Annotated in this window: 46 protein-coding genes and 2 pseudogenes (2 of these 48 running past the window's edge); 40 read left to right on the forward strand and 8 right to left on the reverse strand. The window is 45.5% G+C overall.

Annotated features, from left to right (window positions below):
* On the forward strand, positions 1-101 hold the end of the coding sequence (locus MKY95_RS04935) for an SDR family oxidoreductase (RefSeq protein ID WP_339197246.1). The gene continues 658 nt to the left of window position 1, outside the view; 101 of the gene's 759 nt are visible here — the last part of the coding sequence; its start codon lies off the left edge, out of view; its stop codon occupies positions 99-101.
* A gap of 172 nt (positions 102-273) precedes the next feature.
* Here MKY95_RS04935 and MKY95_RS04940 read toward each other — a convergent pair whose 3' ends face one another.
* Positions 274-1,308, reverse strand: coding sequence for a LacI family DNA-binding transcriptional regulator (locus tag MKY95_RS04940; protein WP_339197248.1), 1,035 nt, complete (start codon positions 1,306-1,308; stop codon positions 274-276).
* A 445-nt stretch (positions 1,309-1,753) separates the two neighbouring features.
* Here MKY95_RS04940 and MKY95_RS04945 point away from each other — a divergent pair, with 445 nt between their 5' ends.
* The 5 genes from MKY95_RS04945 (at position 1,754) to MKY95_RS04965 (ending at position 6,971) form a co-directional block, all read left to right on the forward strand.
* Positions 1,754-3,040, forward strand: coding sequence for a maltose ABC transporter substrate-binding protein (locus tag MKY95_RS04945; RefSeq protein WP_339197250.1), 1,287 nt, complete (start codon positions 1,754-1,756; stop codon positions 3,038-3,040).
* A gap of 248 nt (positions 3,041-3,288) precedes the next feature.
* The gene (locus tag MKY95_RS04950; protein WP_339197252.1) at positions 3,289-4,644 is read left to right on the forward strand and encodes an ABC transporter permease subunit; all 1,356 of its coding nucleotides are present in this window, start codon (positions 3,289-3,291) and stop codon (positions 4,642-4,644) included.
* Positions 4,641-5,477: a sugar ABC transporter permease gene (locus MKY95_RS04955; RefSeq protein ID WP_017690474.1), complete on the forward strand. Its 837-nt coding sequence runs from the start codon at positions 4,641-4,643 to the stop codon at positions 5,475-5,477. Before MKY95_RS04950 ends, MKY95_RS04955 begins: the two co-directional genes overlap by 4 nt.
* A 207-nt stretch (positions 5,478-5,684) precedes the next feature.
* Positions 5,685-6,419: an MFS transporter gene (locus tag MKY95_RS04960; protein ID WP_339197256.1), complete on the forward strand. Its 735-nt coding sequence runs from the start codon at positions 5,685-5,687 to the stop codon at positions 6,417-6,419.
* Positions 6,420-6,455: 36 nt separating this feature from the next.
* Positions 6,456-6,971, forward strand: coding sequence for an MFS transporter (locus tag MKY95_RS04965; RefSeq protein ID WP_339199909.1), 516 nt, complete (start codon positions 6,456-6,458; stop codon positions 6,969-6,971).
* Positions 6,972-7,297: 326 nt separating this feature from the next.
* Here the strand turns inward: MKY95_RS04965 and MKY95_RS04970 are convergent, their stop codons facing one another.
* Entirely contained in the window at positions 7,298-9,454 is a 2,157-nt protein-coding gene (locus tag MKY95_RS04970) for an alpha-amylase family glycosyl hydrolase (RefSeq protein WP_339197258.1), read from the reverse strand.
* 447 nt (positions 9,455-9,901) lie between these two features.
* Between MKY95_RS04970 and MKY95_RS04975 the strand changes: the two genes are divergently transcribed.
* From MKY95_RS04975 to MKY95_RS04985, 3 genes are read left to right on the forward strand one after another with little or no spacing between them, the layout of a single operon-like run.
* Positions 9,902-11,281 carry an alpha/beta hydrolase-fold protein gene (locus MKY95_RS04975; RefSeq protein WP_339197261.1) on the forward strand — a complete coding sequence of 460 codons (1,380 nt, stop codon included), beginning with the start codon at positions 9,902-9,904 and terminating at the stop codon, positions 11,279-11,281.
* Complete coding sequence (locus tag MKY95_RS04980) at positions 11,278-12,696, forward strand: hypothetical protein (RefSeq protein ID WP_339197263.1); 1,419 nt, start codon at positions 11,278-11,280, stop codon at positions 12,694-12,696. The genes MKY95_RS04975 and MKY95_RS04980 overlap by 4 nt, the downstream gene beginning before the upstream one ends.
* Positions 12,690-14,069: a fatty acid--CoA ligase family protein gene (locus tag MKY95_RS04985; protein WP_339197266.1), complete on the forward strand. Its 1,380-nt coding sequence runs from the start codon at positions 12,690-12,692 to the stop codon at positions 14,067-14,069. The genes MKY95_RS04980 and MKY95_RS04985 overlap by 7 nt, the downstream gene beginning before the upstream one ends.
* 471 nt (positions 14,070-14,540) lie before the next feature.
* Here the strand turns inward: MKY95_RS04985 and MKY95_RS04990 are convergent, their stop codons facing one another.
* Positions 14,541-16,313, reverse strand: coding sequence for an alpha-glycosidase (locus MKY95_RS04990; RefSeq protein ID WP_339197268.1), 1,773 nt, complete (start codon positions 16,311-16,313; stop codon positions 14,541-14,543).
* A 222-nt stretch (positions 16,314-16,535) separates the two neighbouring features.
* Positions 16,536-17,117 carry a hypothetical protein gene (locus MKY95_RS04995; protein ID WP_339197270.1) on the reverse strand — a complete coding sequence of 194 codons (582 nt, stop codon included), beginning with the start codon at positions 17,115-17,117 and terminating at the stop codon, positions 16,536-16,538.
* A 425-nt stretch (positions 17,118-17,542) separates the two neighbouring features.
* Here MKY95_RS04995 and MKY95_RS05000 point away from each other — a divergent pair, with 425 nt between their 5' ends.
* The 12 genes from MKY95_RS05000 (at position 17,543) to MKY95_RS05055 (ending at position 33,889) form a co-directional block, all read left to right on the forward strand.
* Positions 17,543-18,556, forward strand: a complete 1,014-nt coding sequence (locus tag MKY95_RS05000) for an iron-siderophore ABC transporter substrate-binding protein (protein ID WP_339197273.1) — start codon at positions 17,543-17,545, stop codon at positions 18,554-18,556.
* A gap of 98 nt (positions 18,557-18,654) precedes the next feature.
* Positions 18,655-19,668 (forward strand): iron ABC transporter permease, encoded by a 1,014-nt coding sequence (locus tag MKY95_RS05005; protein ID WP_339197276.1) that lies wholly within the window; start codon positions 18,655-18,657, stop codon positions 19,666-19,668.
* Positions 19,665-20,708, forward strand: coding sequence for an iron ABC transporter permease (locus MKY95_RS05010; RefSeq protein ID WP_339197279.1), 1,044 nt, complete (start codon positions 19,665-19,667; stop codon positions 20,706-20,708). The genes MKY95_RS05005 and MKY95_RS05010 overlap by 4 nt, the downstream gene beginning before the upstream one ends.
* 13 nt (positions 20,709-20,721) lie before the next feature.
* Positions 20,722-21,543, forward strand: a complete 822-nt coding sequence (locus MKY95_RS05015) for an ABC transporter ATP-binding protein (RefSeq protein ID WP_339197282.1) — start codon at positions 20,722-20,724, stop codon at positions 21,541-21,543.
* 618 nt (positions 21,544-22,161) lie between these two features.
* Positions 22,162-23,184, forward strand: a complete 1,023-nt coding sequence (locus MKY95_RS05020) for a hypothetical protein (RefSeq protein ID WP_076319374.1) — start codon at positions 22,162-22,164, stop codon at positions 23,182-23,184.
* A gap of 166 nt (positions 23,185-23,350) precedes the next feature.
* Positions 23,351-24,706, forward strand: a complete 1,356-nt coding sequence (locus tag MKY95_RS05025) for a diaminobutyrate--2-oxoglutarate transaminase (RefSeq protein WP_076319375.1) — start codon at positions 23,351-23,353, stop codon at positions 24,704-24,706.
* Complete coding sequence (locus tag MKY95_RS05030) at positions 24,700-26,133, forward strand: MFS transporter (protein ID WP_076319376.1); 1,434 nt, start codon at positions 24,700-24,702, stop codon at positions 26,131-26,133. Before MKY95_RS05025 ends, MKY95_RS05030 begins: the two co-directional genes overlap by 7 nt.
* Positions 26,111-27,898 carry an IucA/IucC family protein gene (locus tag MKY95_RS05035; protein WP_235193880.1) on the forward strand — a complete coding sequence of 596 codons (1,788 nt, stop codon included), beginning with the start codon at positions 26,111-26,113 and terminating at the stop codon, positions 27,896-27,898. Before MKY95_RS05030 ends, MKY95_RS05035 begins: the two co-directional genes overlap by 23 nt.
* Positions 27,873-29,885 (forward strand): IucA/IucC family protein, encoded by a 2,013-nt coding sequence (locus tag MKY95_RS05040; RefSeq protein ID WP_036606214.1) that lies wholly within the window; start codon positions 27,873-27,875, stop codon positions 29,883-29,885. Before MKY95_RS05035 ends, MKY95_RS05040 begins: the two co-directional genes overlap by 26 nt.
* A complete protein-coding gene (locus tag MKY95_RS05045; RefSeq protein WP_339197292.1) occupies positions 29,882-30,652 on the forward strand; it encodes an aldolase/citrate lyase family protein in 771 nt (256 codons plus the stop codon). Before MKY95_RS05040 ends, MKY95_RS05045 begins: the two co-directional genes overlap by 4 nt.
* A gap of 2 nt (positions 30,653-30,654) precedes the next feature.
* Complete coding sequence (locus MKY95_RS05050) at positions 30,655-32,082, forward strand: type III PLP-dependent enzyme (RefSeq protein WP_339197294.1); 1,428 nt, start codon at positions 30,655-30,657, stop codon at positions 32,080-32,082.
* Positions 32,042-33,889 carry an IucA/IucC family protein gene (locus MKY95_RS05055; RefSeq protein WP_339197297.1) on the forward strand — a complete coding sequence of 616 codons (1,848 nt, stop codon included), beginning with the start codon at positions 32,042-32,044 and terminating at the stop codon, positions 33,887-33,889. The genes MKY95_RS05050 and MKY95_RS05055 overlap by 41 nt, the downstream gene beginning before the upstream one ends.
* 206 nt (positions 33,890-34,095) lie before the next feature.
* Here the strand turns inward: MKY95_RS05055 and MKY95_RS05060 are convergent, their stop codons facing one another.
* Positions 34,096-34,500: a hypothetical protein gene (locus tag MKY95_RS05060; RefSeq protein WP_339197299.1), complete on the reverse strand. Its 405-nt coding sequence runs from the start codon at positions 34,498-34,500 to the stop codon at positions 34,096-34,098.
* Between the two features lie 451 nt (positions 34,501-34,951).
* On the opposite strand from MKY95_RS05060, the gene MKY95_RS05065 reads away from it, so the two are divergent.
* Entirely contained in the window at positions 34,952-38,434 is a 3,483-nt protein-coding gene (locus tag MKY95_RS05065) for a glycoside hydrolase family 2 TIM barrel-domain containing protein (protein ID WP_339197302.1), read from the forward strand.
* Positions 38,435-38,542: 108 nt separating this feature from the next.
* Here the strand turns inward: MKY95_RS05065 and MKY95_RS05070 are convergent, their stop codons facing one another.
* The gene (locus tag MKY95_RS05070; protein WP_339197305.1) at positions 38,543-38,992 is read right to left on the reverse strand and encodes a hypothetical protein; all 450 of its coding nucleotides are present in this window, start codon (positions 38,990-38,992) and stop codon (positions 38,543-38,545) included.
* A 172-nt stretch (positions 38,993-39,164) separates the two neighbouring features.
* Here MKY95_RS05070 and MKY95_RS05075 point away from each other — a divergent pair, with 172 nt between their 5' ends.
* Positions 39,165-39,638: a DUF4362 domain-containing protein gene (locus MKY95_RS05075; RefSeq protein WP_339197308.1), complete on the forward strand. Its 474-nt coding sequence runs from the start codon at positions 39,165-39,167 to the stop codon at positions 39,636-39,638.
* 175 nt (positions 39,639-39,813) lie between these two features.
* Here the strand turns inward: MKY95_RS05075 and MKY95_RS05080 are convergent, their stop codons facing one another.
* Entirely contained in the window at positions 39,814-39,990 is a 177-nt protein-coding gene (locus MKY95_RS05080) for a hypothetical protein (RefSeq protein ID WP_339197311.1), read from the reverse strand.
* Positions 39,991-40,106: 116 nt separating this feature from the next.
* Here MKY95_RS05080 and MKY95_RS05085 point away from each other — a divergent pair, with 116 nt between their 5' ends.
* The 13 genes and pseudogenes from MKY95_RS05085 to MKY95_RS05145 form a co-directional block, all read left to right on the forward strand.
* Positions 40,107-40,460, forward strand: a complete 354-nt coding sequence (locus tag MKY95_RS05085; RefSeq protein WP_143781494.1) for a hypothetical protein — start codon at positions 40,107-40,109, stop codon at positions 40,458-40,460.
* Positions 40,461-40,858: 398 nt separating this feature from the next.
* Complete coding sequence (locus MKY95_RS05090; RefSeq protein ID WP_339197314.1) at positions 40,859-41,740, forward strand: DUF4183 domain-containing protein; 882 nt, start codon at positions 40,859-40,861, stop codon at positions 41,738-41,740.
* Between the two features lie 82 nt (positions 41,741-41,822).
* On the forward strand, positions 41,823-42,107 hold the full coding sequence (locus MKY95_RS05095; protein WP_036606220.1) for a DUF4183 domain-containing protein: 285 nt from the start codon (positions 41,823-41,825) through the stop codon (positions 42,105-42,107).
* Positions 42,108-42,363: 256 nt separating this feature from the next.
* Complete coding sequence (locus MKY95_RS05100) at positions 42,364-43,515, forward strand: WXG100 family type VII secretion target (protein ID WP_339197317.1); 1,152 nt, start codon at positions 42,364-42,366, stop codon at positions 43,513-43,515.
* An 18-nt stretch (positions 43,516-43,533) separates the two neighbouring features.
* Positions 43,534-44,022 carry a hypothetical protein gene (locus MKY95_RS05105; RefSeq protein ID WP_339197320.1) on the forward strand — a complete coding sequence of 163 codons (489 nt, stop codon included), beginning with the start codon at positions 43,534-43,536 and terminating at the stop codon, positions 44,020-44,022.
* 132 nt (positions 44,023-44,154) lie between these two features.
* Complete coding sequence (locus MKY95_RS05110) at positions 44,155-44,637, forward strand: hypothetical protein (RefSeq protein ID WP_339197323.1); 483 nt, start codon at positions 44,155-44,157, stop codon at positions 44,635-44,637.
* Between the two features lie 87 nt (positions 44,638-44,724).
* The gene (locus MKY95_RS05115; protein WP_282319287.1) at positions 44,725-45,192 is read left to right on the forward strand and encodes a SitI3 family protein; all 468 of its coding nucleotides are present in this window, start codon (positions 44,725-44,727) and stop codon (positions 45,190-45,192) included.
* A gap of 61 nt (positions 45,193-45,253) precedes the next feature.
* Entirely contained in the window at positions 45,254-45,727 is a 474-nt protein-coding gene (locus MKY95_RS05120; RefSeq protein ID WP_127547385.1) for a hypothetical protein, read from the forward strand.
* Positions 45,728-45,830: 103 nt separating this feature from the next.
* Positions 45,831-46,493, forward strand: a complete 663-nt coding sequence (locus MKY95_RS05125; protein WP_339197329.1) for a hypothetical protein — start codon at positions 45,831-45,833, stop codon at positions 46,491-46,493.
* Between the two features lie 202 nt (positions 46,494-46,695).
* Positions 46,696-47,940: a WXG100 family type VII secretion target gene (locus MKY95_RS05130; protein WP_339197332.1), complete on the forward strand. Its 1,245-nt coding sequence runs from the start codon at positions 46,696-46,698 to the stop codon at positions 47,938-47,940.
* Complete coding sequence (locus MKY95_RS05135) at positions 47,937-48,422, forward strand: hypothetical protein (protein WP_339197335.1); 486 nt, start codon at positions 47,937-47,939, stop codon at positions 48,420-48,422. Before MKY95_RS05130 ends, MKY95_RS05135 begins: the two co-directional genes overlap by 4 nt.
* Before the next feature lie 65 nt (positions 48,423-48,487).
* Positions 48,488-48,949, forward strand: coding sequence for a hypothetical protein (locus MKY95_RS05140; protein WP_339197338.1), 462 nt, complete (start codon positions 48,488-48,490; stop codon positions 48,947-48,949).
* Positions 48,950-49,133: 184 nt separating this feature from the next.
* Positions 49,134-49,892, forward strand: a pseudogene (locus MKY95_RS05145) (restriction endonuclease PLD domain-containing protein); the annotation flags it as partial.
* On the opposite strand, the gene MKY95_RS05150 reads toward MKY95_RS05145, so the two are convergent.
* Positions 49,869-50,351, reverse strand: a complete 483-nt coding sequence (locus MKY95_RS05150) for a hypothetical protein (RefSeq protein WP_339197341.1) — start codon at positions 50,349-50,351, stop codon at positions 49,869-49,871. The pseudogene MKY95_RS05145 and the gene MKY95_RS05150 sit on opposite strands and share 24 nt — an antisense overlap.
* A gap of 367 nt (positions 50,352-50,718) precedes the next feature.
* Between MKY95_RS05150 and MKY95_RS05155 the strand changes: the two genes are divergently transcribed.
* The 4 genes and pseudogenes from MKY95_RS05155 to dptF all read left to right on the forward strand — a co-directional run.
* On the forward strand, positions 50,719-51,291 hold the full coding sequence (locus MKY95_RS05155) for a sigma-70 family RNA polymerase sigma factor (protein ID WP_339197345.1): 573 nt from the start codon (positions 50,719-50,721) through the stop codon (positions 51,289-51,291).
* Entirely contained in the window at positions 51,288-52,628 is a 1,341-nt protein-coding gene (locus tag MKY95_RS05160) for a hypothetical protein (protein WP_339197348.1), read from the forward strand. Before MKY95_RS05155 ends, MKY95_RS05160 begins: the two co-directional genes overlap by 4 nt.
* Before the next feature lie 224 nt (positions 52,629-52,852).
* Positions 52,853-55,578 (forward strand): annotated as a pseudogene (locus MKY95_RS05165) (DUF3427 domain-containing protein).
* A 335-nt stretch (positions 55,579-55,913) separates the two neighbouring features.
* On the forward strand, positions 55,914-57,671 hold the 5' portion of the coding sequence (gene dptF, locus MKY95_RS05170) for a DNA phosphorothioation-dependent restriction protein DptF (protein ID WP_339197350.1). The gene runs 24 nt beyond the window's last position; 1,758 of the gene's 1,782 nt are visible here — the first part of the coding sequence; its start codon is at positions 55,914-55,916; its stop codon lies beyond the right edge, outside the window.

The raw sequence follows: 57,671 nt of genomic DNA on the forward strand, positions 1-57,671 counted from the left end.
GCGAAGAGATCGCCAAAGTGGCCCTGTTCCTCGGATCTGACGAGTCCAGCTTCGTGAACGGAACTGTCGTTACAGCAGATGCTGGCTGGAGCTCTTACTAATCCACTCATGTGCAGTCGAGCATGACGTACGGAAATATTGTGTGAATTAAGGAAGCCGCATAAGTATATGCGGCTTCTTTTTTTGCACCTATGCACCTACGTACGGTGGATATCAGCATCATATTCCGTATAGGACAAACGTTTGCATTACTACACGGATACCCGAAATGAATCAATCTGAGGGTGGCTTTGGTTTGGAAAAAAGTGAGGATTCACGCACGATCAGACGATGGGGGATAATGACCGGATTATGAAGCTGTGGTTCCCCACTAAGAATTTTTAACAATACCTGAACGGCTGTATAACCAAGCTGATAAGTCCCGATGTCGATAGAGCTTAGGGGTGGAGAAGCCAGTTCCGATAATGCAATATTGTTAAAACTGACCACACTGATATCTTCAGGCACCAGATAATGAAGCTCGGCAAGAGCTCTCAATACCCCAAAGGCCACATTGTCATCAATGACAACGATTGCGGTGGGTCTGTCCGGCAAGGACATGAACAGCGACATCGCTCTGAATCCACTTTCCTGTAGAAATTCACCTTCCACTATCCAGTCACTATCCGCATCCAGCCCGGATTGGGCAAGCGCTTTTTGGTATCCTAACATGCGATCATGCGATAACGTAATGTCCGGAGGACCGCTGACAAATCCGATTCGGGTATGTCCCTGAGCGATTAGATGATGAGTCGCATCATAAGCAGTCTGCACATTATCGTTATCCACCATGGGGGCATTTGGATGGGCCTCACTGCGACCGATTAACACAAAAGGAAACTTTTCTGCTTCTAAAAAAGAAATGATGGGATCATCTCGTTTGGACCCAAGCAGCAAAATACCATCCACCCTTCGGCCATGCACAAGGCGGGATATCGCATGCAATTCATTGTCTGATGATGTTTCGGTTGTTAGCAGCAATTCATAATTCATACGGGTGGCATGTGTAATAATACCTCGCAGCAATTCTCCGAAAAAGTAATTTTGAAACAACTCTTCTGCAGGACGTGGAAGCATAATCCCAAGGGTATGTGTTGTTTTGGAAACCAGGCTTTTCGCGATGATGTTGGGATGGTAGTTCAATTCTTTCATGATTTGCTTCACTTTGAGAGATGTTTTGGTGCTGATTCTAGGATGGTTGGAAATCACCCGTGACACTGTAGAAGGGGAAACACCCGCCAATTTGGCAATATCCTTGATCGTAATCATGTAAAAAATCCCTTCTGAACAATCGTATAAATATTCTCCTATGGTAATCCAAAGGATACGAGAAATCAATTGCTAACTGCCGAGTAAGGGATGCACACGAAGTGAAATTAAGGAAGAAAGAGTCAGAACAAGGAAACAGGAAATTACTGTAGGTAGAAGAAGGAAATTGGTTAAAAATGAGCAAATATGGCTTGTGCAAACGTTTGTGCAAATAAAGATCGTTATTGTATGATGTGATTGTTATTATAGCGCTTACATCGGTGGATTTACATACTTCTTGACTTGTTTACCCCTACATATTGAACGGATAGGTCATCTTGTCTCCCATTTGAGCAAACGTTTGTACAAAAGAGGATATGGGATGAAAAACCTGACAACATACGCAGACAAAAGGGTGAAAAGCGCGAACTTTGTTGGACCAAGCAGAGGGAAGGGGACATTTTACATGAGAAAATGGCAAGGGGCAACATTGTCCGTCATGATGGCTTTTACACTGGCTGCGTGCGGGGCTGGAGGCGGAAGTCCATCTCCAACTACGGCAGGTGAGAATCCGGAGGAAGTGGTAGAGCTGACAGCCGAGAACCTTCAACCGGAAGAAGGGGCAACCCTGGTGATCTGGGAAGATAAAAATCAAAGTAGCTTTATTGAGCAAAGGGTCAAAAAATTCGAAGAAAAATATGGGGTAACGGTCAAAATGGAGGAATTACCTCCAACAGATCAGGTAACCAAACTAACGACGGATGGCCCGGCGGGTCTCGCGGCAGATGTCGTCGTTTTCCCACATGATAAGATTGGTAGCGCTTCAGAGGCGGGACTTATTCTGCCCAATGACATATTCGAAGCAGAGACCGTAGAGAACACCAGCGACAACGCGCTTAAGGCAGTGACGTTCAAGGATATCCTGTATGGCTATCCGTATAGCGTGGAGACCTACGCCCTTTTCTATAACAAGGCACTCTATCCAGAAGCTCCGAAAAACTTTGATGAGATTATCAGTTTCGCCAAGACGTTCAATAATGTGAAGTCCAATCAGTATGCGCTGATGTGGGAATTGCAGCAATTTTACTATAACTATGCGTTCCTGGCTTCACAGGGCGGTTATATTTTTGGGGACAACGGGATGGATAGCGCGGATCTCGGTCTGAATAACGAAGGAGCCCAGAAGGGTGGACAGTTCTTGCAGACGCTGAAGTCGGAAGTGCTGCCGCTCAAGATGGGTGACGTGAACTATGATATCAAAAAAGGATTATTCTCCAGCGGCAAGCTGGCTATGGACATTAACGGTCCGTGGACCATTGCCGATTATCGCAATGCAGGTATTGATTTTGGCGTTGCTCCGCTTCCGGCAATCGATGGCAAACCGATGACCTCCTTCTCAGGTGTTAAAGCCTATTATGTGAATGCATTTACACAATACCCGAATGCGTCGAAGCTCTTGGCAGCGTTCCTTTCCAATGAAGAAGCTCAGATGGAGAACTTTGACCTGAACGGTACACTTCCTGCGAACAAAAACGTAGCTGCTGATCCGAAGCTACAAGAGGACCCAATCAACAAGGCGTTCCTGGAACAGTTCAATAACTCAACACCAATGCCTTCGCTTCCTGCCATGGACAGCGTATGGGGACCAATCACGTCGGCCATTACGGATATATGGGATACCGATAAGGACGTGAAGACATCACTGGACAATGCCGTGAAACAGATCCAGGAAAGCCTTGCTACCGTCCAATAAGAACGAACGACGAGTGCAAAGATATGCATAAGAACTGTATAAATTGAACTTCATATTTACACAAAAACGGAGAGGGCAGAAGGAAGCTGAAGAAGTGAAACTAAAAGCTTTCTGAAAGAAAGCTACTTCGGAAGCATAGGCTCGCCTTTATCGCCGATCGGAAGCTTGTTCTGTCATCGGAGTGGTCAGTGTAAGTACACTTTTGTTCAATATATACAAGTTAGCAATAGGCGGGGAGGAGAGAGCGAATGCAACAGCAGCATGTCCCGGTGCCTGTTGGACCGAACAGTGAAAGACAGCACCGGATGACAGCGGCCATATGTTCCATCATACTGCAAGGTCTTGGACAGCTGTACAATCGACAGTGGATTAAGGGAATTTGTCTACTGTTACTGGAGGGAGCAGGGCTTGCGTACCTGCTTCCTCGCCTGTCACAGGCCGTATGGGGCATATGGACACTGGGGGAAAATACACAGCGTTTTGTCAAAGTGAATGGGTCCACTGTACTTCAAAGGGGAGACCATTCCATCTTTTTGCTGCTTGATGGCATTATCGTACTGCTGGTGTTTTTTGTGTTTATCCTGATCTACATCCTGAATATTCGGGATGCGTACGTCACGGGGCTCGCGAGGGAGGAAGGCAAGCAGACCCTGGGCGCAGCGGCTTCGCTTCGGAACATGATGGACAAAAACTTTCCGTACCTGTTTCTGTCCATTCCGGCATTGGGCATACTTTTCTTCACCGTTATGCCCATTCTATTTACGATCACGATCGCGTTTACCAACTATTCGGCCCCGGATCATATTCCGCCAGCCAAACTGGTGGACTGGGTAGGCTTCAAGACGTTCAGCGATTTGATTCAGCTAAAATCCTGGAGCCAGACATTTTACGGCGTGCTCACTTGGACGGTCATCTGGGCTATTCTGGCGACAGTCACCACCTATTTTGGCGGCGTGCTTGTGGCACTGTTGATTGAACAGCGGGGCATACGCTTCAAAAAGCTGTGGCGGACCATTTTCATTCTGCCTTATGCCATCCCGCAGATCATCTCCTTGCTGCTCATGCGTAATCTGTTCAACGGTCAGTTTGGTCCGATCAATACGTACATGAGAGCGTTTGGGCTGGAGGGATTACCCTGGCTGACAGATCCGTTCTGGGCCAAGGTTACCGTCATTGTTGTCAACATGTGGATCGGTATTCCGGTCAGTATGGTGCTCATTCTGGGTGTATTGACAGCCATCCCTCGTGATCTCTACGAGGCTGCCGAAGTGGACGGAGCATCTGCGTTTCAGAAGTTCAGGATCATTACGATGCCGTTCATTCTTTTTGCCACAACTCCGGTACTCATCATGCAGTTCGCCGGAAATTTCAACAACTTCAATGTCATCTTCCTGCTGACCAACGGAAATCCACTGCGGGGAGACTACCAGTACGCAGGGGCAACGGATCTGCTGGTAACCTGGCTCTACAAGCTCACGCTCGACAATAACAAGTTCAACATGGCTTCAGCGGTAGGGATCATTATCTTCCTTATTATCGCTTCATTCTCCATCTGGAACTTCCGCCGCTCCAAATCATTCAAGGAGGAGGACATGATTCAATGAAAACACGTAATAATCCGCTGCGTTTGGCCCTGAGTTATGTGCTATTGCTGATCATCGCCGTTGTCTCCATCTACCCGGTACTCTGGATCTTTCTCTCTTCCCTGAGACCCGGTGCGGCATTGTTTAGTGAACGGTTATGGCCGGAAGCTTTCACGTTGACCCATTACGGGGAGCTGTTCAATAACCCGTCCTTTATGTACGGCAGATGGTATATGAACACGCTGAAAATTGCCTTTTTCACGATGATCTTCTCTACGCTGATGGTGACACTTGGGATGTATGCCTTGTCCCGCTTCCGCTTCCGTGGACGTAAAACGATTCTCTCCACCATGCTAATTTTGGGCATGTTCCCAAGCTTTATGAGCATGATTGCAATCTATATCATTTTGCTGCAAATTAAATTGCTCGACACTCATGCTGCGCTCATCCTGGTCTATTCATCAGGAGCGGTACTGGGCGGATTTATCGTCAAAGGTTTCTTTGATACGATTCCCCGTAGTCTGGATGAAGCGGCCCGCATGGATGGTGCGAGTCACCTGCGGGTATTCACCAGCATCATCCTGCCCTTATCCAAGCCAATGCTGACCTATGTGGCATTAACCAGTTTTACTGGTGCGTGGATGGACTTTATCTTCGCCCGCCTGGTGCTGCGGACGAAGGAGAACTGGACACTTGCAGTAGGCATGTGGGATCTGGTCAACCGGTATCAGGACAGTAACTTTACGATGTTTGCTGCGGGGGCAGTTCTGATTGCCATTCCAATTACACTGCTGTTCGTTTTCCTGCAACGATTCCTTGTTCAAGGGCTGACGGCAGGAGCTTCGAAAGGGTAAACGCAGACTCAGCAAGAAACATTATAGGTCTAGAGACAATATCAATATCATCAGCTAAGCTAACGACGGCATGATTAGTCGTCTCGATAGCGTAACACTCACTTAACTCAGGCACTTCCGTATTGTCATGTCTTTGTCGACTGGCAATGCTGCGGAAGTGCCTGATTCTGTAGGGGCTCGAATCATGATTAGGGAGGAACGTGATGTATGGGCATGAACCCGTCCAGTGAGCCCGAGATTATAGGATACCAAGATGGACAAGCTGCATTGCATAATACTAAAGCTCCGCCAACACTTTGGCGTAATGTTACCTTTCGGAGGATTTTGTACGGCTACGGGATCTCGGTCTTTGGGGATTGCTTCAATGGGATTGCGATCAGCCTGTGGGTGTTACAGACCACGGGGAGTGCAAAGAGCATGGCAGCCGTACAGATCTGCAATATGGCCGTCAGCTTTTTGTTTGGATCGGTGGCGGGTACGGTTGCAGACCGATTGGATCGCAGGAAGCTGATGCTGGCATCGGATGTATTTCGGGGCCTAATGGCGGTACTGATTGCGGTTAGCTTATTCGGTTGGCATGCACCGTTCCCAGTGGTGCTCTTGTTACTCTCGCTCTCCATGTTTTCAAGTCTGTTTCAGGCACCTGCATTTCACGCCTCTGTAGCAAGTATGGTTGGCAGAGAGCATATTCAACAAGCGACCGGAACCATTCATATGGTGGATAATCTTGCCCGAATCAGCGGACTGGCGGCGGCGGGAGTGGCTGTTGCTGCATTTGGCGGATTCGTTGCCATATTAATTACAGGGGCAACTTTCCTGTTGTCCGCAGTCTGTGTGCTGGTGGCAGGTCGCTTTCCTGAGGTACAGCGATCCATTAATCAGCAGACCACGTTTGCTCAGGAGTGGCGCAGTTCGTTTGGCTACATCTATCGGAATCCTTAGATCCGTTCCATCGTATTGCTCAATCCCGTACTGATTTTGTTTTTCATGTCAGCCATGATGCTGGTTCAAGTGATGGCGGTCAAGGTATGGGAGGCGAATCCGGTACAGTTTGGATTAATTGAGACCTGTATTCCGCTGGGATATATGATTGGTTCTGGGCTATTGATTGCTTCGGGAAAACGATTGAAGCGAAGAGGGAGATGGGTATTTATCGGTCTAATTGTATTAGGGCCGATATATATTTTTTTGGCGAATGTATCCTCACCAATCATGGCGTTACCGTTCATCGTGGGCGGAGGTGCGATGTTCGCCTGCTGTACGATGCTCACCCAGATTATGCTCAGAACAGCCGTTCCGGACGAGCTGCAAGGAAGAGTCTATGGTGTGGTTGGAACAATCACCAGTACAGCGCCCATTCTGGGATTGATGGTTGTCTCCGTATTGGCAGATCAATGGGGGGCAGCTTCTGTGCTGCAAGGCGTGGGCATATTACTGCTGGCGACAGGTATTCTGGCAGCGACAACGTTGAAGTCGATCCGAACCTATCATTAGAAATGTGAGATATAGATCCAATCTATATTAGTTGAACTATAAACATTTACACGATAACGGAGCAGTCAGATGCAATCCGGAAAAGCGAAGCGTTCGCCTAAAAGATTTCTAAAAGAAAGCTACATTGGAAGTATACGCTAACCCCAGATTTTCCCTGTATAGAAGGGAATCATAAAACTGGGGGTAACAGCGATGAGAGATGGTTCTGACCGTGCAGTGGTCTAGTGTAAAGTCATTTGTTCAACTTATATACTAAAATCCAATAGCAAAACCCGGAGCACACGCTGTGTTAGCGTAACTCCGGGTTAGCTTGTGGACTGATTATCTTATTGCCAGTTTACATTGACTGTGGCTGTACCGCTGGTTGGTGTGGTGAACGTGTGGTTGGAACCACCTTCCCACGTAATGGTTGCCCCGTTTTTCTTGAAGAATTTGAACTCCAGTTGTTTCCCTGCTGGTACACTCACATCATAGTACCAAGTTGGGTAGGTGTGGATGACCTGATTGAAAGCAGGACCAATAGCTGTTGTGCCCGTACTCCAGTTGCCCAATTCTGCCACATTACCTGTCAGATAGATGTTCTGACCGAGTGTGGTGGACGCATTGTTAATGACAAATCGTACAGTGACCTGATCACCCGTAAGGAGGGTGAAGTTGTTATACGCATTACTGTTGACGCCATTCGCAGCTACTTTTACAGCATAATTGCCTGCGGCAACAGCTGGGATCGTCACTTTGATCTGCGTATCTTCCCAGGATGTGATCGCAGCACCGGTAACGGCTGTTGTACCGAAGTATACGGTACCTTTGGTGGATCCAAATCCACGTCCGCTAATAGTAACGACATTACCCGGTTTACCCATCACCGGACCTACATGTCCGATCGTTGGTGTTGTCTCGCTTGTTGTATATTGCCATACTGCTGTTGCTCCGGCAGCCAGTGTGAAGGATGAGATATTACCGTTGCTGGAAGTGATGTTATTACCGTTCAGTGCGCCGCCCAATACATCGGTGTAGTTGCCTGTTGGCAGTGAAGTGCTTAGATTCGCAATGCTTGCTGGTGTGGAGAGATTACGGTTCACCGCAACAACAGCTACACTTTTGCCAAATTTGCGTTCATAGACGTACACATCATTATTGATCCAGCGTTGCTGAGTAGAGCCATAGGCGATTGCTGGATTGGATTTGCGCAGAGGGGCCAGCTTGCTGATCACGTTGAAAGCAGTGGTTGTTTTGGAGAAGGAAGGCATTTTGGCCCGATTATCAGGGTCTCCGTTACCCGTCAGATACTGCTCGGTACCATAATAGATGGCAGGTACGCCGCGTGAAGTCAGCGTGAAAGCCAGCGCTTGTTCCAGACGACGGTTGTTGACGGCACTTGTTTTGAACCGATCCATATCATGGTTGTCGATGAACGTGACTTGGTCATTCACCTGATTGTAATCTGCGGCTGTGCCTGTAATCATCGAATCCAGAGCGTACATGTTGGATGTGTTATCCCGGAAGACGTCACGTACGGCAGAGTTAAAGCGGAAATCGAGTAGGCTCATTCCAGATTCGTTGGCAAATTCCGTGTTATCCGCATCAGATGCAGCAGATCCCAGGAACCATTCACCGAAAGTGAATACAGGTTTATGTGCATAGATGGAGGACATCCAGCTCTTTTGCCAGCCGAGAGGCATATGTTTCACCGCATCAACGCGAATGCCATCCACGCCCATATCAAGCCATAGCTTGATTGCGTCTTTGAAATATTGATCAATGGTACTGTTATTGTGATTCAGGTCAGCGAGGTCATAGAGGTTTTTGTAGATACCATTCTCCAGGGAGGAAAAATCGGAGCCGCCGTTGTGATGGAAATATCCATTTGTATCATTTGTGTATCCGCCAACAAGATTACCGTTATCGTATAACTTGCCATTCTCTGCAAAGGACGTATCGGTTTCCATGGCAGGAGACGTATGGTTTGGTGCAAAGTCAATTACGATCTTGATGCCTTTGGCATGAGCGGTTGTAATCAGATTTTGAAAGTCAGCCATCGTTCCGAAATACGGATTGGTCTTCTTGAAATCACGTGCCCAGTAGCCATGATACGCTGTGTTGATCACACCGCCGTAGTTGATTGTGGCGAAGATATTTTCGACCGGTTGGGAGATCCACAGTGCCGTAACGCCCAGATCGCTAAAATAGTTATCGTTGATTTTGTTGATCAGACCCTGCCAGTCGCCTCCGCAATACAACTTCAGGTTACTACAAGTGGCATCGTAGGCAGCTCCGGTAGGATTGTTGGAAGGATTGCCGTCCAGGAAGCGATCTGTAAAGATCTGATAGATGACGTCTGTACTAAAGTTCTGCTTGTTGGTAACCGCGGTATCCGCATCGGCATAGATCGCGGAAGCAGGCAGATAGGGAAGTGCGCCCCCTGCAAGTAAACTGAGTGCCAGTGTTGTGCTGAGGAGTACGCGTTTGGCCATTTGAAACATAGTAATCCACCCTTCTCGTGAATGTAGTAGTTTAGATAAACAACCAACCTGGCTCTTGAATAATAGCGCTTTCAATACAACGGAGTGTTACGCAGTGGATTGAAGACTTCCCTCCTTTTGACACGCTAACAACCCCGGCATCTCCTTCGGGAGTTACCGGGGTTGTCCTAAACCGCTCAGGTTTAAAAGCATGGCCCTCGAGTTATGATCACAACGTTATCGTAAGAAATATTGGATCTTATGTCAATAACTTTTTTGGGAGCATTTATTTTCTATTTTTATGTTTACAAAAGCATGTCCGGGGATTTAAACTATTCGCAGATTCACAATATAAGGGCTATGTATCCCGGAACACTTACGTGTGTTCTGGGACAACCCCGTCTCTTCTGAGGCGGGGTTATTTGTATTATGCAGTCGAATTGGGAGAAGAGAGGCGGTTGATGATCGTTGAGTACCCATTCTGTCATCGAATGTTTGGAAGGCATTCAGGCGTCGCGGCTGGGCAATATCCGCAACATTTATGTGTACCTCCCGCCCGGTTACCATGAGCTTACAGCTCGACATTATCCGGTTCTGTACGTTCATGCGGGGCAGCGGGCTTTTGGTCCATCCGGGACAGGCAATGAAACATGGAACATGGATCAGGCAGCGGACGGACTAATTGCCTCCGGGCAGATTGAATCACTGATTATTGTCGGTATTGCACATGTCCGTCCAGTCACGCACAACGAATTCTACCACTACATTGCTCCTGAGAGAGAGGCCGTGAGTGTGGGGTGCTCAGGCATCGACTATGAGCATTTCATTATTCATGAGCTCAAACCGCTCATTGATCATCGTTATCGGACGTTGCCAGACAAGGAGAATACCGGGCTGTTGGGTTCATCTGCCGCAGCACTTTGTACATTGCACATGGGGATGCGAAATCCGGATGTTTTCGGAAAACTGATCATGATGTCGCCATTTTATGTGGATGTGCAGTTAGACAAAACATCGGAAAGCGGGCTGTTGGAAGAAAACATGTATCGCTTGCCAGAAGAGGTACCCGACGTTCGGATGTGGATGGATATTGGAGACACGGAAGGTCTGTTTCTGCCTTCCCAGGTCAGAAGAGTAGCTCATCAATTACTTGAACGCGGAGTCAGAACGGATGAGGAATTGGCATTTCTGGAACAGCCGGGTGCCTGTCATCAGGAAGGTGACTGGGGAGCACGCGTTCATCTCCCGTTACTATACATGTTCGGCAACGTGGGTAAGCTCTCCTCGCTCGAACTGCTTGGAAGGGATGTCATCGGACTAGAGGGTGGAATGACCGTGTGTATCAATGCACAAATGCACTACGAGAGTGGGTTGGTTCAGAGTCTGCTGCACGGGAATTATACTTCAAGTGACCCGGATGTAATCCAGGTTCGTTCGAGTGGAGAGCTGGTGGCTATTGGTATTGGAAGTGCATCCATCACGCTGACTGTGGGGGAACTGTCCGCTACACGCATCTACACGGTTATTCCTGAAATGTCCACTCATGTGGAGGTCTGCATTCGTGCAGAGGTAGCTCCCGGCGAAGACTCGGAGGAAACGATATATGGTGGGATGGGCATGAAGCTTGTTCGTTCTGGTAAAGGTCGATATGAAGGTAGTTACCGAGTTCCGCGAGATAGTGGTTTTTCCTTCCGATTTACTCGCGGTTTCCGTCGTTTCGAGACCGATGTGGATGGCAAACCTATTGCCAATCGGGTATTTCGAGCGACAGATGATATATCTGTGCATTACCTAATCCAATCCTGGGGCAGTACGTCAGCCAAAACGGGAACAGGAGGCCCAAAATGATTATTCCTTCATTCGCTCCAGTGCTGGACATTCCCTATTATTATCCCTGCAATTTTCCTCTGATTCATGAAGTGCTCCATCGACAAGGATCCATCACAAGTCTTGCACTGTTGGCGGCAAGTCGGTTGTACAGCCTTCCTTCGTGCGGGGATAACGGACTGGTGAAGCCTTATTTTCACAAGCTGGATTATGCAGAGCCGATCTGGGAGATGTATGGTCAGCGACAGCTGGACAGCTTTGAGGAAGGCAAGACGCAGATCCGGCAGCATATTGGCGAAGGTGGGCTTTTTTTGGCTACAGGAACCAGTTATCATCTGCCTTACTGTGAGGATTATCAGAATCCCGAGTACATTCGCAAACACGTGAAGCAAGGCTCCCGACTGCATCTGGTAGACCATTGGATTGCCGTATATGGTCTGGATGATGAGCATGTTCATGTCTACGATCCCGTGCCCTCCAAGTACAAGGGAAAGGTTACTCAAAGGGCCTTTCATGACTTCTGGAAAGGTAACCAAAGCATACCTGAGCTTGCGCAGGCCAAGCGCAAAGAAGAACTCCGAACGTATGGAACCATGGACATTCGGGCGACTGTAAAGCTGGATTCTGTCGGTTACCGCGACATGTTGACCCAGGTGTTAACAACGCAAATTGAAGAATTTCTGACAGGCCGGACGATTACGCAAGGAGAACGCAATTATCATTTTGGACATGCGGTATCTCTGCAACTGTTAGATGCATTACATGCGGCGAATGAAGAGGAACAGGCCAATGAAATGCTAATATCCGGTCTGCTGTTTGATATGCGATGGAGTCGATATTTTCTTCGAGATCTTCTTCAGGAGTCTGCCTTATGGCTAGGTTCTCCACTTGATCAATATGCGAGAGAATTCAGCGACATTATTGTACGTTGGGAGAAGGCCTACAATATGCTTCAGGTCAGTCGGATAAAACAGCGTGAGCAGTGGAAAGTACAGCTAACAGGTGTAATTAAAATGTTGGTCACCGATGAATGGCACTGGTATGAGTCACTTCGACAGTCCATACCTCAGGCAGATTGCTTCCCACGCCAGACTGTGTCGATGATTGGACAAGAACACAGGGAGGATCTGCTCCGTATCGTATTGGATAGTTGTCGGGAGTTAAACGCGTACCATAATACCACGATTCCACTTGGTGAGGGTGGTAACGCTCCACTGTACGGACGAAGTGGGCAACTGGATTCGCTGGAACTCGTGTCATTGCTTGCAGTGGTAGAGCAGGGAATCGAAGATCGTTGGGGTACGGGAATGGGAACTGCTCTGGCGGAGATGGCTGCTGCTTCTATGCCGGAAAGCCCATATCAGACCGTGGGTTCACTTGTTGATTATCTCGCACAGCAATGGGCGCCTGCCGGTAAGGAGGATGCAACATGTTGAACCAATTCTTGCTTGAACGATTCGCGGAACAGGGACAGCAACCTGCGCTGATCTGGAAGGAACAGGAGTACAGTTACCGTTGGCTGCTGGAACAGGTTGGCATCATGAGTGAGTGGATTACAGCAGAAGGGCTGAATGGGCAACTTGTAACGCTGGAGGAAGACTATTCCCCCTATGCAGCGGCAGCATTGGTTGCTTTGCTTGGACAAGGGTGTATCGTGCTCCCCATGGATCGGAACCTGGTTGAAGCCAAACGAGAGGAATATATCCAACTGGCACAGGTGAAGTGGCGTTTGGGCGTTGAAGAAGGCAAGTTGTGCATTCGGCAAACGTGTGAATTATCTGGAGAGGTTCCCGTGTTGTTATCCTCGCTGGTACAGGCGGGCGTAGGCGGACTGGTACTCTTTTCATCGGGATCAACCGGAGTAAGCAAAGCGACTGTGCATCGTGCAGATCGGCTGTTACATCATTTTCGGCGGCGGGTTCGGCCCTTGCGAACGATTCCTTTCATGATGTTTGATCATATCGGCGGTGTGAATACCATGTTGCAATCTCTGTCCAGTGGGGGTTGTCTCTGTATCATTGCGGATCGATCTCCCGAAGAAGTATGCCGAACGATTGAGAAGTTTCGTGTGCAGGCGCTGCCTGTCTCCCCAACATTCATGAATCTGTTACTGCTGGGTAGAAATGATGAGGGGTATGATCTGTCGAGTCTCGAAGTTGTGTCATACGGATCAGAAGTGATGCCTGAATCCGTACTGGCAGCCTGGAACCGGAGATTTCCACAGATCCGGACGATACAAGCCTATGGCATGTCTGAACTTGGTATTCTGCCAACCCGCTCCAAAGAGCCAGGCTCGCTGCTGTTTTCCATTCAAGATGAAGGGGTCAAGTATCGGGTGGTGGAAGGAGAATTGCAGATTCACACGGAAACCGCGATGATTGGATATTTGAATGCACCTTCACCTTTTACAGAGGACGGGTGGCTGCGTACTGGGGATGAAGCCGTGCTGGAGCAGGGGTACATTCGTATTCTGGGACGTCGTTCTGAGATTATTAACGTAGGGGGACGGAAAGTGTATCCTGCCGAGGTCGAGGGTGTTCTCGAAGAGATGGAATGTATTGAAGCGGCCGTAGTTTCGGGAGAACAGAGTGGTATCACTGGTCAGAGGGTGAAGGTGACTATCCGGCTGGCTACAGAATGTACTCTCACCGATCTGCGGCGATCCATCTGGGAATATTGTCAGGACAAGCTGCCTTCATACAAGATTCCGCAGAAAATCGTAATTACACAGGGAGCGCTCGTAAGCTCAAGAATGAAGAAAATACGAAAACCGATGACTTCGACAACCTTCGCCTCGGCTGGGAAATAGGTCGGTACCCCGAATGACTATCAGGCGGTAGAGTAGTGAACCTTAACCTATCTGGAAACACAAAAGGGAACAGAAAAGGTGCTACCTCGAAGAGTTTCACCTTGCTTGAATCGCTATCGCTAACGAACCTCAAACATCTTATTGAGGGGATAATCAAGAAAAGTAAAACCTAACGAATCTCAGCAACGTTATTCCGTCGAAAACACGGCTTCTGCTTGCGAAAATCGACTCATTAAACGAAATAACGTCTCTCTGATTCGTTAGGCATTTAGACCGCGTATAATGAAGCGAATAAGGTGTGCTGGTTTCGTTAGAATATGACGTATAAGATACAGAAGAGGCTGTCCTTGGTCTAATATGCTACCCATACAGTAACAGGATTTTATTATTTTACCTGTCTACTTTATGGGTAGCATATCACCTAGGGGACAGCCTCTTTGAAGTTATTTTCCCTTGTTAGCTGTATTTATCTCAGGCCTCAGCTGGTTGTTTCACCTCAAGTTGCATCAGGGAGAATCCGTATGCTTCCAGATCGAGGGTCAGTTTATTTTGCCGAGCTTCCACGGTGTTGGATGTGAACAGATTTCGCCAGATGTTACGATCTCCCAAGGGGAGTTCAAGGGTGCATGGTTCATCACCCGCATTAAGAACAAGAAGCATGCGCTCTCCCGTATGCGAATCCAATCGTTCGATGGCAAGACAAGGGTCTCCGGCTTTTGCATATACAATCTTCAGTTCTGTGCTGCGTAGGGCAGGGTGCTCTTTACGAAGGGTAATCGTACGGGTGAAGAATTCCAGAAGCTCGCGATTCTGCTTGGTCTCATCCCACTCCATACACTTGCGGCAACCCGGATCATATCCTCCATCAAGTCCCACTTCGTCTCCATAATAGATACATGGCACACCTGGATACGTAAGCAGCAACGTAACGGCAAGCTTCATCTTGCGTTCATTTCCATCACACAAGGTCAGCAGTCTGGGCGTATCATGGCTTCCGAGCAGATTGAAAGCTGCTTCCGTTACAGGCTGTGAATAGGCTGCGAGCAGTTTGCCGATCTCATTCGCGAAGCCAAGTCCATCCAGCTTTCCGTGCACCGTGTAGTCCAATACCGAATTGGTAAATGGATAATTCATCACGGCATCGAACTGGTCTCCCTGAAGCCACATGAGCGAATCATGCCAGATCTCGCCGAGCAGATAGGCGTCAGGCTTAATGGCTTTTACCGTCTGACGGAATTCGCGCCAGAACTGATGATCCACCTCATTCGCCACATCGAGCCGCCATCCGTCAATGTCCATCTCCTCAATCCAGAAACGTCCTACCTCCAGCAAATATGCCTTCACTTCAGGGTGTTCCGTATTCAGCTTCGGCATGAGCGGTTCAAAGGCAAAGGTGTCATAAGTCGGTATACCATCCTCCACACGCGGCGGCCAGTCTTTGATATAGAACCAATCTGCGTAGGGAGAGGCAGCTCCATTCTTCATGACATCGACAAAAGGAGGGAACTCTCTGCCGGAATGGTTGAACACCGCATCCAGAACGACACGTATGCCGCGCTGATGACAGGCATCCACGAAGGCCTTGAACTGTTCATTGGTACCAAAGTGAGGATCAACCTTCATGTAATCACCTGTATTGTATTTGTGGTTCGTCGTGGCCTCGAACAGCGGACAAAAGTAGATGGCATTGATGCCAAGCTGACTTATATGATCCAGATGATCCAGCACACCTTGGAGATCGCCGCCAAAGAAGTTCACCGGTGTAGGTTCTCCTCCCCAGGGTTCCGCATTTTTGGGACTGAGGGATGGATCACCATTGGCATAACGTTCAGGGAAAATTTGATAAAACACAGCGTCCTTAACCCAGGCAGGCGGTTCAAAAATGTCGACTGGATTCATAAATGGAAAATCAAAGAATTCGAGTGGATGGTCAGGCAGCGCCTGCTCGAATCCACGCTCCGTCATCCAGACCGATTCCTCTCCCTGAATCAGTTGGAAACCATACCGTAATCGGCGATAGGGAGGTGAAGTCTCAGCTTCCCAATAATCGAACATTTCATCCCGGGCAAAGATGTGCATAGGGATGTGTGTGATGGTCCGATCCCAAGCATATTTGTCTCCCGTAATGGCAATCACCGCATCCAGATCCCCACGTTTGGACCGAAGTCGCAGGTGCATGGTCGAGCGGTCATAAGCATAAGACCAATTGAGTTTGGGGCGATGATAAACGGCTTCAAGAATCATGTAAATCACTCCTCGTCAGATGATGAAATTCAGATAAAAGCGGCCATTAAACGCAAAAAAGGCACAACCTCAATTGTTCACGAGGTTGTACCTTTCGGCAGCATAGCCTTTTGATTATAGTGCTATTATACGAACTAACTCAGCAAAAGAAAACACTTTTTTTCCTTAAATTTCAAATTGTTTTATTCGAAATGTAGGACGCATATCTGCAATTACTGTTTTTTATAAATCAAATCCAAGTTTATTGGCGTATGCAGAGAATTCTTTGTGAAATTTCTCGATATTTTTCTTGCCGGCAGCAATTTTGGCATTGGCTTGTTTCAGGACAGCGCTGTTTACCGTTGTTTTGGAGACAGATTTTTTAGCGAGTTGAAATCCTTCCAGCTGTGTATAGCTACCTTTGATCAAGTTGGCATGAATTTTTTGCAATTCCGCATCTTGCGGTTTGATCATCTTCAGCTTGGATACATATTTGGTGTAGTTAGGAATCGCTGTATTGGTCAGTTTCAGGAAAACGGACTTGCGATTGGATGATGTAATGTAAAATCCACCTCCCAAAGCATTGAAGGCTCTCTCCTCATATACCGATGCCATATCCAACTGATCAAGGTAGCCCAGGAAATCTTCTTCTTCGACTGTAGGGAGCGGTTCTTGTTCTGACGTGTCAATTTCTTCATAGTATTCGTCTTCCGAATATGTAGTGGCTGAGTCATCCGCAGCAGCGGCATAGGACCCTACAGGTGCGAACACCCCGCCGAGCAAAACAAAACTCATAATGATTGATAGTACCCATGATTTCTTCACGTGTTAATTTCCCCTATCTATAGATGTGATTTTATTCCAATGGATAATCTAACATAGTGCGACAAGAAATTACAGGAATTGTTTTACAGTAAATTCATCAGTCAAACGCATATAAATGAATAATGATTCACCAGCAAAAAGGACATGTATTAGATGAAGCTAGAAGTTAGAAGAGAAATGTACATGTTATGTTACAGAGAAAAAACTTACATATATGGTTTATGTGAAGGCGTATTGTATCGATATATATTGTATTGGTTTAGTTAATATATCTTTATTTAATGTTGTTTTATGAAGTTACAGAGTTCGACAGGGAGTGAGAAGTTTTTCCAAATAAAATGCTTGTATAATGATTTCATCTCCATTACAATACAATTGATAATGAGATTCAATATCATTTAGATGAAAAAGGGGAGACGGATTTCATGTATAAAGTAAAGAAAAAGCTATACATTTATGCAGCACTTATTCTGATGATTTCACTACTTGCTGGTTGTGCTTCGGGTGGAAGTGCCGAGACTACAAATACGTCTAGCCAAGCTGCAAGCAGCAATGAGAGCAATAATGAAAGTGATACAACTGCCAGTGCAACAGAAGATCAGACCCGAGTGATCAAACATGCCATGGGCGAAACCACAATCAAGGGAAACCCGCAAAAGATCGTGACACTGTTCCAGGGCGCGAATGATGTCGTTGTTGCACTTGGCGTTAAACCGACAGGTGTTGTCGAATCCTGGGTTCAGCAGCCAGTCTACGAATATCTGAGAGCAGATCTGGACGGAGTAACACAAGTGGGTCAGGAATCTCAGCCCAATCTGGAAGAGATCAACAAGTTGAAACCGGACTTGATCATTGCTACCAAGATCAGACATGAAGAAATCTATGAGCAATTGTCCCAGATCGCACCAACGGTAGTGACGGAGACGCTGTTTGACTGGAAAGAAACGGTGAAAACTGTTGGAGAAGCGATGAATATGGTTGAGCAATCGGATAAACTGTTGTCTGATTGGGATGGCCGTGTAGCTGATTTCAAAGAGAAAATGGGGGATCGTCTGCCAATTGAAGCAACCATCACGAACTTTAGAGCCGATCAGGTTCGTATTTTCTACATGGGATATGCAGGTAAGATTCTGAATGAACTTGGGTTCACCAGACCTGCCGGACATGACGCAGACACATGGGGAGTTGAATTGACTTCCAAAGAAAACATTCCGGATATGAATGCAGACATGATCTTCAACTTCAACTCAGGTACAGAAACAGATGCCATTCAGAAAAATTATGATGATTGGACCAGCAGTCCACTGTGGAAAAACCTTGATGCAGTCAAGAATAACCAACTGGTTCAGGTCGATGAAGTGGCCTGGAACATGGCAGGTGGATACACATCAGCCAACATGATGCTGGACGATCTATATAAGCAGTTCAACCTGAACTAACTAACAGGAGCAGGACCTGCCCGTGCACCAGGACATTCGTTAACGAAGTGTATGGGCAGGCAGGTCTTTTATCATTTTACAGATGAAAGAGTGAGAGTATGTTTCCCCTTTTTACAAAGGCAAGCGCCAAGATCTATGGACTGGTTGGTTTATTCATATTACTTCTACTTGCTTGCCTAGCCAGTATGATTCTGGGACGTACGCATATCACGTTTCAGATGGCATGGGAAGCACTGCAATTCTATGACGAGAGTTCTGTGGAACATGTGGTTCTGCTGACGGAACGGTTGCCACGTACAGTTATTGCTGCTGTTGTAGGAGCAAGTTTGGCCGTGGCGGGTGGGCTGATGCAGGCATTGACACGTAACCCGCTGGCATCACCGAGTGTGTTCGGGATCAATTCTGGTGCGATCTTTTTTATTGTTATTGCCATTGTTGTATTGTCCGTATCTTCGCTCACCACCATGATGTGGTTTGGTTTTGCAGGGGCTGCTGTAGCCGCGGCAATTGTATATGGGCTAGGTTCCCTCGGTCGTGATGGCCTGACACCGATCAAAATTGTACTGGCAGGTACGGCAATCTCCGCGTTATTTGCCTCGTTCACACAGGCCATTTTGGTGCTGGATGGAACCGGATTGCAGGATGTACTGTTCTGGCTTGCCGGTTCAGTAAGTGGTCGGACATTGGATATGTTATATCCTGTTCTGCCGTACATGACAGCCGCAGTTATTGTCTCTTTGTTCATGGGCAGAGCCATCAATCTGCTGTTGACGGGTGACGATATCGCCAAAGGCATGGGACAGAATGTACTTCTAGTCAAGGTGCTCATGGGAATTGTTACGGTATTGCTGGCGGGTGGTTCGGTTGCCGTAGCCGGTTCGATCGGCCTCGTCGGTCTGGTTGTCCCGCATATCATGCGTGCACTTGTAGGAAACGATTACCGCTGGCTCGTTCCTTACTCTATTGTGGGGGGAGCGATTCTGCTGTTGTCTGCGGATGTGGTGGCAAGGCTGGTGATTATGCCGCAGGAAGTTCCACTTGGTGTCATGACTGCACTGATTGGCGGACCCTTCTTCGTGTACATTGCCCGTAAGGGGGTGACGAAGATATGAGGAAGCTGTTGACTTTCCGCAACAAAAAAGACACCGTTTCGGTGCAAATGGAACGAAAATCATTGGTTGTCATCGGGATATGTATCCTCCTTTTTCTCGTGGCAGGGGTTGTCGGTACCAGTGTGGGCAGTGACTTTATTTCTCCGATGGATGTGCTCAGAACGATATTTGGTCTGAATGCAGGAGAGCATGACTTCGTCGTGCTGACCTTAAGACTGCCACGGGTGTTATTATCTCTGCTCGTAGGAGCAGCCCTCGGTATGTCAGGCGCACTTCTGCAAGGCATTATCCGTAATCCACTGGCCTCACCGGATGTCATCGGAATCACTGGCGGTGCAGCTGTTGCGGCTGTAGGTTTTGTTACGTTGCTGGGCGGAGCGGTGAGCATCAAGTTGTTGCCACTGTTCGCCATTGTCGGTGCGCTTGTGACGGCATTGATCATCTACGTGCTTGCCTGGAAAAAGGGAGTCAGTCCGATCCGTCTGGTGCTGATCGGGATTGGAGTGTCAGCCATTACCGGAGCTGGAACGACCTTTATGCTGATCCTGAGTCCATTCTACACGGCAGGTCAAGCCTATATCTGGCTGACAGGAAGTGTATACGGAGCATCGTGGACCGATGTCCGAACGATTTTGCCGGTTATCTTAATTGTTGTACCGCTGGCGATCTGGTTCGCCCGCAGCCTGAATGCACAGGAGTTCGGGGATGATCTGGCCACAGGGCTGGGTGTAACTGTACAGCGGCATCGTTCAGCGTTGTTGTTATGCAGTGTACTGCTGGCGGGAATCGCCGTTGCGGTTGCCGGAACCATTGGTTTTGTTGGTCTGATCGCTCCACATATTGCCCGAAAGCTGGTCGGCCGGATGTTTGGCAGTATGCTGATTGTGTCTGGACTGGTTGGTGCTCTGCTTGTATTTGCTGCAGATCTCATAGCTCGTACAGCCTTCCTACCGCTGGATGTTCCCGCAGGGGTATTCACCGCAGGCGTAGGCGCACCGTTTTTCCTGTATTTGTTGTTCAAGAATCGAAATCAGTTTTGAGGAGGAGAGAGCTGTGAGTGTTCTGGAAGCCAAGGAGCTTACGATCTCCTATGGAGCAGATCCCATTATTGAAAATTTAAACCTGACCATTCCCAAGGGACAGATTACCGTCCTGATTGGCAGCAACGGCTGTGGCAAATCTACGCTGCTGCGTACGTTGGCCCGGTTGCTGAAATCCAGCTCCGGTTCGGTGCTGCTGGATGGCGAAGAGATTGCAAAGCTGCAGACCAAGGAAATTTCAAGACGCATGTCCATCCTGCCACAGGGCCCGACCGCTCCGGAGGGCCTGACGGTGAACCAACTGGTTAAGCAAGGACGTTATCCACATCAAACATGGCTGAAGCAATGGTCTCGTGAGGATGAGCGTATGGTTAAGCTGGCACTTGAATCCACACATCTGACAGAACTCGCGGATCGACCTGTGGATGCATTGTCCGGTGGACAGCGTCAGCGTGCCTGGATTGCGATGACACTTGCGCAGGGTACCGAAACGCTGCTGCTGGATGAACCTACAACCTATCTGGATATGACACATCAGATTGATATCCTCGATCTGTTGTTTGAGTTGAACGAACGGGAAGGACGCACGATTGTTATGGTACTTCATGATCTGAATCTGGCATGTCGGTATGCGCATCACATTGTGGCTGTTCACAACAAGTCGATCTACGCAGAAGGCAAACCGGAAGATATCGTCACACAGGAGATGGTCCGTAAGGTTTTCCAGATGGAATGTGAGATTGCGGTCGATCCACTGTTCGGCACACCAACTTGCATCCCACATGGAAGAGGGAGGAAGCTGAATGGAGAACAGCGTTATACACAACTGGCTTGAGGATCAAAAAGTCCGTTTTTGATTCGTTCAATAGTTAATCAAAACTCCACATCGACTCCATTGTATGATCATGCAGATGACAAATAGGCAAGCCGTTGGTAAAACTATGTCCAATGCTTGCCCGGTTTGTTGTGCCTATTATTTGATAAAAGCATACCTACACCGACTCAAACCCACACCGAATTACATCTTATTTTTCCTTAAAAGTTTATTATTGACAATATAACTCGAATTGCCATAAAATAGATTTTATATGATATTGATAATCATTATCAATATTAAACTACAATAAAAATTGATGAACGTATGAGCAATATAAGTTGAATTTAAATTTCACACGTTAACGGAGGGAGCAGAACAGATCTGAAGAAGCGGAGCTACAAGTTTTCTGCAAGAAAGCTGCATCGGAAGCATAAGCTGCGCCTACAAGCTTTCTAAAAGAAAGCTGCTTCGAAAGCATACGCTATCACCGGATTTTCCCTTTGTATAAGGAATTAAAAAAAATCTGGGGATAACAGCGATTGGAAGGTTGTTCTGTCATTGTAGTGTCAGCGTAAATAATCTTTAATTCAACTTATATAGGAGCGAGTACCTTCATTCGATCGAGGAGGATTTTCAGTGTTTCCGAAAGGGATTCATAATCTGCAAAACCGACTCATTATAAGCAAAGCGAGAGAAATGGGCATCACCTGTGAGCCACTTCTTGAGGGATGCGAAGATTTCCTGAAGCTGTCTGTAGGGGACCAAGAGATCATCATTAACAAAACCAGATCTCATCGTCTGCCGTTAATCGCTGGACTGCTCGCGAAGAACAAGCAGGCATGTAATATGTTAATGCATGAACAGGGCATGCCTGTACCGTCATTTATCGTGATCCCGGAGATGGGGAGTGAAGCAGTAGCTTTTCTGAATAGATACGGCTCTATTGTAGTGAAACCGCTGGATGCGAGCAGCAGCATGGGCGTGACGCTGGATGTGCGTACTGAAGAAGAACTGGAGACAGCCATTCATCTTGCGAGTGTCCACGGCAGCAGCATTATGTTGCAGCAATATGTGACCGGGATCGATTACAGAGTGCTGATCATTAACGGTGAAGTGGCGGCTGTGAACCAGTATCGGCCTGTCTATGTTGAGGGAGACGGAACTTCAACCGTTCGGGCGTTAATTGAGCAGTTGAATCAGGAACGAATCGAGATGACACCCATTGGCGAGTATGAAGCGTTTCCCGAGGTTAATGCAGAAACGGAACGACTGCTGGAGGTATTACATGCACAAGGGACAACACTGGATGAAGTTCCTGCCGCGGGAAAAGAAATCGAGTTATACAATCTCCGCAATTCTGCCGCCGGAAAAATCAGTGAATTCTACAAGGATTGTACCGAAATCATTCATCCCGAAAATGCCCGAATGATCATTCAGGCGGCAAAGACTCTTCAGATCGATGTAGCAGGAGTTGATGTTCGTTGTCGTGATATCCGCACCCCGATCTCCAGAGATCAGGGAGGCATCCTGGAAGTGAACGCCTTGCCAGATATGACACACCACGTCTTTCCCCATGGTGGAACAACTCGTGATGTGGTTAGGTTGTACCTGGAATACCTGTGTCAGGAGCAACTTGAATATAAGATATATAGCTTATAACAACGTATAAATGACAATATATGACGGATAACAGATAACGGATACCATCATTTAATTCGGACCTCACCATGATTTTGAACCAATACCATGTCGTATGCAAAATACAGAACAAGAAACACAGGCAGCAGGTTCAGCCTGAATCGATTATAAGGAGCGTTAGAGGGCTATGTCAGTAGAGGTGCAGACGGAATATCTGAAGATGCAAAATGAGAAGGAATCCAATGCAAGATCGTACCCGAGACATTTCCCGCTTGTCATTAACAAGGCCCATGGGGTGAAGATTACCGATACGGAAGGCCGCGTATTCTACGACTGCCTGGCTGGGGCAGGAACATTGGCGCTGGGGCATAACCATGACACGGTGGTCAACGCCATTCGCGATGTTCTGGATCAGCAGATACCTCTTCATACACTGGATCTGGCAACACCGCTGAAGCTTTCATATATGCAAGAACTATTCTCCATTCTTCCGGCAGAGATGCGAGACAAAGCCAAAATCCAGTTCTGTGGTCCAACGGGGGCCGATGCAGTTGAAGCAGCCATTAAGTTGGTCAAACATGCAACAGGTGGCAAGTCTATTCTTGCCTTTCAGGGAGGTTATCACGGTTCGACCCAAGCGACAATGTCGATGAGTGGCAACCTGAGCAAGAAACAACATCTGCAAAGCCTGCTGCCCGATGTTCATTTCCTGCCTTTTCCTTATGAGTACCGCTGCCCATTTGGTGTTGGTGAAGGCATGACGGCCCGGTTAAGCGCACAGTATATCGAGAACTTGCTCGATGATTGCGAGAGCGGTATTGCGGCACCGTGTGGGGTCATTGTGGAGACGGTGCAGGGTGAAGGTGGAGCCATTCCGGCAGATATCGAATGGCTGAGGGAGCTGCGGCGAATCACAGCAGAGCGAAGCATTCCACTCATCATCGACGAAGTGCAGACAGGCATTGGACGGACAGGCCGGATGTTTTCATTTGAACATGCCGGGATTGTACCCGATGTAATTGTCTGCTCCAAAGCAGTTGGCGGAAGTTTGCCGATGTCTGTTGTCATCTACCAAGAAGAACTGGATCAATGGCAACCTGGTGCACACACAGGCACGTTCCGTGGCAATCAACTAGCCATGGCAGCGGGACTTGCTACACTTCGTTATATTCGGGAACAGGATGTCTTACACAACGTGCATCTGCGCAGTGAGCAGTTCATGAATCAACTGAATGCAATGAAAGAGCGGTATGCAGAGATTGGTGACGTGCGAGGCAGAGGACTGATGATCGGCGTTGAAGTGGTGGATCCAACAGGACGGAAGGATCGTCTGGGACATTATCTGCCTAATGGTGCGCTGGCTGAGTCTATTCAGCGTGAATGTTTCAAGAATGGATTAATTGTAGAACTGGGCGGGCGTCATTCAGCTGTTGTTCGTTTTCTGCCGCCGCTGAATATTACGGAGCAAGAATCGGGTGCAATCCTTGCGATCTTTGAGAAATCGGTAGCTGAAGCGATTGCCTTAGCAACAGCCGCATGCTGAAGCTTTCCCTGATGAAGAGGCATGCAGTATTACTCGCGATTCTGATCGGTGCCTTTTCGCTGGTACTGACCAACAGTGCATTTAACCTGCTGCTGCCTTATTTTGTGCAATATTATCAGATCTCTACGACAGCAGGCGGATGGATCATTGCCTTGTACATGCTGGCTATGACGTTAACAATGCCGCTGGCTTCCCTGATTGTAGACCGACTGGGGCGTAAGCAGACGTATATGTTGGGCATCAGCATCTATGGACTGTTCTCGGTGGCAGGTGCGTTGTTTTATCACTCTATTGAAGTACTCTTGCTGGTTCGTTTCATGCATGGCGTTGCCGCGGGGCTGATGATTCCGTTATCACTTGTGCTGTTGTTTGATGTATACGGACCGGAGGTACGAGGGCGAATTACCGGAGCGTGGGGCTTGCTGCTTATGCTCGCTCCGGCTGCCGGACCAACACTGGGGGGCTTCATCATTCAGTATGGACGGCTTGAAATGTTGTTCTGGCTTAACGTGCCACTGGCTATATTCTCGTTGATCGGGTGCGGTCGAGTCATTCAGACCTATATCCCTGCTCGTAGGAAAAAATGGCATCCAACCAGTGTCATGATGCTGATCTGCGCTGTAGGTGCCCTTAGTCTGGGGGTACAGTTGTACGCAAGTCCTGTCGTGGCAGTATGGGTACCATGGATGCTGATTGCGCTCGGTGTGGTGCTGCTCATTCGTTTTGTCCAGACAGAGAACGGTCGCAAGGAACCGCTGATCCGGTACCAGTTGCTGCGGCGTAATGCCGTCTTTCCGCTGACCGTGCTGATCTCGACCATTCAGGATTGTGTCATGTTTGGCGTGATCTTTGCATTGCCACTATTGTTCCAGGACGTCTTCCACCTGTCACCGGCCCTGTCCGGTGCACTGTTCATTCCCTTATCGATCTGTACAAGTCTGTTCATGTGGATTGGCGGCAGCTTGCTGGATCGCGGTCGGTCCATACATTTTATCGCATGGGGGACGTTGCTGGTGTCGATATCGATCTTGTCGTTTGCGGTTCTGCCCCTGGGAGCATCGATCTGGATCATAGGGATGCTCATGGCATGCCGGGGAATTGGCGTTGGCCTGTCAGGTATGAGCATCTCTGCGATTGGTCTGCAAGCATTAGCAGACGAAGACATGCACGAAGGGTCGGTGTTATCAACCACGATTGAGCGTCTGGCTTCTTCGTTTGCGGTGATGGGCTTGACCCTGTATTACGATATGCGTTGGCAATGGCTTGCCGGGGCAGGAACGTCCATGGAGATGGCAAAATGGGGAGCACTCAAAGAGATCTGTATCGGACTTGGCTGCGCCATACTGCTTACACTTCCCCTGGTCTTACTTATAACCCGAAAGAAGGTTGGCATCATTGTTCGAGATGGAAAACAAGCTCCGGTCTGAGGCTGAGCAGCAGGCCCATGAACATTCGTGCAAACTGCTGTTGAACTGTTACATCCGTGAGCTTGCGCTAGAGAAGGAAAGCGATATTCGGATCAATCCGAACACGCTGTCGTACACTGTTACTTTTCAAGCTAGTAGGGTGAAGGTGACAGGACGCTTGTCTTATTACTCTGCCATGGGGGAGCATGAATACATCAGCATGGAATCTGGCGGGGAAACCGTGCATTATCGCGACCTGGTTCGCTGGATCACATCTGAGCTAAGCGGGAATGGGGAACAGGGAGCGAGTTCGGTTCAACATGGAATGATGAAAAGTGTGATGGAAATGAAGCGTTCACTTGAGGTGGATAGTGCACATCCAAAGGGCGAGAATACGAATCGTGTAGATGCGACGTATGCCAAAGATTTTGCACAAAAGGTAGATAACAGTGTCGGTAACCTTACGTTGTATATCGAACAAGCGGCCGGTCTCGACATCCATGACTATCGCACATCTGAACAGTCACTGTTGTATGGTCATCCGTTCCATCCGTTTCCGAAGAACTCCAAAGGCTTCAGCGAGGATGATGTGCAGAAGTACAGTCCGGAGTTACGGACATCATTTCAACTCTGTTATATCGCCGTGAGGCAGGATGTCTACGTGCAGGAATGGGTCGATGACGAGGCGGCAATGGATTTGCAGGACCTCCTGTGGAGCCATGTGGAGCCTATTTTAAAAGAAAAGAGTGAAATGTATGGGCTGCTGCCTGTCCATCCATGGCAATACGCATACATATCACGATTGTCCGAGGTACAGCACTATATTCGAGATGAAAAATTAATCCTACTCGGTAGTGCGGGGCCTATCGTCTATCCAACTTCTTCGGTCCGTACGGTCTATGTTCCCGGATGGAACTGCAATATCAAGCTGTCACTGAATATGCAGATCACCAACATGATTCGCACTAACAGTGCTGAGCAGATGCGCAGAACACTGGATGCCTCCAAGTACGTCAGGCAGCATGACTGCTTCGGTGCTGAACCGAACACGCATATTGCGTATGAGACAGGCGTAGCGACTTGTGCTTTTGAAGATGAAGAGTTAACCAGTCTGTTTACGATAGCTTATCGGCCCATTGAGTTTGATGTTGAGAATACGTATGTCTTATCCAGTCTGGTTGAAGCACCGCTTCCCGGGATGCGGTCGAGACTGATGGCGATGCTGGGTGGTGGACGTGACATTGCCGAGCGTTGGCTGGAACGTTATCTGAAATGTTCGCTGCTGCCGATTGTACGGGCTGCGGGAGAGAAAGGTATTCATTTTGAAGCTCATTTGCAGAATACCCTTGTGACCTTAAAGGATGGGTTGCCTGTTGATTTTATCGTCCGCGATCTGGAAGGGGTCAGTGTGGATGAGGAACTTATAAGTGAGCAGGATCGTGCTGCGTCGGATTTATTATTTTATTCGCGAGAGAAAGCCTGGGCGCGGACATCGTACTATTTTATCGTCAATCATCTGGGGTCTTTGATTCATGCCATGGCGCGAGATGTGAACGTCCCGGAGGAGCATTTCTGGAAGCAGGTACGTGGGGTACTTGTGGAGGAACTGGAACGAACGGGCAATGCATATGTGCAACATCTGCTGATGACGGATGCATTTCTGGCCAAACAAAACTTGGTGAGTTGTGTAAGAGGGATTAGCCAGACCCCGGATTACGTGCCGGTGAGCAATGTAATGAAACGAATAGGGAGTGAAGTGCATGGGAGTCGTGGGATACAGGGCTGAAGCAGGCGGCAGGACAGAAGCAGTCTACGTGGGTGTACAGGAACGGATCATGCGGCAGACACTGGAGGCAATGTGGTTCGAAGGCATTCTGGACAGTCATGTAAGTGGGAGCGAATGGCGAACCGAGGGACTTACATCTTCCGGTCATTCTGTGGCGTACACATGTGAAGCGGAGCGAAAGTTTTCATTTGGCCGGGTGAAAGTGAAGAAGGGTTCGATCCAAAGAGAAGGCGTACCGTGCACCGATCTGGATCTGTTTTTGGAGGAAATTGTGCTGAACGCTTTGAAGTGTGCAAATGTGACGGCTTTTATCCAGGAACTACTCGAAACGATGGCAAAGGACAGCCAGTGCCGGGCAATATTACCCTTGAACATTCCGAATGAAGATCGGCATTATGATGCGCTCGAAAGTCACATGACCGACGGTCATCTGTACCACCCGAGCTATAAGTCGAGGCTGGGATTTTCTTTGAAAGACAATCTGGCTTATGGCCCTGAATTTAACTCAAAGGTTGCATTAGTCTGGGTTGCTGTGAAAAAAGAATTTGCTCAGACCGCTGTATCCGCAGGGTATAGCTCTGAAAAACTGGTAGGGCAACATCTGACCGCAGAGGATATGCAGCGATTTCAACAGATTCTGCAACAACAAGGTCGAACGGACATGGGTGAGAACCTTAACGCATATGTGGCGAGTGCAGATCAGCTTGGGAGCAGTGCCGAGGTTGGTGAGAGCGTTGGAGAGACAATCCAAGCGAAGCTTCATGGGGGAGTTCGTGAAAAAGGCGAAACAGTCCGTAGCTCGGGTAGGGAAGACAGCAAGGTTGGCATAGGAATAGGTTCTGGCACTGATGATTCATATGTGTTCATTCCGGTTCATCCGTGGCAGTGGGAGCACCAGTTGGAATCGGTATATGCCCGTCAACTGATGGATGGAGACATCGTGTATCTTGGTCCATCGTCTTCGCCCTATCGTGCGCAGCAGTCGATCCGTTCGCTGTCGAATCGGGTGAATCCGGAAGCCCCTTACATCAAGCTGGCCCTTAGCATCACCAACACGTCGAGCACACGTATTCTGGCACAGCATACGACCCAGAACGCACCGCTGATCAGCGATTGGCTGGATGAACTTGTTCGTGAAGATGAGCTGTTGCAGCAGGCGCAGTTTGGCATTTTAAAAGAAATCATGGGATTGTCGTTCCGTTATGAGCAGTTGCCTGCAACCCAGTATGGACGTGCCTACGGTACACTCGGTGCCATCTGGCGGGAGAATGTATCGGTTCATCTTAAGGAAGGCGAGACCGCATGGCCTCTGAATGCATTGATGTTGGTGCAGCCGGATGGTGTTCCATTTATCCAAGATGCTGTAGAGCGACATGGTGTGGAAAAGTGGAGTGAGGCCCTTGTTCGCACAGTTACATTGCCGATTATCCATCTGCTCTATGCACACGGGATTGCGCTGGAATCTCATGCCCAGAATATCATTTTGGTACTGGAAGATGATCTGCCCAAACGAATCATTATCAAGGATCTGCATGATGGTGTCCGCTACGTACCGGATCAACTGATGTATCCGGAACGGGCACCGAAGCTGAACCCCGAGCCTGAAACCCATCGCAAGTTCAATCGGTATTCCTTCATCTATGCGGGAGATGTGTCGGAAGTTCGTGACTATACGTATGACGCATTCTTTTTTATCTGTATGACGGATATTGCGCTGGCTTTGGAGAAGTTTGGTCTGTCGGAGGAAGCGCTCTGGCAGCTGTGCGCAGGTGTAATTGTGGATTATCAGAAGCAGCACCCGGAGTACACGGAACGGTTCGTTGCATTTGACCTTTTTGCCGAAGATGCACTGATCGAAGAGATGACCAAGCGCCGTCTGTATGGGGATGGAGAGTTATATTTCCGCAAAGCGAGCAATCCGCTCAAGATATCAAAGGATGTACTTGAATCAAATGGAACACCCGAATTAAAGGGAATCGTCGAATGAGGATTAACACGCTGAAGGAAAAAATTGCACGCAAACAGCCCGTATACGGCCTTTTTGTATCCATACCACACCCGGTGATCGTCGAGATGATCGGACATGCGGAATATGATTTTGTCATTATTGATCTGGAACATGCCGCAACATCGATGGAATCGGTAGAAGATTTGGTTCGTGCGGCGGAACTGGTGGGCCTAACCCCGTTGGTTCGCATTTCGAAAGTGGAGCGAGTGGAGATTCTGAAAGTGCTGGACTGTGGCGCACAAGGTATCGTCATTCCGCATGTCGAGCAACTGGAGCAGGTGGAAGAAGCGGTTCGTCACGCCTACTACCATCCGGTTGGTACGCGGAGCTTGAATAGTGGTCGTCCCGGTGTATTCGGGAAATATCCGCTCACGGGATACATTGGGGAAGCGAACCAACAGGTGATGGTTGTCCCCATGATTGAAAGTGCGGAGGGCGTGCGGCAAAGTGCACAGATTCTGTCTCACCCTCAGGTGAGCTTTGTATTGGAAGGTGCGGCTGATCTGTCGCAATCTCTCGGTGTGCCATGGCAGACAGAGCACCCGGATGTGAGACGTGCACTGGATGAATTGCATGCTACCGCTTGGCAGTGCGAAGTACCTTATGCAACGGTCACTAGAGGTGTGGAGGATATGTCTCTCTGGGCTGAGCGGGGAGTACATATATACGTGCTTGGTGATGATCGGAATACGGCGTTTCGGGCGTATGCCCAAAAACGGAATGACTACAGGAATGCGGGTGGGTAAATATGAAACCTAGTGTATGGCATGCAATAGATGAACTGCAACGAGGGATGGAAGAACCGGTATGTGCGTATGTATACGATCTGGCTGGCATTCAGGAGCAAGTACGTCAGATGTTGGGCAGCATGCCTGGAAACACAGAATTGTTCTACGCCATCAAGGCAAATCCTGATCCGCGAATCATTGAGGCGTTGCTTCCATTTGTGAAGGGTTTTGAAGTGGCTTCGATTGGAGAGCTACTCAAGGTTAGAGCGGTAAGTCGCGAGGTTCCGATTCTGTTTGGAGGTCCGGGTAAAAAGGAGAGCGAACTGAGGCTAGCCATCGAGAATGGCGTGAGTTACATTCATGTGGAAAGTTTGCTGGAGCTGCGGCGCATTATTGCGATTGCGAAAGAGAGAGCGATGGAGCAGGAGCAGGTGCAGGGGAGCAGGCAGAAGCAAGAGTGGGAACTGAAGCCGGAGCAGAGAAATGCGGAAGAGTATGGCGAGGAACTGATTAAAGAGCAGAAGCAAAAACAGGATCAAGGACAGAAGCAGGAACATGAGCCGAAACATAAACAACAACAGGGTCTAGCGCAGGAGGTTCGCATTCTTCTTCGAATCAATCTGCGGAGCAGTACGTTACCTCGGACGAAGATTGTCATGGGCGGTGAGCCGAGTCCTTTTGGAAACGATGAAGAGGCGGTGGAAGAAGCCATTGAACTCATTCGTGTGGAAGGCGCGGGTGTGGTTCGGTTAAGCGGGTTCCATTTTCACTCCTTGTCCAACAATATGGATGCCAGGCTGCATGCCGAGATGATCGAGCTGTATTTGCAAAAGGTGGAGCAGTGGCAGCAGCAGTATGATTTACCTGTGGAAGCGGTGAATGCAGGAGGCGGATTCGGTGTCACGTATGATGGCAGTCCAGGATTTGACTGGCCATTATTCACTTCCCTGCTGGAGCAAAGTGAAGCCAGACAGCGCCTTGTTTCACGCGGAGGTCAGCTGTATTTTGAATCGGGTCGACTGCTGGTGGCAGACCACGGGTATTACGCAGCAGAAGTTACGGATATCAAAACTTCTCATGATCAGTATTTTGCCGTGTTAAGGGGAGGTACGCATCACAATCGTCTGCCTGCTTCATGGGGGCATAACCATCCGTTTCAGATTATGGAGACGGACCGTTGGAAGCATTCATTTGCCCGTCCAGAGGTAAGAGATCGTCGAGTCCATATCGTAGGTGAGCTATGCACACCCAAGGATCGCATGCATTCTGATGCGGAGGTAGCACTGCTGCGCGTGGGAGATATTGTTTTGTTTGAAAAGTCTGGGGCTTATTGCTGGACCATCTCGCATCATGATTTTCTGGGGCATCCGCACCCGGCATTCCATTATCTAACGGAGGACAATAATCATGTCAACATTGATGAAACGTTCCAGTCTGCAAGCCGCTGAACGCCGGATTATGGCGGATCTGATGAATTCATTTTTGTCGGAGCAATTACTCGCACTGGAGGATCACCCGTTCATTGATTTTGCTACGGCACCTGCACCGTTCCGTCGATTGTACAAGGGATATGACAGTGAAGAGCATAATCATAATGTAGCGTCTCGCTATAGATTGCACACTCAAGGTGTACTGTGTCTGGTTGAAACAGGAGTAAGACAGGGGACTCAGTGGGTTCAGGGTTCACCGATCTACGAGGAGAAAACTGATGGAAGCTGGGTTCTCCTTGATACTCCGGCAGAAGTTGGACGTGCGGTGTTACAGAGGGCTTTGTCGGATAAGGCCTATGCGCAGCCTGGGGTGGCGGAATTCCTGGTTAGTCTGGACATTGCTGTGGAGCAGTATGCTTTGGGCTGGGAACAAGTCCAGTATCTGTCCGCTAACGTCCCGGCTTCTGCTTATAAATGGTTTATCAAGGGGGAGCGCGTTGCGGCATTGCGGGATCGTCCATTTCACCCATCGTCCAAAGCCAAGGTGGGATTCAATGCAGAAGATGTAACACGGTATGCAGCAGAATTCGGGAAGGCGATTTCGCTGCGCTGGGTGGCTATACGGCTGGATGCCGTGCAGCAAGGGTGTGAAGATGGATTGTCCATTTTGGACGTATTAGACGATGTTCAGCGCGGAGTGATGGAAGCCGAGTTTGCTCGAAAAGGGATTACGTTGTACGAATATCTGCCGATGCCTGTTCATCCATGGCAATTGCAGCATGTGATTCTGCCTCGCTTCACGGGAGAGATCGAAGAAGGCAGCATTGTCGTATTGGACGTAGAAGTGGGCGACGTACAGGCAACATCCTCTCTGCGCTCGATGGCTCCATCAACCGAATCTAATCTGATGCTCAAGCTACCGGTTAGTGTGCTGTCACTGGGGGCTGCTCGTTATCTTCCGGTGGTCAAGCTGCTGAATGGTCTTGTTGGAGAACGGATGCTACGACAGGCCGTTGCTTGTGACGAGACGTTGAAGGAAAAGGTGTTCATGTGCGAAGAGCAGAACTGGTGGGGCTTCATGCCAGAATCCATGGGACTGTTCGATGATCATCCCCGGCATCTGGCTGCACAGATTCGTGTGTATCCCGCTGAGTTGCTGGGTGAAGCCTACAAAGTAATTCCAATGGCCGCACTGGGTGTTAACCTGGAAGGGCATCATCTATTAACGGAAATTCTGGGGGAAAACCTGAGCAGCACGGATGTTCTCGAGTTCTATACCAGCATAGCTACGACGTTCTATGATATCGTGATGCGTCTGTTCAAGGTGGGCGTCGTACCTGAGATTCATGGTCAGAACTGTTGTCTGGTGTTAAAGGATAATCAGGTAAAAGGCCTATTGTTCCGCGATCATGATTCCGTGCGTCTGCATCAGCCTTATCTGGACAAGCATGGTATTGCAGACCCTGCCTACCATATTCGCCCGGGTTACTCGAACAGCCTGTATAACGAGACGATTCAGAAGCTGATCTTCTATGTGCAGTCTTTGGGGACGCAGGTGAATCTGGCTGCGATCATGGAGGCACTTAGCGAGGTGTATCACATCCCGGAAACGAAGTTATGGGAGATCACGGAGCAGGCATGGAAGGAAGCGCTGCAACATGTGAAGCTTCCCGAATCCGACCGGGCCGCGCTCGCTCATGCGATATTCGAGAGTAGGGAGTGGCCCGTGAAGTTAGTTGTCCGTCCGCTGCTTGAAGCGGATGGGGTGCCTGGCGCGATGCCATCGGGCAAAGGCATAGGGTGGAACCCTTTTTACAAGGGATAGAATGCAGAAGGTGGCCCGCTTGACGGGTTGCCTTTTCGGTTTTTTTGGTAATGAAGGTTCAAATCGCGAGGGGGGGAATAAATGTTCATAATTATTGAAGGTGAATCTGATGAAATCCAAGTACAGAAATCGGACTGATGTTATAAATGAATAAGTGTTACTGGCTCACCTTCTTATGATGGCAATGTGTTTGTTACTTATATTTACTAATTAGTTGTTATCGGTTGATTAAAATTACCTATTTGTTGATTTAACAGACTTACTATTTCCTTTGAATTATTACTCATTCCGTCGTCATTCTGATTCTTATTGGAGTTGGAGAGGAACCGCGAATAGTTTTCTGTACTTGTTGCTTCTCCTTCAGCATGTTTTGTTTCACTCAATAGAACCTTTGAGCCGTCTGAATTAACAAGATACTGTCTAGTATAAGCACCTTCCCTTGCTGTAACCAGCTGCCCTTTTTTTTCTACTGATTTGTCCTTCTTTTCTTCGTCTTCTTTCTTTTCGACTGTTTGTACGAGAAGCGTTGATTTAAACAACTCTTTGTTGTTTGTTAGATTGTTGCGTTGGTTAATGTGATAAATGCTAGGACTAGAATTGTTAATACGCATGACTTCACATCCTCTTCGAATGGAATTTTTTGAAAAAATTGTAACATGTCATTTTATATCGGTATCTTTTGTTGAGAAATGAATACAAATTGCGATTTGGACAAAAAAAGGGACACTCGCAGCTTTACGATTTTAATGAATTTGATATCGTCATTCCCTGAAATACCTTATAAGTATCTTCGCGGTTCACCATTCCGGGCTTATATTATCTACTTGACGGGTTGCCTTTTTGGTTTGTTGTCATCGAAAGTTACAATGCTTGGAGGGAATAAAACGTTCATCATTATGGCTAAAAAATCTTATGAAAAGGAGTTACAGGAAAGAGACTGATGGTATAATCGGGATATGTGTTATAGTCTTACTTGTGTATTACCGAAAAGGTTTTCGGAGAAAGCGACATCTACTGTTGTAACCGTAATCATAATTTACTTCAAGAAAGTGAGAAACTAACATGAATCAGAAGAGACTTTTTAATGATGGATGGCAATTTGCGAAAAGCAAGCTGGACGTTACGGAACCTGCGGGTCTGGTGTATGAACCTGTGGAGCTTCCCCATGATTGGCTGATATATAATACGCTTGAACTATATGAAGACAGCATCGGATGGTACCGAAAGACGTTTCATTACACGAAGGATGAGCAGCAGCTTCTGCTTTGTTTTGATGGCGTATACATGGACTCTTCGGTGTATGTGAACGGGCAGCTGGTTGGGGAGTGGAAGTATGGCTATTCTGCTTTTGAACATGAGATCACGAATGCACTGGTGGAAGGCGACAATGAGATTGTGGTCAAAGTAGTACATCAGAGCCCGAACAGCAGATGGTATTCCGGGGCCGGAATCTATCGCCATGTGTGGCTGAAAACGAGAGACCGCAACCATATTGTTACGGATGGGATCTATGTATCCATTAATCAGCAGCCGAATGGCTGGCAGGTGGAAGTAGATACGGAACTGAACCTGGAACAGAATCAGCAAGCAGAGCTGGTGCATACGATCCGGTATGAAGGTCAGGTGGTGGCATCGACGAAGGCGAATGTTACGGCTTCTTCGGGTGAGAATGCGGTCGTATCGGAAGATAGCCAACAGATCATTGTGGAGAGTCCAAACTTGTGGAGCCCGGATGCACCGCATCTGTATGAACTGGTGACAGAGCTGCGATTGATCTTGGATGATCAGGAAGATCGGACAGTTGAATCGGTATCACAGCGGATTGGATTCCGGGATATCAAACTTGATGCCAATGAAGGGTTCCACCTGAACGGGGTCAAGATGAAGCTGAACGGCGTGTGTGAACATCACGATCTTGGGGCGCTGGGAGCTGCGTTTAACCTGACGGCATTGCGTAGAAGATTTGTTTTGCTCAAAGAAATGGGCGTTAACGCCATCCGTACCGCGCATAATATGCCTGCCAAAGAGTTCATGGAACTCGCGGATGAGATGGGTATGCTGGTTGTGTCTGAAGCCTTTGATATGTGGGAACGTGCCAAAACGCCATACGATTATGCGAGATTTTTCCCGGAGTGGGTGCATACGGATGTGAAGAGTTGGGTGAAGCGCGACCGTAACCATGCCAGTCTGATCATGTGGAGTATCGGGAACGAAATTTACGATACCCATGCGGATGAGCGTGGACAAGAAGTAACTCGGATGCTGATGGATTATGTGCTGGAATTTGATCCAAAAGGTAATGCTGGCGTGACGATTGGTTCGAACTACATGCCATGGGAAAATGCACAAAAATGCGCGGATATCGTGAAGCTGGCAGGTTACAACTACGCGGAAAAATATTACGACAAACATCATGAAGAACATCCGGACTGGATCATCTATGGTAGTGAGACGTCTTCGGTGGTGCAGAGCCGTGGCATGTATCATTTCCCGTTCGAACAGCCGATTCTGGCAGATGATGACGAGCAGTGCTCGGCTTTGGGTAACAGTACGACCAGCTGGGGCGCGAAGTCGGCAGAATACTGCATCTTGGCAGAACGGGATACACCGTATTCGCTGGGTCAGTTCCTGTGGACTGGATTCGATTATATCGGAGAGCCGACACCGTATCATACGAAGAATTCGTATTTTGGACAATTGGATACGGCAACTTTCCCGAAAGACTCCTATTACATCTACCAAGCAGCTTGGACGGATTATAAAAAAAGTCCGATGGTTCACCTGTTCCCTTACTGGGATTTCAGCCCGGGTCAGATTATTGATGTACGCGTATGCAGCAACGCGCCGAAGATTGAGTTGCAACTTAATGGTAAAACCATTGGTACGTACGATATCGATCATGCCAATGGAACACAGCTGTCTGGCTGGTGGAAAGTGCCGTACGAAGAGGGCGAGCTGAAAGCGATCGCTTACGATGAGAACGGGCAGATCATTGCAACCGATGTGCAAAGATCCTATACGGATGCGAAGAAGATTCGTCTGCAAGCGGATCGGGCGCAGTTGCAAGCCAGTGGAACGGACCTTATTTTTGTAGAAATTGATGTTGAAGATGAAGCGGGTAATCCGGTTCACAATGCAAACAACCGTGTGCAAGTTCAGGTGAGTGGTGCAGGACGATTGCTGGGTCTGGATAACGGGGACAGCACCGACTATGATCCATACAAAGGATTGAGCAGAAGACTATTCAGCGGTAAACTGATGGCGATCATCGGAGCGACAAATGAAGCTGGAACGGTACGGATTGAAGTTTCTTCCGAAGGGTTGGAAGGGGCTGTAGCTGAGTTTGAATCGCGTATTGTGGATGCGGAACTGGTTGATGAGAAGCAAGTTCAACCTGTCTTCATGAACAATGAAGAACGTCCAGTGCTTACGGGAAATGCTCAGGAGATTCCTTTGCGGAAAATCGAGATCATCAGTAAAGCAGGACAGTTGCTCAATCCGTCCAATCCGGAGCTGGTCGTAACCGCCAAGCTGTATCCGGAGAACACCTCCTATCGCGATATCGAGTGGGCCGTTGTGAACGATGCGGGGATCGAGTCCAACATTGCCAAAGTGGAAGCTGTTCAAGCAGAAACGGGCGACAACGGTGAGCATCAACATGCGGTGAAGGTATCGGCTATAGGTGACGGGGAGTTCCGGCTTCGCGCAACCAGTACAAATGGTACGGATAAAACGAAACTCATCTCCCAGCTGGAGTTCAAGGCGGAAGGTCTCGGTACAGCCTACAAAGATCCATACGGCTTCATCACGGGCGGACTGTACGATTACACCAAAGGTGAGGTAGGTAACGGTAATGAGCGCGGGGTAGCGACAAGTCGGGATGGAGAGACGCACGTAGGTTTCCGTAATATTGACTTCGGACCGTACGGCTCCGATACCATAACGATTCCTATTTTCACGCTATCCACTGAGGACTACTTCATTCAGATCTGGGAAGGTATGCCGGATGAAGAGGGAAGTACGATGATTGCAGATGTGGTTTATGACAAAGAGTCCATTTGGAATGTGTATCAGGAAGAGACGTACCAATTGTCCAAACGCCTTAGCGGGATCACGTCGATCTGTTTTGTGCTGAAGCAGAAGATTCATATTAAAGGGTTCTCCTTCGAACGTCAGAGTCGGGCCTTTGAACAGAATGTGGCTGCATCCTGTGACCATCTTTATGGAGATACGTTCAAAATCGAGGGTGACCGTGTTGAAGGCATCGGGAACAATGTGTCGCTGGAGTTTGAGAACATGGACTTTACGGCAGAAGGCACGTCGAAGCTCGTGATTTATGGTCATTCACCGATTGATAAAAATACGATTCATATTCGCTTCGCAGGTGCGGACGGACAGAGCAACCAGCTGGTTGAGTTCACCCAGTCGGGTGGATATGAGGAACGGGTGTTTGAGCTTGAGCAAGTGACAGGTGTGCAGAAAGTAAGCTTTATCTTCCTGCCAGGCAGTCAGTTTGACTTTGGCTGGTTCCGATTCGAGAAATAAATGTGATGGAAATATAAAACCCCTTCAAGCAGGCATCGGTTCATGGGAACGTGGATCTGAATCGCTTGCGTGAAGGGTTTTTTTTGTATGTAGGTGTGAGAGAAAACATCAATGAAACTGCTCTGCTTCAACTGAGAGATCTAAGTGATGGCCTATTCTGCTATAAATGTACAACTTAATCTCCGTGTCTTGTAATGCAAGCAGATTGATCGTTTTATCACTATTTCTGTTGATAGATGTTTCCATAGGTTCACTTACTTCATCTACATACATTCTCACATATACCGTGTGGTTGCTGTTGTTTTCAATCGATATGTTGGCATGTGTCCCGTTCGAAGCAACCATTGTGAAGCTGCCGTTGTATGCGGAACGACCTTCATGTTGAGTTGGGGCAATGAGCAGAACAGGTGTAGATGTTGGGAAGGATTGCTCCATTTCATGGGCAAAACCGGTTGACTGCCGTTCGTTAGTTGAAGCTAGAGTCGCTGTATTGGCCGAATGGGTGGGTATGAGTACAGATAGAGCCAGTGCTACACCGAGCATTGTTTTTAATGTCATTAAACTAACCCCCTGCTGAATGATAAAATACTAAAATTTCCGTTGTTGTTAACTATACATTTCTATGATTCTAAACGTTTAGGACAACGAGGGAGTTACAGATAAATTACAAATTAAGCATAATCATGCAACAAAGGATAGTATTGAACCGTTTCATACATGAGGTGATGGAATGAGAAAAAGTATGCTTATCCTATCGTTAGCTTTAATGCTGTTAACTGCCTGTCAGGCAAATGATCCATCAATGAATGCTTCCGGAATTACGCAAGCTTTTCCAGAAATTATTGAGCCCCATAATCCAGAGCAAGCGGAGCAAAGCGGGGATGTGGTTGTGCTTCATGGAGGCATACGGAACGAAGATAAGTGGGACACATTTATGAAGAATGTGGAGAAAAAACAGCAGGACCAGGTTCGTGTAACGATGTATACCATTGAAGGTGGGCCCATTATCCAGGAATTGATCTATGATGGTACAGCTATTCAATCGACTTACGATAACTCAAGGGATGCCTACGGCTCCAAACAGGGAATGAAGACCGACACCTGCAAAGGGATCGGGACAATGAAGAGTGAGCAGGGACATATTTTTTACGTGTTAACCGGGTGTGAGAAGGAAGAGAACCCCTTTTGGATGCCTAAGTTGTAAATGAGATGTATCCACATGCAAATTCTTAATAAAAACTGTGAAGCCGAGGCTGGTATGCAGGTTTTTGTTTCTATTTGAAAGGTGAAAAATCGAGATTTTATCTGTACAAAGCAAAGCATTGACTGTCCACCACCCTGAATCTCATAACCCAAGTGCACTTCATGATCTGTGTAGGTTAGGTTGCATGACGAAGTGTGATGGTAAGCTCATCTACGGTTTTGGTTTGAAGTGGGATGTTTGAATCGGGAAGTTCGGATTCTTCTTTATTAGTTACAGAAAAATAAAGCACAAGTTGAAGTATCAATATTATAAGAGCAATAATGATAGCGATGATGATATTCCTTTTGCTCAATGTGCATCTTCCTTTCAGCGAATAGATTTTTAATGAAGTGAATTTAGTGGTTAATAACCAATTATATCATATTTTGGGTGGTGATATAAATGAAGAGGCTTTGGGTGTTATGTATTTTGATACTTTTAGTGACAGGGTGTGGTCAGAACAATAGAGAGAAAGCCATTGATTATCTAACGCAAAATCAAAGAAATGATGCATCACTCATTGTATTTACCGACCGACCTTCGGAGCGACCATTTATTGTTGAGTTACAGACGCAATTAAATGAAGTCAATAACGAGAATTTGAGGGCAGAAGGCCCAATAACTAACGTAACCTTTTATAATGTCCGTGATGAAAATAAGTTTAATTATGAGAAGATTTTTGGTCTGAAATCATATCCGTACATGATCCTGTTCGAGAAAGGCGAGATTACACTGGAGACGCATGAACCGGAAGCGATCGTTCAGCATTTTAAGAAGAGGTGAGAGTCTACTAAAAAGAAGTTTGATCCCGATGGATCGTCTGAGTTAAACATACAGTGAGGTCCTACTGGGGAAACAATGAAGCCATGCTGGCAAGACAAAGGACAACTATAGCAGGACTCTTGTCTTTTTTATTGGGCTTCTTCAATAGTTATTCGCACACTCTCCGAATGTGCTAAGGACATAGTATAGGGCATATATACTGTGTGCCTTGGCCTAAGGAGATGACCATTTTGAAGTATCTGAACAAGAGGACAGCCACCCTCAACAAATTAAGGCGCAGTCGTTCTACGTCGAAATGCAGAAACAAACACTTGGGAAAACGAAAGAAATACCATATTATCCGTAGGTCTTATCGGAGAAAAGGCTGCTCACTGAAGCGTCCATTAAGATCACAGAAAATGGTACGTGACAAAAAAGTCATTGCATTACCGAGAGGGATGGGTAGCAACCCGGTATGTTGTGAGCCCGCCCCCCTGCTCGCTCCGTTGAGACAACATGAATTGGAGACTGTGAGTCTCCCTGGAACGCAAGGTGTGGCAGGTGTCCAAGGCCCCGCCGGATCTCACGGCGAGCCGGGTCAACCAGGAGTTCCGGGAGCGCAAGGCCAAGCTGGCCCTCAAGGTGAACCGGGTCAAGTGGGGCTTCCCGGAGCGCAGGGTCCTGTTGGTCCTCACGGCGGGCTGGGTCAACCGGGAGTTCCCGGAGCGCAGGGTCCGGCAGGTCCTCAGGGTGAATCGGGTCAACGGGGAGTTCCCGGAGCGCAAGGCCCCGCAGGCCCTCAAGGTGAATCGGGTCAACCCGGAGTTCCCGGGCAAGGTCCCGCAGGGCCTCAAGGTGAACCGGGTCAAGCAGGACTTCCCGGAGCGCAGGGTCCGGCAGGTCCTCAGGGTGAGCCAGGTCAACCGGGAACTCCCGGAGTCCAAGGACCAACGGGTCCCCCAGGCGAGCAAGGTCCGCCGGGCACCGTACCCGGAATTGAAATCATTCCTACGGCAAACCGTTACTTCTATTTTCCGGACACCGATCTGGATTTGTCCGCATCGGTTGTAATTCCTGCCACAGAATTCACGAATGACGATGGCAGCAGCATAACCGAATTTGCCGGGGTTGGACTTACTAGTTTCAACAATCTATATATCAACGGGATCGTCCAACCAGGAAACTCATACAGTGTAAGTGCGGAGAGGTTGTTTTTTTCGTCACAAAACGGTGTGATCTTTGCAGGGACACCTATCACTATCGAGATAATTATAATAACAGTCAATATCACAAATGGTTAAAATTGGTTTTAGTTGCTGGTTCCTTTGCCTTCACTACTCCCAAACCTACCACATATACTATGTTAGGTAGGAGGTGAGAAACATGCCACTTGTGACACCATTTCAGAACAGTTTAAGATTTGTTGCAACCATTGGTGATGGGACCGGCACTGGGGCAACGTTTGCCATTGCTGCGACTGCTTTTACAAACGACGCTGGTGTAGCTGCAACCGCATTTCCAGGCACCTACAACTACTACAATCTTTATATTAATGGCCTTATGCAAACAGCAGATACATCCTCGGCTACGACGACTACAATTACAATTCCCGGTGGAGATGCATTAAATGATGGAACTCCAATTGTTGTTCAATTTGTAGTGTCTTAAAGAAGATTTAATCCTACTGTATTGTTATCTTGTGCGACTTCTATCTGTGATAGAAGTCGTTCTTTTTGTACAAGTTACCCAGTCGGCTCAAAGGCATTCATCCATGCATTAATGTGCAAAAATAGTTACCCAAGGATGTTGCCGAACTACCGGATAACCTCTGAGGAAATGATCCTTCCGTTTGATTCCAAACCTCCTTCTCACTTGTTAAAATTTAGGTACATAAACTACGGTCAGGTTGGCGGGTGATAAGGAAATGCAGCGAATTGAGGTACATCCCGATCTATTGGAGGAAAAGGCCCGGTTGGTCCAGCAGAAGAAACAGGAACTGGAGCGAATGGTCTGGGAACTGGAGAAATCAATTTATATGTTGCAATCCGAGTGGTCGGGTGTGACAGGAGAGCGTTTCTTCTGGGATTTTATGCAGGTGAAAGAAGTGTTCCCGACTACAATCGGGCTGTTGGACGAAATCCAGAAAGAGTTTACGTTTATCGCGAAGAACTTCAAAACAACGGACGGCTCAGGCGAGGTTGCGCTGTACATTCCAGAGGAACTAAAGCGAAATTTCGCTGTAGGGCTGCTTGATAAATCAGTAGGAGAAACAATAACGGGAATGGGTCAGACGGCAGAAGCTTTCTTTGAGAACCCATTCAGTACATTAAGCAGTGTGGCATATGCCATGACAGTGGGCAAAGTTGTAGACGTTGGGCGTGGTATTCAGTTTGCATGGGATACCGCTTGGGGTACGGGAACGGCGAGATCTGATATAGAGCAATTTGTAGAAGAGCAGAAGAAACAGATTGATGAGAATGGTGCAGGGTATTACGGTGGGGCGATGACAGGACAGGCTTTGGCGTATGTTTTGTTTGGCAAAGCTTTTCGTTCGAAGGACGACATTGGGTCGGGTGGAAATAAGAAGGAGCCTCAAAAGGGAATTGACAGTCCCAGAGATCTAATAAAGCCAAGTGGATCACCTAATCCAGAAGCCTTACCAAGTGGAGCGAGAACAAAAATTCCGAATAATGCGGATAAGGCGACTAAACAGTCTTTAGAACTAGAAAATGATGCTGCTGATCAATTGGCGAGAAGTGGATATCGGATTGAACAGAACCCTAAAGTTTTAGATAGTGATGGAATTGATTCCAAAAGAGATCCCGATTTTAGAATTGAAGGGCGTATATTTGACTGTTATGCACCAACTGAAAATAAAGGTATTAGAGGTATTTGGAGTGAGGTTCAAGAAAAGGTTGTTATTAAACAACAAACCAAGAATGTGGTGATTAATTTAACAAAGTGGTCTGGAGATGATTCTGCGTTGCTTAAGCAATTTAAAGAATGGGAAATCCAAGGTTTAGAAGAAGTTATCGCAATCAAAAAGGACGGTAAGATCATATCGGTATTCCCTTAAAGTAGAGGAGACAAGTTTATGGAATATTCACTGAAGTTGAATGGAAAACAAGATCCTTTATGGTTGAAAAGATTAATTGAAAGTAAGAATTTTGAAGTGAATTATATGAACCGACAACACAATGCATTGTTCATTCATGAGTTTGATCTAAGCGGTGGTTTTAAAATTACTGTTTATGATAATAATTTTCCAGCTGATCATCCAGCAGCTTCTTATGAAACTATGTTTCAAGAAGAGGATTTTATTTATCAACAAACAATATCTTTTGAATTGGAGAATAATCAACAATATGAATTATGGTATAAAACAATGTACGAAATTTCTTTTTCTGTTATCGGATCACTCAAAGTAGATGGAGTATTCTATCACACATCTGGAGAAGAGATATTTTTCTTTAAAAACGGAAAGTATACGTTCAACGTAACATATCTTGAATTCCTCCAAACGCATTATGGAGAACTTCTCGAAAATATTGAGTATTCAGTTTTTATGAAATCTCTCAACTGAATTACAGATAAATAATGCATAAAAGCAATTCTACCAGACAAACGTAGAGGTTCATTTTTATGGAATGAGGATACTAGCAAGTACTACGAATATGAGATTAATTGCTGAATGTTGGGGTGAAACAGAATGTTATTGGAAAATGCAGTATCCAAATTAAATAGTATAAATTGGGGTTCAGTAGGTACTGGTGTCTCTGAGAAGGATACTAACCTCGGCTATGAATTTCTCAGAAGAATGGCTCAGTTTTATAAAGCGGAGCAGCTGAAGCCTATGCCACCTGCATTTACAAATGTGGCGAAACTGCTAGGAGATCAAGAAGAGGAATTAGATATTTCAGCTTATTGTAGTTCAGAGGCTGTTGCTTATTTGAATCAAAACTCATATGTGAAAAGAATATTTGAATACTATTTACAGTTGGCGAAGTACGCAGAGAATAACACGGGCATTAGTCAATATCTAGACATTTATGAACCGTTAATTAAACTTTTTGAAAGGGGCGGCTCTTTTACCATCAAACCACTCTCTCTAGAAATTATACAAGTCTCACATTTCCCACTAAACAATTGGTATGAAAAATTTGTGGAGAAAGATCCGATTGATATTAATAATCTGTAGATCATATTTAATGTAATTGTATTCATACAAACAGCACTCCTACCAAATTATAGTAGAGGTTTGTATGTAATAGTAGGAGGAGATTAAATGGCAACTGACTGCTCCTTGAAATGTGAAGAAGTTGTGTTGACAAAAGAAACTCTGATTGAGAAATTAACTAAGATCAATATTATTTGTGATGAAGTAATACAATTAGACAAAGGATTAAAAATTGAGGAAACAGTAAATAAAGTTGGATTTTCAATTGCTTTAATTGATACTTCAGCTAGTCCATTTGGTTACGATTCAGAGTTTCTTGCCAATGATTTTAAATATAATCAGAGTTTAAATTTCCGAATAGATAATGACTGGGATAGTATAGAGGCAATTATCCGCATTCTTGTACTTGTCTTTGAAATAATCGATTCGACGGAAAGTAACCTTTTGTTTCTTCTTAATGATAATGAATGTGTTTATAGAATTGATGGGATTCTAAGAATTAATAACGAAGACGGTTTTTGGGATCGAGTAGAGTACAGAAGGTTTATTGAAACCAGAGAATATAAAGATATGTAGAAGATTTTTAGTGAGATCAATTCAACAGGATTCTACTCATCGAATAGAGGAGGATCAGTACATGGATTACGAATTATTTCTACGATCTAATTTAGATCTTAATTCTTTAGGGAAGCTGTTAGAAAGATATACCATTGAATTTGTTAACGGATCAGTTTCATTTAATAGTAACGATGAAGAAATAGTAATTGGATCTAATTTTTTCTCTTTGACTCTTGAAATTGAAGATATTTCTGACATAGCTTTTGTTAGAAATCATTACAACTTAGATGTTAATGTGTGCATTAGGGTTCAGTTATTTGATAATACATTTTATGAAGGACTTGAGCATTTATTTAAAATCATAGGAAACCTTATAGGAAATACTAGTGGTAATCTTTTATTCCTAGAAGATGGTTCTACTCAACTACTTAGAATGGAGAATGGTCTGTTGGCGGTTAATAATCGGTTGGATGAATATCAAACTAAATACCTAACTCCAAGCCTTCTTCTTTTACTTGACCGTCCTTATATTGAAAAGGAGTTATCAAGTTAAAAAAAGCAGCAGGTAATGAAATAATGATACTACTCAAAGGCACTTCTACCAGGCAAACGTAGAGGTGCTTCTTACTATTAAAAACTTAGGAGAACAAATTGCTATGATATCAATGAAACGATTTGTAATGATTGGATGCTGCATTGGCCTAGCATTATTGCTTGTTCTAACCTATAGCTTTTATAAAGAAAAAAGAATGTATGAACAGTATCTAACGATGAATGTACGACAAGATATGGTTGATACGAAAAGTGCGATTATAGATAATGATATTTTATTCGACCAAATACTTAAGAATGAGAAAATAACAAACGAGATGGTGGAGGATGGAGAACAAGCCAGCCAGCTCTATTACAACTTTACAAATATGACGCAGATTATAGATAAGTATAACTTGATGAATCTAAATTTCAGTGAAGAAGCTAACTGGCTGGTAAAACCCGCATCTTTTTTCACAAACAATCTAGGTCAAGATGATGTAATGCCACCTACACTTTACCGCATGCGAAAGACGTTCGAGAGACTGGACTTAACCAGTTATCCTGTAACAGCTGAACTTAAAGCCAGGATCGAGGAGTATCGGCAGTTAAATCATCGATGGCTCAACATTGTTGGGGATTTTGAATCCAAGGAAACTAACGAGAAGGATTGGCCCCAAATCTTGAATGATTTGGAGCTAGAGACCCGAAATTATTTTCAAGAGATTAATGTGGATTTTGTTGGTGATGACGTTTGGAGAGACGCATTAAATCCAAGGTACGAATGAAGAAATATCTGCAGAGCTGACCGGATCGAACGGGTGGAAGTCAGTTAATCGTTTCATCAGCTTTATACGCCGGCAAAACAGTCATTTTGCCTAAATACAAAGTGCACTAACACGCAAAATATCTGGCTAATGAATGTTTCCCGCCTACTGCTTCTTTAACGAGAAAATGAATCCTACGTTTGATTCCAATCAAACTCTTCACTTGTTAAAATTTAGGTATAACGACTACAGTCAAGTTGGCGGTGAAGATTTAATGCAGCGTATTCAGGTACATCCCGATGTGTTGGACGAGAAAGCCCGGTTGGTCCAGCAGAAGAAACAGGAACTGGAGCGAATGGTCTGGGAACTGGAGAAATCGATCTATATGTTGCAATCCGATTGGTCGGGTGTGACAGGAGAGCGTTTCTTCTGGGATTTTATGCAGGTGAAAGAAGTATTCCCGACTACACTCGGGCTGTTGGACGAAATCCAGAAAGAGTTTACGTTTATCGCGAGGAACTTCAAAACAACGGACGGCTCAGGCGAGGTTGCGCTGTACATTCCAGAGGAACTAAAGCGAAATTTCGCTGTAGGGCTGCTTGATAAATCAGTAGGAGAAACAATAACGGGAATGGGCCAGACGGCAGAAGCTTTCTTCGAGAACCCGTTCAGTACATTAAGCAGTGTGGCATATGCCATGACAGTGGGCAAAGTTGTTGACGTTGGGCGTGGTATTCAATTTGCATGGGATACCGCCTGGGGTACGGGAACCGCGAGATCTGACATCGAGCGGTTTATGGATGAGCAGAAGAAGCAGCTCGATGAGGATAAGTCGGGTTATTATAAAGGTGCCATGGTAGGTCAGGCTTTCTCTTATTTTCTCTTTGGCAGAGCCTTGCACTCGAAGGATCACCGTGAATCGGGTGGAGCAGTGGAAGGTAAGAAGGAGAAGAGTGAGGGAAATAGTCTGAATCATGATGGAAGGCTAAGAACGGAAGGCACTAAAACCACATACACAAATTTATTCGGGAATGAAATATCTTGGACAAATCAAGGTCCTAAGGATATAGATGCAATTATCGAAAAAAATTTAAGAAGCTCAAAACCTGGTGATATTTTAGAGGGGCGAGTGGCAGAGACAATAAGAGAGACTGGTAGATTAGAAGGTACAGGTATAGAGTTGAAATTGCAAAATAAATTAAAAGCAGGCGATATCGATATTCTGACAGAATCGCATATTATTGAAGTCAAGAAGTCTTTAAGTGCCTTAGATGAAAAGCAACTGGATAAGTTGATCAATCCATCAAATAAAAATTATTTTAACTATGACAATCGAGAAGTTATTTATTACATTGAAGATGTAACTGTGAAAAATAAAACTCAGTCTGATTTAGTTGAAAAATTAAAAGATCAGAATATAAAATTAATTAGCTCATTAGAGGAATTGAAGGAGGTTATCAGTAAATGAGTTCAGTAATCATTCTAAAAAAAATCACAAATTATTCTCCGGAGCAGACTCTTGAGAACTTTAAGCATGCAGCACAGAGAGCGAATATGTATTGTTTTCATTTAACAGTTGATCTTGATCCAGATAACAACTTTCAATCTGCAGAAGGCACACTATCTGAAGTAAATGAGGAGACCCTTTCAAATACTGATGATGAAGAAACGATTAGATACTTCACTTTTAACGTTAATAAAGTTGTTGAAGATTCATATGATAGTTTTACATGGCTCACCCAATCAACAGATTACTTTTGGGCAGTGGATATTGTAAATATTAATCATGAATATGAATTTATTTATAGGTTTGTAGTAGAATATTTTCAACATAATAGGGAAGATTACTTATGGTTTGATGATGCTGAGTGGTATTACACAGCTGACGATATTTTGAAATTAAGTCAAAGGCCATATGATCCGAACTGGTGCAGTGAAAAGATTGTCTAGTTGTATACATTTGAAAATAACGAGGTTTTACTAGGGATTAGACATAGTCGAGGAGTATTGAAATAATGGGAATGTCATCTTTTGTATTATTTAAACGTGGAGAAAGCACGTCAGCAAGTGATTTATTGAGTACTATTAATAATATATGTATAAAAGAGAAACTTTTCTTTGATAATGATGAAGAAACTTTCAATAGCGACGGTGCCTTAAAATATACTCGACTATATATAAGCGACATGCCATTCAAGGAGAATTACTCAAGGACGCTTAGCTTTAGTGTATATGATGAACCTTATGAATTTCAAACCGTTACTTATGATTGGGATGATACGCAAAATGAATATTTTAAAGCAGTAGTTTCTGATGACTTTGATGATAATGAGGATCTGTTATTTAAACTCCTTTTTGCTTTTCTGAGCGAGTTTCCCGATGCAAGAGTATGGATTGAAGAAGATTGGTTTTACAATTTGGATGATATGAAAAAGATAAAGGCATCCTACATGCTATATAGATCCAAAAACATTTAACTGAAGCACAATAATTAAGATTCAGGCACTTCTACCAGACCATAAGTAGAGGTGCTTTTTCTATGAAATCAAACAATTAATGAAATCTTCCACAGATTGGTCGATAATATAGAAGAAGTAACTTTCAGCTAACATATACATAGAGAACTATCCACAACCTTCCTAACTCTCGCGAGGTACATTCATGAAACAAGGCATATATGAACAGCTTATCAACACAATCACCAGGCATGAGATTTCGGCGCTGGACCCGGATGTGTATAACATTGGGACTGAGAAGCTGGATGCAGAGGAAGCACGTAAACTGCTGTTCACGTATTTGGCGGCGGTGACCCGGTGAGCGCTCAAGATTGTATGGGAACAGACAGAAGATAAGACAGCAGTGTTGGCGCAGATCCGAACGTGTAATGAGATTATTGCTACCCTGAAAGGCACACTGGGGGAAGAAGAGTACAACGAATTGCAACTGGATGAGTAGGGGGAAGTGTTGACCCATGTGTATTCCAAGCTGAACAGCATTCGTGCGGTCCGGGATAGCAAGATCGTTCGTCCAGATACGCCAATCTCCCAAAGCTCTTTGTTCACAGGTGCGAAATCCGAGCCGAGTATGTTACTGGAGTTGCAAAAGGAGATCGTCACCGCCGACCGGATCGACTGGTTGGTGTCATTTATAAAGTTCAGCGGGCTTCGCCTACTTCTGGAACAGCTTCAACTATTCACAGCGAGCGGTGGCAAGCTGCGGATCATCACAACTACATACATGGAAGCAACAGACCTGAAGGCCATTACTGAACTCAGCAAATTACCTAACACAGAGATCCAGATTTCGTATGATACCAAAGTGACTCGGCTACACGCCAAAACGTACATTTTTCACCGCGATACTGGATTCACTACAGCCTATGTCGGCTCTTCCAACCTATCCAACCCGGCGCTGACCAGTTGAGAACTCATCTGTTTGATTAATTGTATTGGCTCTTGTATCTGAATTCAAAAATGAATATGAGTTCCCTGACCAAACAACTAGGTCATTAGTAATTAGATCGCCAGCATAGTACTTTACAGTATCATGATGTGAAGCTTTAAGTTTTTTAAGAGGATCTGTTTTTTCTGCACTTCTATAGTAAGTATATTCAATTGAAGCTTGTGGAGAGATGACATTTTGTTCTTTAATCATTTCTCTCATTCGCAAAGCATCAATTTCTTGAAGAGCTTGACTATAGGTTTGTAGATCTACATCTGGTGCGTTTGTAAATGAGAAGCTACCTGAATCATTAGGAGAAATAATTTTAAAAACAGGATTGTTACTTACTTTTTCATAAATTTTTGAATTTGTTGGAGAATCAGCAAATGAAGTTGAAGTGAAAACAACACTTAAGGCTAAAGTTAGAAAAGGTATCATGATTTTTTTGTTTTGTTTCTCAAAGTAAAGGCCTCCCTAAAGTTTGTAATGAAAAACGGCCGAATTTCATTTTGGTTCACTTGATAATATTAACTTTTAAATACAATATATGTAATTCGTGGAATGAATTGATTTTGGGACGGGGATAATTACCTAATAAATGTATTATTTTGTCGAACAAAAAGTTTGAGGGATTTTGAATTTTCTTCACGTAGTAATATATAAGAATTTACTTGAGTTGTGAGTTCCGTCTTGTGCAACGGTCAGTTAATAATAATGATACGAGGACGTGATATAGCACGGAGAACTACCTTGAAAATATGGAGCGAGTTTTTAAAATCAAAATTGGAGTATGGGGAGGGATACAATGGGAACGTCCCAACAGGATGATACTGTAAGTAAACTCATAAAAAAAGATACAAATGTTCTCGAATCCCTCATTGTAGAACTCAGCCCCCCAGTATATGGTATTATTTTCAGGATTTTAGGGGAGCAGGCTAACAAAGAGGATATTGAAGAGTGTGTAAGTGATGTATTTGTCGATGTATGGAATAAAATTGAAAGTTTTGATTCCTCAAAAGGATCTTTAAAAACATGGATTTTTATACTGGCAAAATATAAGGCTTTAGATTATAAAAGAAAATTAAAACAAAATTACAATGTTCAAGAACTTAAAGATTATATACCGAGCCAAACCAATACATTGGATGAAGTGTTACGAAAATCCCAGATCGAAAGTGTGCTTGAGATTTTAAATTCTGTAAGTTCGGTAGATAAGAATATATTTTTAATGAAGTATTTTTATTATGAATCTTTGGACTCCATAGCTGGCAAATTAAATCTGACGACAAAGGCCGTAGAAAATCGCTTGCGTAGGGTAAGGGAACTGATGAAAAAAAGGTTGAAAATAGAGTTTCAAGAATGGAGAGAGCATTCATGAAATCTGATGAACAAAAAATCTATGAGCAATTACTTGACGAATTAAGTATTGATGATGCATTAGGTGAGTTTAGCGACGTTCCTGTAAGTGAAGATATGTTTATTAATGATGACACACTAAATCGAATTCGAGAAAAGACGTTCAGGAAACTGAATCTAAATCAAGAGCATAGTTATGATTCTGCTCGTAATGAAACGAAGAGGCTCAATAAAAAGTGGAATATTAATAAGTGGAAAATAGGAGTCGCGGTGGCGGTTCTAACGTTGTTTGTTTCTGTAGTATATTCACCACAATTAAGAGCTCAGATCATACAACTGATTCACTTTATTCCTGGCATAGGAACTGTTAGCGTGGAAAATGAACAAGGAGATTATTATGTATTACCGGATGTTGTGAATTTTGTCGGTGAAGGTGGTGAAATTCAACTTAGAGGTATGCTTGTAACTCCTGAAAAATCACAAATTGTTGTATTTGGAACTATACCAAAGACATTCTCTTTTACTATAGAAAACGAGTATGGTGAGAAGTATAATTTTGAAAATATTGCAATGAGTTCAACTCAAGAAAGTTGGAAAGGGACTTTTCAGAATGAAGGAGCCGTTGTAGTTACGAATAAAATGAAGTTAATATTCGGTCAGAATGCAATATTATTTAATCTAAATAAATCCGAGGGAGTAACATCTTTTGAAGAGCTAGGAGACACAATGAAGTCTAGCGAAATAAAATTAACAGCTATAAGAGAACAGGAGGATTCCGGGATTAGAATAACGCTCCTTCCAAATCACGCCTCTAATATTCATATTGAGTCATATGGGTTGAAAAAAAATCAGTTAATTCAATCTCCTTATTTTACAAATGAGAAAGGAGAAAAAATGAACATAAATATAGAAGAGGACCTTTTATCAGGTGGAAACCAGTTCTCTTATAATAAGATTGTGAAAGAATCGGATGTGTATCTTAATGTACCAGAATTATTGGTTAGGAAAAAATTAAGTGAACCCGTTGATCTGACACTTCAAATACCAATGGAGAATTCAGAATTGGTTGGAAACAAGATTGAGATAGATGACGCAATGGTTGAGATAAAAGAGATAGAACGTTTGGATGAGAAAACAATCAAACTTAATATCAGTGTAGATGGAACATCTTCTGATAGCGATAAGCTGGTATACTTTTTTCCATCAAACTACAAATCAGTTAACTACACATTGGATAAAAACAAAGGAACTATGGAGAGTATGATACTTGAAGTAGCAGACAACAAGAATGAGATAACTTTGGAAATTGATGAAGTTTACTCAATTTTAAAAGGTCCTTGGGTTATGGAACTGAAATAAGTATACTGTTATTAGTTTCGAAGGTGCTTCAGAGTATCCTTTTATCGTAAAAGCACTTCTACTGGAGTAACAAGTAGGGGTGCTTTTTGCTGCTCCATCCAAAGAACTAATGAAATTATTCTCATGCTGGACGATAATATAGTAGAGGCCATATTTACCTATGGCAAGTATTTAACTAACCCACCTACATATCCACAACCATCCTAACTCTCGCGAGTACATTCATGAAACAAGGCATATATGAACAGCTTATCAACACCATCACCAGACAGGAGATTTCGGCGCTGGACCCGGATGTGTATAACTCAGCGGGCTTCGCCTGCTGCTGGAACAGCTTCAACAGTTCACGGCTAGTGGCGAGAAGCTGCGGATTATCACGACCACCTATATGGAGGCGACCGATCTCAAAGCCATTACCGAACTCAGCAAATTACCTAACACGGAAATCCAGATTTCCTATGATACCAAAGTGACTCGGCTGCACGCCAAAACGTACATTTTCCACCGTGATACTGGATTCACCACAGCCTATGTCGGCTCCTCTAACCTCTCCAACCCAGCGCTGACCAGTGGTATGGAGTGGAACCTCAAGGTGACGGAGAAGGATTCAATCGATGTGCTGCGCAAGATTGAAGCGACCTTCGAGAGTTACTGGAATGACCGTGAATTTACGCGGTATATGGCTGAGGATGAAGGCCATGAGGCACAGTTGAAGGCGGCTCTGAATCGTAAAAAAGATCAGTCCAACCACTTTCACCTCGACATCCAGCCTTACGATTACCAAAAAGAAGTGCTGGAACAGCTGGACGCCGAGCGTACGCTGTATGGACGAAAACGCAACCTGATCGTCGCCGCCACAGGCGTTGGCAAAACAGTCATTTCTGCCTTCGACTACAAACGGTTCCGTGCAAGCCATGCGGGAGCTACGCTTCTTTTTGTCGCCCATCGGGAAGAAATCTTGAAGCAAAGCCGGGACACGTTCCGGTAAATCCTGAAGGATATGAACTTTGGCGAGCTGCATGTCGGGAATTACCGAGCAGAGGCGCTAGATCACCTGTTTGTTAGTATTCAGAGTCTTAACGCTATGAAGCTGACGGAGATCACCAGCCCAGACAATTACGATTACATTATCGTGGATGAATTCCACCATGCCGCTGCTCCTTCGTACCAGAAGCTGTTATCCCATTATGAACCTAAGATTTTGTTAGGACTCACAGCAACCCCGGAGCGGATGGATGGCAAAGACATTACCGCCTACTTCGATCATACGATTGCCGCCGAGATCCGTCTAACCGATGCCATTGACCGGAAGCTGCTGAGTCCTTTTCAATATTTTGGCGTCACCGATACCGTCGATCTGTCCCAGGTGAAGTGGTCGCGTAAAGGCTACGACCTGAACGAACTGGAAAAGCTCTATACTCATAACAAAATCCGTGCCAATCAGATCATCCAAAGTCTGAACAAATACGTAACCGATCTGGACCATGTGAAGGGACTTGGGTTCTGCGTTGGGGTGGATCATGCGCTGTATATGGCAAAAATATTTAACGAAGCCGGCATTCCATCCATGGCCCTACATGGCGGGTCGAGCGAACAGGAGCGTCATTCTGTGAAAGGACAGCTGGTAAACGGGGAACTACGCATGATCTTTGTCGTTGATCTGTACAATGAGGGCGTGGATATTCCTGAGGTGAACACCATCCTGTTCCTGCGTCCTACCGAGAGTCTGACCGTATTCCTGCAACAGTTGGGACGTGGACTACGGATGGCGGAGGGCAAAGAGTGCCTGACCGTGCTCGACTTCATCGGACAAGCGCATCAGGAGTACAGGTTCCAGGATAAATTCCGGGCCCTGATCGGCGCTACTAAACATTCTATCTCGTATTACGTCGAGAATGGATTTTCGAACTTACCACGCGGCACGTTCATTCAATTGGAAAAACAAGCGAAGGAATACGTCATGCGCAACCTCAAGCAGATGAGTCGTAATCGCAGAGCGTTGATCCAGAAGCTGCAAACGTTCCAGCAAGACACCGGACTACCGCTGACCTTGGCTCATTTTGTTGAACATCACGGGATGACACTAGTTGAATTGTATGGTGGACGTACGGGCAAAAGGTATTTCCGTGGCATGTTGGCCGAAGCCGGATTAACAGCACCTATCGAGGGTGAACACGAGGAGTACATCCGCAGACTGCCCTCTGTGCTGACGATCAACTCACGAAGCTGGCTGACGTTCCTGATCGACTTTGTTGAAAAAGGCAAAGAACCAACCACCGCCGATGAACGGTGCATGTTGATCATGTTCTATTACACCTTCCATCGGGCTGCGCCTGAGAAATTAGGATTGAGCAGCATCGAAGAGGGTGTGCAGCGTGTGCTGTCTTGTGAGGCATTCCGGGCAGAGCTTGTGGATATTTTCAAATATAATCTGGCTCATCTGCGATTTGTGGATAAAAGCAATTCGTTCCCGTACACTTGTCCACTGGATATCCACTGTATGTACTCCATCGACCAAGTGCTTGCCGCCTTTGGCTACTGGAACGCTGAGCAATCACCCGTCTTCCGTGAAGGGGTGAAGTATTTTGCAGACGAACAGACGGATATCTTCTTCATTACATTGAACAAATCGGACAAAGATTTCTCTCCATCTACGCTGTATGAGGATTATGCGATCAACGAGCGTCTATTCCACTGGCAGACACAGAGCAGGGTGTCGGAGCATACGGCTACCGCGCAGCGGTATATCCATCACCGGGAGACGGGCAACCGGATTGCGCTGTTTGTGCGGGAGTATAAGGAGGAGCATGGCTATACGTCTCCATTTGTTTTCTTGGGGGAAGCGGATTATGTGAGTCATGAGGGGAACAAACCGATGAGCTTCGTGTGGCGGTTATGGGAAGAGATGCCTGCGAAGATGGTGGCGGTGGCGAATAAGTGTATTGTTTGAATTAGCACTATAAAGAAATCGTACATGTTACGCAGTTTTTTGTTCTAATCATATTTGAACATGCGTGGGTCGATTGGAAATAATACCTATAAATCTTAATTTTGTACCTTAAGAACCATAAGTGTGGTATATTTATCCTATAAAAAGTCATTTATTGTAGATTAGTGCTTCGCATTATTGAATGTATCGAATTAGTTCCTCTTTAACTTTATGTATGCGGGACCAAAGCATGGTCTATTACACAGTAAAAGCGTATGATGACAGACATGGTTCCTATAGGAGAACTATGTCTTTTTTTTTGGAGATTTATAAAAATGTGTTTTGGAGGATGGGGAATGTCTACAAATACTCATTTCATTGATATTCTTAAGCGCTGTAAACAGTCTTCGAAGGAAGCTGTAGAAAATCTTGAAAGATTTAGTGAATTTAAAAAATATATGCACGTTCAAAGACCAGTAGAAAAGGAACTTGAAAACTGTATTATAAATGCAAATCAAACCAATGAACCACAGTTAATATTGGTGTGTGGCGGGGTAGGTGATGGCAAATCACATATCTTATCGTACTTAAAAGATAAGTATGACTTTTTAGCTGACCCAGCAAAATTTTATTTACATAATGATGCAACGGAGAGTTTCTCCCCTCGGAAAACTTCAATTGAAACGTTAGCTAAGGTACTGAAGCCATTTTCAGATCAAGAGATTGGTAAGAGTGGGAGTAAAACTATTGTTTTAGCCATTAATCTTGGCGCTTTAAATAACTTTATTGATGCAGAAGAAGGAAAAGAGTTCACTCGGCTCAGAGAATTTGTACATGCAAAGAGGATTATGGAATCTGTGATTATAGAAGAAGTGTCCCAGGATGATCACATTTTCAAATATGTTAATTTTAGTGATTATCATATGTATGAGTTAACAGAAAATGGCCCCCGTTCTAGTTTCATTAGAGGGATTTTACAAAGAATTACTCAAGATACTGAACATAATCCGTTTTATAAGGCTTATCTCAGAGAGAAGGCAGAATATCCTGAATTGACTTTAAAGAATCCTATTATTCAGAATTATGAATTATTACAGTATGAGGATATTCAAGGCAAGATTATTGATTTATTGATTCAAGCGATGGTTAAAGAAAAGCTCATTATTTCGACTCGTGCTCTTCTCGATTTTATTTATAATGTCATTGTTCCCGCTTCGATGGATAACATAGAGCATGAGAAGTTGATGCAGGTAATCAAAAATCAAGATTTTCAATCTTATACGTCATGTCTACTTCCTTTTCAGCTATTTGACCGTGAGGATGCATCTGCTATACATCAAGCCATAAATCATATTAATCCAACACAATACCGAACTGAGTTACTTGACGAGCATTTAATAGATTTTAAATCTAAAAAAGACGGTGCGTATTTGTTTACTCAATTTATCGACGTTAATAGAACATCGTATTTTGAAAAATCTCTTGTTCCACACTCTCCGTGGAAAGAGGAAGACAAAAAAAATAATTCTTTTCGAAATGAGTTAGTTAAGTTGTTTGTATACTTATATTATTTAATACCTAGAGAACAACACGATTCATTTAAAGATCGGGTCTATGATCAATATATGCAGTACTTATTTTATTGGAATAAAAGATCTTGGAGTAAGCTATCCAAGCTTTACAGAGAAGACGTTCGTGATGCCATTTATAAATGGAATGGTGAGGGGCAAGGCGGACTTATTTATGTTCAGATTGGACAACCACAGACACAATATTACGCTTTACAAAAACTCGAAATTGAACCAGCGCTGGAGCGAGTTGAACCAAGAGCTGAAGAGATATTAGTGAAGTTTTTACCAATGTTAACGATCGCTTTTAGACCCAAAGGGGGAAGTCCTGTCGAAATCGATATTGACTACTCATTATATTCATTATTGATTCGGATTAAGAACGGTTATCGACCTAATAAGAAGGACAAGTTTCAATACATCAAGTTTGTTGAATTTATAGACCAGTTGAGTAGTAACGGAAATGACAAAAACGAGCTTATTTTTGAAAGCAAAAAGTTTGGTAAGTCCCAGCGTTATAGACTGACTTACGATGATTTATTCAAT

The organism is Paenibacillus sp. FSL P4-0176 (genome assembly GCF_037975265.1).
GTDB lineage: Bacteria > Bacillota > Bacilli > Paenibacillales > Paenibacillaceae > Paenibacillus > Paenibacillus amylolyticus.

Coding starts and splice junctions, on each gene's coding strand:
- MKY95_RS05075 (WP_339197308.1), top strand. CDS start 39,165: ATGAGAAAAAGTATGCTTATCCTATCGTTAGCTTTAATGCTGTTAACT.
- MKY95_RS05115 (WP_282319287.1), top strand. CDS start 44,725: ATGGCAACTGACTGCTCCTTGAAATGTGAAGAAGTTGTGTTGACAAAA.
- MKY95_RS04990 (WP_339197268.1), bottom strand. CDS start 16,313: ATGATTCTTGAAGCCGTTTATCATCGCCCCAAACTCAATTGGTCTTAT.
- MKY95_RS04945 (WP_339197250.1), top strand. CDS start 1,754: ATGAGAAAATGGCAAGGGGCAACATTGTCCGTCATGATGGCTTTTACA.
- MKY95_RS05105 (WP_339197320.1), top strand. CDS start 43,534: ATGGAATATTCACTGAAGTTGAATGGAAAACAAGATCCTTTATGGTTG.
- MKY95_RS05155 (WP_339197345.1), top strand. CDS start 50,719: ATGGGAACGTCCCAACAGGATGATACTGTAAGTAAACTCATAAAAAAA.
- MKY95_RS05140 (WP_339197338.1), top strand. CDS start 48,488: ATGGGAATGTCATCTTTTGTATTATTTAAACGTGGAGAAAGCACGTCA.
- MKY95_RS04970 (WP_339197258.1), bottom strand. CDS start 9,454: ATGTTTCAAATGGCCAAACGCGTACTCCTCAGCACAACACTGGCACTC.
- MKY95_RS05025 (WP_076319375.1), top strand. CDS start 23,351: ATGTCAGTAGAGGTGCAGACGGAATATCTGAAGATGCAAAATGAGAAG.
- MKY95_RS05135 (WP_339197335.1), top strand. CDS start 47,937: ATGAGTTCAGTAATCATTCTAAAAAAAATCACAAATTATTCTCCGGAG.
- MKY95_RS05065 (WP_339197302.1), top strand. CDS start 34,952: ATGAATCAGAAGAGACTTTTTAATGATGGATGGCAATTTGCGAAAAGC.
- MKY95_RS05060 (WP_339197299.1), bottom strand. CDS start 34,500: ATGCGTATTAACAATTCTAGTCCTAGCATTTATCACATTAACCAACGC.
- MKY95_RS05070 (WP_339197305.1), bottom strand. CDS start 38,992: ATGACATTAAAAACAATGCTCGGTGTAGCACTGGCTCTATCTGTACTC.
- MKY95_RS05120 (WP_127547385.1), top strand. CDS start 45,254: ATGGATTACGAATTATTTCTACGATCTAATTTAGATCTTAATTCTTTA.
- MKY95_RS04985 (WP_339197266.1), top strand. CDS start 12,690: ATGTTGAACCAATTCTTGCTTGAACGATTCGCGGAACAGGGACAGCAA.
- MKY95_RS04955 (WP_017690474.1), top strand. CDS start 4,641: ATGAAAACACGTAATAATCCGCTGCGTTTGGCCCTGAGTTATGTGCTA.
- MKY95_RS05005 (WP_339197276.1), top strand. CDS start 18,655: ATGTTTCCCCTTTTTACAAAGGCAAGCGCCAAGATCTATGGACTGGTT.
- MKY95_RS05050 (WP_339197294.1), top strand. CDS start 30,655: ATGAAACCTAGTGTATGGCATGCAATAGATGAACTGCAACGAGGGATG.
- MKY95_RS05040 (WP_036606214.1), top strand. CDS start 27,873: ATGGGAGTCGTGGGATACAGGGCTGAAGCAGGCGGCAGGACAGAAGCA.
- MKY95_RS04940 (WP_339197248.1), bottom strand. CDS start 1,308: ATGATTACGATCAAGGATATTGCCAAATTGGCGGGTGTTTCCCCTTCT.
- MKY95_RS05160 (WP_339197348.1), top strand. CDS start 51,288: ATGAAATCTGATGAACAAAAAATCTATGAGCAATTACTTGACGAATTA.
- MKY95_RS05125 (WP_339197329.1), top strand. CDS start 45,831: ATGATATCAATGAAACGATTTGTAATGATTGGATGCTGCATTGGCCTA.
- MKY95_RS05010 (WP_339197279.1), top strand. CDS start 19,665: ATGAGGAAGCTGTTGACTTTCCGCAACAAAAAAGACACCGTTTCGGTG.
- MKY95_RS05030 (WP_076319376.1), top strand. CDS start 24,700: ATGCTGAAGCTTTCCCTGATGAAGAGGCATGCAGTATTACTCGCGATT.
- MKY95_RS05045 (WP_339197292.1), top strand. CDS start 29,882: ATGAGGATTAACACGCTGAAGGAAAAAATTGCACGCAAACAGCCCGTA.
- MKY95_RS04980 (WP_339197263.1), top strand. CDS start 11,278: ATGATTATTCCTTCATTCGCTCCAGTGCTGGACATTCCCTATTATTAT.
- MKY95_RS04950 (WP_339197252.1), top strand. CDS start 3,289: ATGCAACAGCAGCATGTCCCGGTGCCTGTTGGACCGAACAGTGAAAGA.
- MKY95_RS05035 (WP_235193880.1), top strand. CDS start 26,111: ATGGAAAACAAGCTCCGGTCTGAGGCTGAGCAGCAGGCCCATGAACAT.
- MKY95_RS05100 (WP_339197317.1), top strand. CDS start 42,364: ATGCAGCGAATTGAGGTACATCCCGATCTATTGGAGGAAAAGGCCCGG.
- MKY95_RS05000 (WP_339197273.1), top strand. CDS start 17,543: ATGTATAAAGTAAAGAAAAAGCTATACATTTATGCAGCACTTATTCTG.
- MKY95_RS04960 (WP_339197256.1), top strand. CDS start 5,685: ATGGGCATGAACCCGTCCAGTGAGCCCGAGATTATAGGATACCAAGAT.
- MKY95_RS05055 (WP_339197297.1), top strand. CDS start 32,042: ATGTCAACATTGATGAAACGTTCCAGTCTGCAAGCCGCTGAACGCCGG.
- MKY95_RS05150 (WP_339197341.1), bottom strand. CDS start 50,351: ATGATACCTTTTCTAACTTTAGCCTTAAGTGTTGTTTTCACTTCAACT.
- MKY95_RS05090 (WP_339197314.1), top strand. CDS start 40,859: ATGGTACGTGACAAAAAAGTCATTGCATTACCGAGAGGGATGGGTAGC.
- MKY95_RS05095 (WP_036606220.1), top strand. CDS start 41,823: ATGCCACTTGTGACACCATTTCAGAACAGTTTAAGATTTGTTGCAACC.